Here is a 57,671-nt window from a genome sequence, read left to right as displayed (position 1 = left end):
AGTCGCCGACATCCGCTCCGCCGCGCGCGAGGTCGATGCCTTCGCCGTCGCCGGCCGCACCACGTTCGACAGCCTCGACCAGCAGTCGCGCGGCGAACTGGCGGCGACGCTGAAGGCGCTGCAACAGGCCAGCGAAAATCTCGTGCGCATCACCCAGCGCTTCGACCAGGGCCCCGCCGACTACGTGCTCGGCGCCGAATCCCTGCCCGTCTACACTCCGGAGAAGAACAAGTGACCCGCTCCACATCTCTTCGTGGGTGCGATTTTCAATCGCACGATCTTCCCACTCGGCTCTTCGCCCTGCTCAGCATCGCACTGATCTCGGGCTGCGCGCTGCTGCGCACACCCGAGCCGCTCACCACCCTGCAACTGCCACTCGCCGACTCGGCACCGTCGCTGCAATGGCCAGCCCGGCTCGGTCCCGGCATCGTCCAGGCCACCGCCGCCCTGCAGAGCAACCGCGTGCTGGTCACGAAGGGATCCTTGCTGATGCAGCACGAAGGCCTGCGCTGGGTGGACGCGCCACCGGTACTGGTCGCCGAACAGCTGCGCAGCCTGCATGCACGATCCACCCATGGCACCGAAGCGATCGGTGCGCTGGATCTGTGGCTTACCGGATTCGAGCTGCGCGTCGATGCCAGCGGAACGCGCGAAGTGGTCGTCGCCGCCTCGGCCACCCTGCGCTGCAGCGCAAGCACGCGCACCGTGCAACTGGCCCCGACCTCCGCGACCGCGACGCCAGCCAATGCCGCTGCCCAGTCCCTCGCCGACGCCTTCGCCAGTGCCAGCAGCGAAGTCCTCAGCAACTTGCTGAGTGCAGCGGAACAATCCGTCGCCACCTGCGCCGCCCCGTAGGCCTGCGCCGACTGGAGTGCAGCGACCCCCGGCATTCGCTCGAGGGTCGGATTGCCGCGGACTTCAGCTGCCCTGCGGCTTCGGCGGTTGCGGCGCGCCGACTTCGGGCTGGCTGCTGCTGTCGCCGTCTTCGCTCTTGCCGGTCTTCTTGCGCAACTTCTCTTCGTTCTTTTTCTTCTTCGCCAGCTCGCGCTGCTTCTTGGCAAATGCGTAGTTCGGTGCGGCCATCGTGGTTCCCCGGATCGGCAAGTGGAAATATGGCCGCCATGTTCTCACGACGACGCGCCGGCAGATACCGGAAATTTCCGGCGCCAGCCGACAACGAAAGAACCCGTGCGCAATTCCGTAGGATGTGCCGAGCGCAGCGAAGCGCATCGATTGCGTGACGTTCGAAGCGGTGCGCCTCGCTGCGCTCGGCACACCCTACGGATCGAGGCGGACACCATCGCTGGCGAATTGCAGCGATGATGTCAGAACAATAGAATGCTGTCATCGCAAGCAACCCGAGGATCCGCATCATGGCCGCCCTGACCGTACGCAATCTGCCCGACGAAGTGCATCGCGCCTTGCGCATGCGTGCCGCAGCACACGGCCGCAGCACCGAGGCCGAGGTGCGAGCCATTCTCGAAGACAGCGTGAATCCCGCAGGCGGCCTCAAGCTGGGTTCGCTGCTGCACGACATCGCGCGCAAGGCCAGGCTCACCGACGTCGAGGTCGATCGGATCACGCAGCGGGATCGGTCACCGCCGCGCCACGTCAGCCTCGACTGAGGCGGATCGAGATGATCCTTCTCGACACGAATGTGATCTCCGAACCGCTGCTGCCCGCGCCGGACCCCAGGGCAATCGCGTGGATCGATGCTCAGCCGGTCCAGACCTTGTTTCTCTCGGCCATCACCGTGGCGGAGCTGCGTGTCGGCATCGCGTCCCTTCCGGCCGGAAAACGTCGCGACGCGCTGCGCGAACGGATCGAAACCCGTGTACTGCCGCTGTTCACCGGCCGCGTGCTGGCCTTCGATCTGGCGGCGACCGCGCCCTATGCCGAACTCCTGGCGAAGGCCCGGTCGAAGGGCCAGGTGATTGGTCAGGCAGACGCCTACATCGCTGCGATCGCGCTGGCGCACGGCATGTCCGTGGCCACACGTGACACCAAGCCATTCAAGCTGGCGGGCGCGCTCGTGGTCGATCCCTGGAACTAGCGCCGGCGCGGTGAGGACCAGAGCGCGGCCTCGTAGAATGTGCCGAGCATGGCGAGGCGCATCGGTTGCGTGACGTTCGAAGCGGTGCGCCTCGCTGCGCTCGGCACACCCTACGGGCATGGCGAGATTGAGGCGAACGGGCTATGGATCGAGGCGCATCGAAGCGCATCGGTTGCGTGACGTTCGAAGCGGTGCGCCTCGCTGCGCTCGGCACACCCTATGTATGGACTCACCCCCTCCGTCAACCGCTGCTTTTTTCACGGACCTTGGCTGCGTCTATGTATCAGGCCTCTGATCGGCGAAGCATCGCCTGGGCCAGCATCGGATGAGCACGCGGACTGCCAATTACGTGTAGGCCTCAAGGGCCAGTAGGGTGTTAGGCACCGATCCGCGTCGGTCTTACCTGTGGTTCGTGCGTGAAGCAGCAGGCTGGGCGCTCAGCGCCCGGGGTGAACGCAGGTTTCATCTCATGGCGGCATCCTCGCGGTAGCTGCCGCCGTTCTTCAGCAACGCGTACATGATTCTCAGGTTGCGATTGGCCAGGCGCACCGCAGCAGCCTTGCTGCCCAGCTTCTCCTTCCAGCGGCGAAGACGCTGCGGATGTTTTCTTTCCTCGCACGCCGGATTCACTTGTCGCAACACAGCATGTGCACCGTTGATCAGTAGGCTGCGGACATAGCCATCTCCGCGCTTGGACATGCCCCTCAGCCGGATTCGATTGCCACTGCTCGCCTGATCTGGCACCACGCCAAAATACGCCGCAAATTGTCGCGCATTGGCAAAGCGTTCTGGATTCAAGTCCTTGCACACCAATGCGGTCGCAGTCATCGGCCCTACACCAGGAACCGTCATCAGGCGCCGCGTCAGTGGATCGGTTGTTGCCACGCTCTGCAACTCCGCGTCGAGCGCAGCCATGCGTTCGCCCAAGCATTCCCACTCCGCCCACAGATCCGCAATCAGATCGCGCAGCCGAAAGGGAATGGGCAAGCTCGCATCCTCCAGCACCTGCCGCAGGCGAACGACCAGCGCCATCTCGCCGCGCGCGAAGACCAGCCCATGCTCGGTAAGCAACCCGCGAATCTGATTGCTGATCGCCGTACGCCGCGACACGTACCCCGAACGCACCCGATGCAGAGCCTGCATCGTCAGCCGCTCCACCGACTTGACCGGAACTGCGTGGATCGATTTGTCGCGCCCCGCACGCAGGATCGCGAAAGTGTCCTTGCGGTCGTTCTTGGCGCCGCTGCGATGCTCCTCCACTCGCTGTGCGGGTAGTACGAAAACCTCGATGCCGTGTGACTGCAACTCACGCGCCCATGACTGCGCGCCAGGGCCGGTCTCCATAAGCACCACCAACGGCGGTTTCAGCGTCCTCAGGAACTCGACAAACGACTCGCGCGACTTGATCCGGTCCTCGAAAACAACAGTGCCTCGCTCGTCCTCGCCGGCCACTTGGAAAACGCTCTTCGCCAGATCGATCGCCAACGTCCGCACACGTGCCATACACTCGTTCATGGGCTCGCCCTCTCACTTTGGTCGTGGTGCACGCAGTTCACCACTCCTGGCGCCTAGACGCCTCGGTGAGGGGGTGAGTCCATTCGATTACGGGTCGAGGCGGACGCCGTCGCGGATACCGAAGTCGGTATCGCGATCGAAGCGGCGATTGGCTTCGCGGAAGCGCCGCACGATGCGGCGTGCGACCCCGTCGATGCGTCGGCGCAGCTTGTCGCAGTCCGAAGCCGTGGTCACTTCGCGCAGCGCCTGCAGTACCGCGACCGCAGCCTCGCGGCCCAGTTCGCGATGGCGCGCCTCGTGCCGCGTCAGGGCTTCGAGCATCCTGTCCCAACGGTGTACCAGGCCGCGGTCCACGCGCTTTGGCTGCTCCCAATGCGGCAGCAGCGTGCGCGTCGCCACCGCAACCTGGACTTCGTCCAACCGACACTCGCGCTCATGCGCGTAGGCGGTGTGTTGCCAGGTCAGCTGCGCCACCGTGTGGCCGCTGCCGCGTCGCTCGACCACTCCGCCGATCGGGCCCGAGCGTGCGAGCGCGCCGCCGAGCTCGGCGACGCTGCTGCCGCGCACGGTGTAGTACTCGATGTGTTCGGTGACCGTGACCTCGCCGGCCGCAGCCGTGCCCGCCACCAGACCCAGCACCGCAATCCGTCTCCAGCACCGACCGCGCGAAGGTCCGGATGCGTCCGCGTCCAGACGGCGCTCAACGCAGCCGCTGATTGATCTTCTCCAGCGCGGCCTTGCCCGGCGACAGCTCCCTTGCGCCGAGCGTGTTCAGCGGCGCGGCGATGGTGTTGAGATGCTCGTGCAGGTCGCCGGAGTCGTTGTCGACGTAGAGCAGGCCGGTGACGACCTCGCCTTCGGCCTGGTGCTTGGTGATGTAGTTCATCGCCCCGATCTTGTCGTGCGGATCGTAGTCGCGGTGCAGCTTGCGCAGCAGCAGCACGGTGCCGTCGTGCTGCTCGACCTCGATCACCTGGCCCTCGGCGTAGTCGACCACGATCTCCTGCCGGGTCGGGATGAAGTCGACGCGGTTCACCGCCTCGTTGTGCTCGCGCACGTAGTCGTAACTCTTGGTGCTGCCGGCGTGGTTGTTGAAGGTCACGCAGGGGCTGATGACATCGATGAAGGCCGCGCCCTTGTGCGCGATCGCGGCCTTGATGATCGGTACCAGCTGCTTCTTGTCGCCGGAGAAGCCGCGCGCGACGAAGGTGGCGCCCATCTGCAGCGCCAGGCTGATGGTGTCGATCGGCGACTCGGTATTGACCGCGCCCTTCTTCGACTTCGAGCCTTGGTCTGCGGTCGCCGAGAATTGGCCCTTGGTCAGACCGTACACGCCGTTGTTCTCGAGGATGTAGACCATGTTCACGCCGCGGCGCATCACGTGCGCGAACTGGCCGATGCCGATCGAAGCCGAATCGCCATCGCCGGACACGCCCAGATACAGCAACGAACGGTTGGCGAGGTTGGCGCCGGTCAGCACCGAGGGCATGCGCCCGTGCACGGTGTTGAAGCCGTGCGAGTTGCCGAGGAAGTAATCGGGCGTCTTTGAACTGCAGCCGATGCCCGACATCTTGGCCACGCGGTGCGGCTCGACATCCATCTCCCAGCAGGCCTGGATGATCGCGGCCGAGATCGAGTCGTGACCGCAACCGGCGCACAGCGTCGAGACTCGGCCTTCGTAGTCGCGGCGGGTGTAGCAGACCTTGTTCTGGGCCAGACTCGGATGGTGCAGCTTGGGCTTGGCGAGGTAGGTCATGCGCGGTCTCCGCGAGTGGTCCGCATGCGTTCGGCGATGGCCGTGGTGATGAAGCGCGCAGTGATCGGGGTGCCGTCGTAGTGCAGGATCTTCGGCAGCCGCGCCGGCGCGATCTCTAGTTCGTTGATCAGCATGCTGCGCAGTTGCGCGTCGCGGTTCTGTTCGACCACGAACACCTGCTCGTGGGCGGCGATGAACTCGGGCACGCAGTCCGGGAACGGAAACGCGCGCAGCCGCATCGCGTCGACGTGCAGATCCATCGCCGCGAGCGCGGCCAGCGCTTCCTCCATCGCCGGGCTGGTCGAGCCGAAATAGAGCACGCCGTAGCGCGCCGGCTGCGCCGCTTTGCGCAGCACCGGCTGCGGTACCAGCGTCTTCGCGGTATCGAGCTTCTTCAGCAGGCGCTGGACGTTGTACAGGTAGTCCGGGCCGGCCTCGGAGTAGCGAGCGTAGGCATCGCGGGTGGTGCCGCGCGTGAAGTAGCCGCCCTTGCTCGGATGCGTTCCCGGATAGGTGCGGTAGGGAATGCCATCGCCATCGACATCGAGATAGCGGCCGAAGTCCTTGCCGGCCTCGAGTTCCTCGGCGCTCATCACCTTGCCGCGGTCGTACTCGCGGCTGTCGTCCCACTCGAATGGTGCGCACAGGCGTTGGTTCATGCCGATGTCGAGATCGGTCATCACGAACACCGGGGTCTGCAGGCGGTCGGCCAGGTCGAGCGCCGCGGCGGCATGGTCGAAGCACTCCCTGGGGTCTTCCGGGAACAGCAGGATGTGCTTGGTGTCCCCGTGCGAGGCATAGGCGCAGGCGAGCAGATCGGCCTGCTGGGTGCGCGTCGGCATGCCGGTCGAGGGCCCGCCGCGCTGCACGTTGATCAGCGTGGCCGGAACCTCGGCGAAGTAGGCGAGCCCGAGGAACTCGGTCATCAGCGAGACGCCGGGACCGGAGGTAGCGGTGAACGCGCGCGCGCCGTTCCAGCCGGCGCCGATGACCATGCCGATCGAGGCGATCTCGTCCTCGGCCTGCACGATCGCGAAGCGGTTCTTGCCGCTCTCCGGATCGACGCGCAGCTTCTGGCAATACGACTGGAACGCCTCCGCCACCGAGCTCGACGGCGTGATCGGATACCACGCACACACCGAGGCGCCGCCGTAGACGCAGCCGAGCGCGGCGGCAGTGTTGCCATCAACGAAGATGCGCTCGCCCACCTGGTCGGCACGCCGCACCGTCAGGCCGATGCGCCCGATGTGCTTGGCGGCGTGGTCGCGCCCGAGGTGCAGTGCCTTGACGTTGGAGTCGAGCAGCTTTTCCTTGCCCTTGTACTGTTCGGTGAACAACTGCTCGATCACCTGTGGCTCGATGTCGAGCATCACCGACAGTGCGCCAAGGTAGAGGATGTTCTTGAACAGCTGGCGCTGGCGCGCGTCGCTGTAGGTGGCGTTGCAGATCTCGGTGAGCGGCATGCCGATCACGGTGATGTCGCTGCGCAGCTTCGACGCCGGCACGTGCTTGCTGTTGTCGTAGAACAGGTAACCGCCGGGCTCGACCTCGCGCACGTCGGCCGCCCAGGTCTGCGGGTTCATCGCCACCATCAGATCAACGCCGCCGCGCCGCCCGAGCCAGCCGGCCTCGGTGACGCGAATTTCGTACCAGGTCGGCAGTCCCTGGATATTCGAGGGAAAAATGTTGCGCGGACTGACCGGCACGCCCATGCGCAGGATCGCCTTCGCGAACAACTCGTTCGCCGACGCCGAGCCGGAGCCGTTGACGTTGGCGAACTTGACGACGAAGTCGTTGGTGGCGGTGATGGATTGAGGTTTGAGCAGTGCGTTCATGCAGTGTGCCTCCCGCATCGGGTGCCGTTCGGGCTGAGCTGGTCGAAGCCCGACCCCACGAACCTGCAGCGTGCGAGCCGTTTGCAATCGCCCTTCGACAAGCTCAGGGCGAACGGAACCGCGGACGCGGCGCGTCGAAGACGCGGTGAAGTCAGGAGGCTCATGCGGCGGCTCCCAACGGGGTCTTGCTGCGACAACCGGGCCCGGCCTTGGGGGTCTGGAGCAGGAACTTCTGCATGTCCCAGGCTCCGGTCGGGCAGCGTTCGGCGCACAGGCCGCAGTGCAGGCAGACGTCCTCGTCCTTGACCATCACGCGCCCGGTCTTGACGTGGTCGGACACGTACAGGTCCTGCGCCAGGTTCAGCGCCGGCGCACTCAGGCGCTTGCGCAGATCGGGCTCGTCGGCATTCATGGTGAAGGTGATGCAGTCCATCGGGCAAATGTCGACGCAGGCATCGCACTCGATGCAGGCGTCCTTGACGAACACCGTCTGCGCATCGCAATTCAGGCAGCGCGCGGCTTCCTTGCACGCGGCCTGCGCGTCGAAGCCGAGCTCGACCTCGACCTTGATGCTGGACAGCGCCAGTTCCTTCGCCACCCACGGCACCACCTGGCGCTGATCGCGGGTGATCTCGTTGTCGTAGCTCCATTCGTGGATGCCCATCTTCTGCGAAACCAGCGTCACCATCGGTGGCGGTCGCTGGTTGACATCCTCGCCCTGCAGGAACTTGTCGATCGACACCGCAGCCTCGTGACCGTGAGCGACCGCCCAGATGATGTTCTTCGGTCCGAACGCGGCGTCGCCGCCGAAGAACACCCGCGGCACGGTCGATTGCAGGCTCGCGGCATCGAGCACCGGCAGCCCCCAGCGATCGAACTCGATGCCGATGTCGCGTTCGATCCACGGAAACGCATTCTCCTGCCCGACCGCAACCAGTACGTCGTCGCACTCGACACGCACATCGGGCGCACCGGTCGGCACCAGCGTGCGCCGGCCCTTGGCGTCGTAGTCTGCGCGCACGATCTCGAAGGTCATCGCCACCAATTGGCCGTTCTCGTGCTCGAAGCTCTTGGGCACGTGGAAATTCAGGATCGGGATACCTTCGTGCGCCGCGTCTTCCTTCTCCCACGGCGAGGCCTTCATCTCGTCGAAGCCGGAGCGCACGATGACCTTGACCTCGTCGCCACCGAGTCGTCGCGCCGATCGGCAGCAGTCCATTGCGGTGTTGCCGCCGCCGAGCACGATCACTCGCCGTCCGATCTTCTCGACGTGTCCGAAACTGACCGAGGCCAGCCAGTCGATGCCGAGATGGATGTGCGCCGCGGCTTCGCTGCGGCCGGGAAGTTCCAGATCGCGCGCGCGCGGCGCGCCGGAACCGACGAACACCGCGTCCCAACCCTGCCCCAACAAGTCCTTGAGCGAATCGATGCGGGTGCCGCCGCGGAACTCGACGCCGAGTTCGGTGATGAAGCCGCACTCCTCGTCGATCACCGATTCGGGCAGACGGAAGCGCGGCACCTGCGAGCGCATGAAGCCACCGGCCTTGGGATCGCCGTCGAACACGGTGACGGCGTAACCGGCGAGCGCGAGATCGCGCGCCACCGTCATCGACGCCGGCCCGGCGCCGACACAGGCGACGCGCTTGCCATTGCGCGCAGCAGGCGCCGGCAGGTGCCGCGCGACATCACCCTTGTGATCGGCGGCGACACGCTTGAGTCGGCAGATCGCGACCGGCTGCGGCTTCTCGCCATTGCCTTCCTCGACGCGACTGCGCCGGCAGGCCGGTTCGCAGGGTCGATCGCAGGTGCGCCCGAGGATTCCCGGAAATACGTTCGACCACCAGTTCACCATGTACGCGGCGTCGTGGCGGCCGGCGGAGATCAGGCGGATGTACTCGGGCACCGGCGTATGTGCCGGGCAGGCCCATTGGCAATCGACCACCTTGTGGAAGTAGTCGGGATTGCGAAGATCGGTCGGACGCATGCTTCTCCCCATCGGAGCCACGAATGGCCGCGCCGCCAGGACGACGACAACAGCAAGTCGAGTCTAGCCCGAAAGAACGCCTGCGGAATGACCTCGATCAGCTCTTCGCGACCGCCCCGGCGGGACGCAGACGATCGCTCCACTGCGCCAGCGCGTCGCCGATCACGTAGTGCGCGCCGTCGCGGAACAGATCGCCAAGCGGCGCTGGATCATGCACGCCATCGACCACGACGATCTTGCCGTGCTTGATCGACTCGGCGATCAGGCGCGCGCGCTGCGCGCTCCAGTCCTTTCCGGCGGCCGACCACGGGATCAGGTTGGCGTAGATGCTTGGCAGACGGCAGAGCCGCTGCTGATCGGGGCCGAAGTCGGTAAATCCGGACAGGCACAGGCGCACCCCGGCGGTCTGGATGGCCTCCAGCGCGCGGTTGGCCTGGGCCAGATTATCGATCATCGCGGTGGCGTCGAAGACCAGCGCCAGCATGTCGGCATCGCAGTGCAGGCCGTGCAGGTCGGCCTGCAACCATTGGGCGAAACCGGGATCGCGCAGGCTGTCGATGCTCAGCGGCAACAGCACGCGCAGGTCCGGCTGCAAAGCGGATTCCTCGCAGGTGCGACGGCCAAGCGCGTGCACCTGCCAGCGATCGACCGCGCGCATCACGTTCAGCGAACACGCGATCGGCTGGAACACCGCGCGTTCGATCCGCATCGCGTGTGAAGCCTTCGGCGCCACCAGCGCGAAGTCAGCCAGGTATTGGCTGGTCAACTGGCCACGCAGCGGCACCAGCGAACGAAAACGGAATTGGGTGGTCTCCGCGATCAACGGTCGCCGCAGAATGGCGTGCGCCAACCGCACCTCCGGTGCGATTTCGTTTTCGTCGCGATTGCGCAGCACGCGTTCGCTGCGGCCGCCGCCCTGTCCTTGGGCGGCGTGCACCGCATCGCTCACGCTGCCGAGCAAATCGTCGATCGTCACCCCGGGTTCGTCGGCGCGCGCCCAGCCCATGGAAAAACTAACCCTGACCGCAGTCGACGCATCCATCCAGCCCCGCCCGGAAAGCCGTGCGCGCAGATTCTCTGTCGCGATCGCCGCGGCGCCCTCGCCAGATACCGTCAGCAGCGAGATGAAACTGAAATCGCCGAGCGCGCATACGCCGGTCTTGAGTGCCGGTTCACTGGCGATGGCGGTACCCACTTGCATGGCCAGATCGCCGGTACGCACGAAGCCGAGGCGTTTGGCCAAGGCGGGAACGTCGTCGACGCTGAGCATCAGCAATACGACGCATTCGCCGAGTTCACCGCGACGCGCGCGCTCGATCTCGTGGACCAGCGTGGCGCGGTCGATACGGCCGTGGCGCAGCCCACCGGCCGCATCCACCGGGCGCGCCGATACCGAAAGCTTGCGCACACGGGCGAGGCGGCCAGTCACCGATGCCAGCAGGTGCCGCGGTTTGGTCGGCTTGGCCAGAAAATCGTCGCCGCCCATGCGGATCGCGTCGAAGCGCTTTTCGATGTCCTCTTCCCCGGACATGAACACGATCGGGGTCAACGCCATCTCCGGTCGTTCGCGGATCAGTTGGGCGACCTCGATGCCATTCATGTCCGGCAGGTACAGATCGAGCAGCACCAGGTCGGGATGAAACTCGCCGAGCGCGGCGAGCCCGTCGCGCGCGTTGTGCTCGATTCGCGTGGTGATGCCCTTGTAGCCGAGCACGGTGGCGCAGAACATCGCCATCGAAGCGTCGTCGTCGATGATCAGCACTCGCGCATCCTCGCGGCTGCGGCGCAGGAACAGGCCCATCACCTGCTCGGTGGCGTGCAGCGCGTCGGCACCCTCGAGCACGGCATCGGCTCCGGAACGCTGGGCAAAAAGTCGCTGGCGCACATCTCCGCCATCGCACAACGCCAGCACCAGCGGCCGCCGGTGTTCCTCGCCACTGCTGCGCTCGACCGCCTCGATCATCCGCGCCAAACCAGCCACGAACCCCTCATCCACGACCAGCGCATGCGGGGGCAGCGCCGCCACCTCGACCATCGCCCGGTTCAGGTCGCTGAAACTTCGGGTCACGAAATGCTCGTGGGTCAACTGCTGCACCAATCCCGGCAACTCGCGGTCGTCGGCGCGCAGGTAGTAGACGACACGATGCTGGCTGGAACGAAGCGCATGTGCACCGCCGGTCGACGCTGCGGCTTCGGCACCGCAGATGGCGGCGAGCTGGCCGAGCAAGCCGCGCGCGCGCGCGCGCTCGGCGGCATTGGCCTGCTTGCCGGCTTCGACCAGCGAAGCGAGATAGACGGCCAGCTCGAGCGCAGCTGCGGTGATCGCTTCGATTCCCGGCACATCCACCGCCGCAGCGAGATTGTCGACTTGCTCGTACAGCTGCGCGATCTCGACCACCGGCCAGGCATCAACCAGCATCAAGCCGCGCGAGGCGAGCTCTCGAGCCTGCGCTGTGACCTTGCGCACCGGTGCCGGAACGGGCGATTCATCCATCTGCGGAATCTCGCTGCAGTGTCTGGACGCGTCAAGCACGAAGTGGTGAAGCGGCACATTTGTTCGCGCCGGCCGCGAACGCCGTGCGCGGGAATGTATTCTCGGCGCCCCCCTTGGCCTGCCCTGCACCGTGAGCGATTCACCCTCCCCGACGACCACGACGCTGACGCCGACCGCATTGAACGCGGCCGTGCGCGCCGCGCTCGAACGCAACTTTCCGCTGTTCTGGATCGAAGGCGAAGTGTCGAACTTTCTGCGCGCGAAGTCGGGGCACCTGTACTTCTCGCTGAAGGACGCCGGCGCCCAGGTGCGCTGCGCGATGTGGCGCCCGCGCGCGATGCTGATGCGTTTCGCACCCGGCGACGGACAGCACGTTCTGGCGCGCGCGCGCGTCACGTTGTACGAGCCGCGCGGCGAGTTCCAGTTGCAGATCGAACACCTCGAACCTGCGGGCCAGGGCGCGCTGCAGCGCGCGTATGAGGAATTGAAGGCGAAGCTCGAGGCCGAGGGCCTGTTCGCCAGCACGCGCAGGCGATCGCTTCCGGCGTTCCCGCGGCGCATCGCGGTGGTGACCTCGCCCTCGGGCGCTGCCATCCGCGACGTGCTGGCGGTGCTCGGGCGGCGCTTTCCGCTGGCCGTGGTCGATCTGTTCCCGAGTCTGGTGCAAGGAACCGAGGCCGCGGCTGCGCTGCGCCGCCAGCTCGAAGCGATCGCGCAGCTTGGCCGCCACGACGTGGTGCTGCTGACCCGCGGCGGCGGCGCGATCGAGGACCTGGCCGCGTTCAATGATGAGGCGCTGGTGCGGTGCATTGCCGCGATGCCGATGGCAGTGCTGTCCGCGGTCGGCCACGAGACCGATTTCACGATCGCCGATTTCGTCGCGGACTTGCGCGCCGCCACGCCCTCGGCCGCTGCTGAGCACCTTGTGCCAGATCGCGGCGCGCTCGGTGAGCGCCTCAGGCTGCTGGTACGCCGCCTGCACCGCGCCACCGAGTACCGTCTGGAACGCGACGCGCAGGCGCTCGATCGCGCCCACCTGCGCCTGAGCGCGCGCCATCCGCTGCAGTGGCTGAAGCGGCTCGACGAACGCCTGCAGCACGCCCACGCGCGCCTGCTGCGCGCGCCAGCGCCGCAATTCGCACAGCATCGGCAACGTCTGACCCTCCTGCACAGCCGCCTGCTGCGCGCCGCCGGCTTCGAACGCGCCGCGCTCGCCAAGCGCCGCAGCGAACACGCCCGCATTCGCCTGCTCACCGCGCTGCAACACTGCCTCGCGCAACACGCCGAACGCCTCGCCGGTCTAAGCCGTTCCCTGCATGTACTCAGCCCGCTCGCCACCCTCGACCGCGGCTACGCCCTCGCCTTCGACGCCCAGGGCCGCCTCCTCACCTCCGTCCATGCCATCGTGCCCAGCGCCGCCCTGCGGCTGCGCCTCCACGACGGTCACCTCGACACCCAAGTCCTCTCCCGCCACCCCAACCCCTGACCCACCCTGCAGCACGGGAGCCGACTCACCCCCGCAGATCGAAGTTGTCGCGGCCACCGGACTTGGCGAGAACGGCGGTGGATTCGATGCGGATGGCATGGGAGAGCGCCTTGCACATGTCGTAGACGGTGGCAGCGGCGATCTGGACGCCAACCAGGGCTTCCATCTCGACACCGGTGCGGGCGGTCGCGGCAACCGTGCAGCGCAGGCACAAGCGCTCGGCGTCGTGCCAGCGGTGCTCGAAAGCGATTTTCTCGACCGGCAGCGGATGGCAGAACGGGATCAGCTCGTGCGTGCGCTTGACCGCGAGGGTACCGGCGACCACGGCAGTGTCGAGCACGGCACCCTTGGCCGCGCGCATGTCCCGCTGGCGCAACTGCGCGGCGACCTCGGCAGGAAAGTGCACCCAGGCCTCCGCGCAAGCTTCGCGGCGGGTCACCGACTTGTCGCCGACATCGACCATGCAGGGCAGCCCTTCGGCATCGACGTGGCTGAGTGGATGGGTCATGGGTGCTCCTGGCCGTGCTGTGCGCGGGTCGCGGCGACGAGCGCCGACACGGGCGGCGCGAGCGGATACGCCACCCCCGGCGCGGCGACGCGCAGCCCCGCGGCCCGAGCTGCGCGGCTGCCGCCGCGTCGGCGTAGTGATAGACGAGCAGGCGCGCGCGCAACGCCAGCGGGTATTCGCGCAGCAGGTCATCAAGGCCCGCGTGCGAGGGATTGCCGACCAGGCCGCAGTCGTGCGCCACCTGCTCCGCAGCGTCGGCGTGCGCGGCCAAAAGTTCCGGGATCGGCCGGGTGTCGCCGGTGTAGACGAAGCTGCCGCGCAGGCCAAGCCCGAACGCCGTGCGCGGTAGGTGATGGCGCACCGCGAACACGTCGAACCAGAGCGCGTCGAGCCAGAAGCCGCGATCGACCGGGATCAGCTGGAAGGCATCCCAGAAATTCACCCCGCCCTCGGCCAACGGGCTCGGGTAGCTCGCTACCCGCTGCTGCAGGATCGGCACCAGTTCGGCCGCTGCGTACAGGCGGATGGCGCCGCGTGCGCCCGGGTCGAACCAGGCGCGGTAGAACAGGCGTTCCAGGCCACCGATGTGATCGAAATGGGCGTGCGTGATGAACAGCGCCCGCGGCAAGGCACCATAGCGCGTGAGGTAGGCGGTGAACGCCTCCGGTCCGCAATCGATCAGCAGCAGCGGCGCGCCATCGCGCTCGAGCACGGCCGCAGCGGAACCGAGTTCCACCGCCTGCGCATTGCCCACACCGAGAAAGCGCAGCGCCAGGCTGCCGTTCGTGTCCATCGCCGAAGTTTAGCGGGAGCCCGGATGACGATGCGTCGCCGCGTCGTAGGCACGATGCAATTCGCTCCAGGCCGGGCCGGATACGACTCCGCCATGGCCGAGCTTGCGCAACGAGCGCGCGAGGCGGTCGAGATTGCCCTGCAGCACGGTCGCAAACGGCGTCAACAGGCGCGCGCGATCGAAGTCGATGAGCAGCGCGCGACCATCACCGTCGTAGAGAATGTTGTGGGCATTCAGGTCGGCATGCCACAGCCCAACCGCATGGAATGCTCCGAGCAGCGTTCCGAGCGCAGCCCAGTCGATCGTTGCGCGATCGCCGACTTCGGCCAATCGCTCGGCCAGCGTGCGCGCGCCGACAATTTCGCGTGTCGCGAGGTCGGCACGATAACCGAGGCCAAACCGCTGATAGCGCGCGGCCACGACGACCGGCACCGGCAATCCGGCCGCCCGCAATTGTCGGGTGAGACGGAACTCGCGGAATGCGCGCGTCGACTCGGCGCCGGTCCAGAGGAACCAGTCGCGGCTCAGCTTCGCCGCGAAACCGCCACGGCGGTAATGGCGCAGCACGACGCGGCCACGCGCAGCCGCGACCACCCGGATTGCGCCGCGACCACGTCCCGCGAGGACCTCGCCTTCGGTCTCGAACAGCGCGACCGCGTCGGCGCGCGCGAGATCGGCGTCGCAGATCCAGCCGCTGCGTGTGTCGATGTGCACTCTCACGCCGGTCGGCGCGGTGCCCGTGGCATCATCCATGCCCGCAGTGTAACCAAGCCCGCAACGTGAGCGCAGCCGCATCCATCTGTATTTTCCGCCTGTCCGCACTGGGCGACGTGACCCACCTGCTGCCGCTGGTGCATCGCATCCGCCGGCATCAGCCGGACACCAGCATCACCTGGATCATCGGCCAGTTCGAGTCGAAGCTGGTCGGCGACCTGCCCGGCATCGAGTTCATTGCGATCGACAAGAAGCAGGGACTGCTCGCGGTGTGGCGCGAGTTGCGCGCGCGCCTGCACGGTCGTCACTTCGATGCGCTGCTGCTGTGCCAGCTGGCGGCGCGCGCGAATCTGCTCAGCACCGCCGTCCATGCGCGCCGACGCATCGGCTACGACACGACCAAGTCGAAGGAAGGACACGGCTGGTTCATCAACGAGCGCATCACCGCGGCCACGGGTCGGCATGTGCTCGACACGCTGTACCGCTTCGGCGACGCCCTCGGCCTGCCGGACGCGCCCAAGTGCTGGGACATCCCGGTGCCAGAGGAAGCGCGCGCCTTCGCCGAGCAGCAGCTGCCGGGTTCGCAGCCGACGCTGATCATCAGTCCCTGCTCCAGCCATGCACTGCGCAACTGGAATGTCGCCGGCTACGCGCGCGTCGCCGAGCACGCCATCCGTCGCCACGGCATGCGCGTGCTGCTGTGCGGCGGGCCGAGTGCGCTGGAACACGAGACCGGCGCGGCGATCGAGCGTGCCTGCGCCGAACCACTGCAGAACCTGATCGGCAAGGACACGCTCAAGCGCGCCTGCGCATTGTTCGGCCGTGCGGCGGCGTTGCTGACCCCCGATGCCGGTCCGATGCATATCGCCAACGCCATGGGCACACCGGTGCTCGGCTTGCACGCCGCCACCGACAGTACGCGCAGCGGCGCCTACTCCGACCTGCGCTGGACCGTGGACCGTTACGATGCGGCGGCACGCAAGTTCCTCGGCAAGCCCGCAGCCGACCTGCCCTGGGGCAAGCGTGTCGAGTTCCCGGGGGTGATGAACCTGATCGAGTCCGAGGTAGTGATCGAACGCCTTGATGCGTTGATCACGTATGCGGGCAAGTGATCTGCTGCAGCGCAACAAGCCTCGGTTGCCGCATCGCATTACGCTTTGTAACTTCAATCCCATCTTCCTCCTAACTATCGAGATTCGCCTGATGAACCGCCTCCGTTCCGCGACCCGCGCCCTGCAGTCGCTGCTTGCCGCGCTCGCCCTGATGCTTCCGCTGGTAGCGATGGCCCTGCCGCGCACCGATCCGCAACAACTGTGGCGCGACGTCGAGCGCAGCAGCGTGCCAGCCCGCGGCGAACGCTGGATCGAACCGCAAACCTACCGCGCGATGACGCTCGACTACGCTGCACTGCAAGCGCAGCTCGCGCGCGCGGGCGAGGCTGCGGCGGTCGAAATCACGCTGCCGGTGCCGGATGGCGGCTTTGCGCGATTCGCCGTGGTCGAGTCGCTGGTCGTCGAGCCCGCCCTGCTCGCCAAGTACCCGACACTGCGCACCTACGCCGGCAGCGGCATCGACGATGTCGCCGCCAGCGTGCGACTGGATGCGAGCCATCTCGGCTTCCACGCCCAGGTGCTCTCGCCCAGCGGCGATTTCCTGATCGACCCGCTGCAGACCCGCGACAACGAACACTACGCCGCGTACTACCGCCGCGACCACGTCGACGCCGACAAGCACTATCGCTGCGAAACCGACGACGCCGCCGTGGCCGCACTGCCCAAGCGCGCCGCGCCGGTGTTCGCCAAGGGCACGCCGAACACGATCGGACCCGCCTTGCGCACGCTGCGCCTGGCGATGGCAGCCACTTCAGCCTACACCAACACCTTCGGCGGCAGCGTCGCCGATGGCCTGGCCGGCCTGACGACGCTGGTCAACCGCCTCAATGGCGTCTACCAGCGCGATATCGGCGTGCGCCTGGTGCTGGTCGCCAACAACGACCTGATCGTATACACCACCGCCAACCCCGGTCCGCTGCCGGATCCGCCGAGCAACCACGGCCAGAACCAGAGCGTGATCGACGCTGCGATCGGATCGGCCAACTATGACCTCGGCCACGCCGTCGGCGGCGGCGGCAGCGGCGGCTCGATCTCCCCGCTCGGCAACGTCTGCACCAGCCAGAAAGCCCAGGGCTACACCGCGCTCAACCCGCCGCGCGGCGACATTTTCGACATCGACTACGTCGCCCACGAACTCGGGCACCAACTGGGCGCCAACCACACCTGGTTCGGCTGCGGAGGCGGCGGACAGTGGACCCAGACCTCGGCCATGGAACCCGGCAGCGGCTCGACCATCATGGCCTACGCCGGCATCTGCGCGGACGATCTGCAGCCGAACAGCGACGCCTACTTCCACGCGCGCAGCTTCACCCAGATCGTCACCCGCCTCGCGCTCGATGAGAGCGTGACCCCGCCGACCTGCGGCACCAACACCGCTACCGGCAACACCCCACCCTCGGTATCGGCGCCGGCGGCGATGACGATCCCGGAACAAACCCCATTCCAGCTGCGCGCCACCGCCAGCGACGGCGAAGGCGACACCCCGAGCTACAACTGGGAGCAGACCGACACCGGCAGCCCCAGCGCCGCGCCGAGCACAACTGGCGACAACGGCACCGCGCCGTTGTTCCGCTCGTACAACGCCACGCTGTCGCCGACCCGCGTGTTCCCGGCGATGGCCTACATCCTGGCCAACGCCAACGTACCGCCGTACAACATTCCCTGGCTGCCGGCCTCGGGCGCGGCGCCGTTCTACTCGGGCGAAATCCTGCCAAACCCGTCCGCCGGCACGCGCGTGATGAACTTCCGCGTCACCGTACGCGACAACCACGCCACCGGCGGCGGCGTCGCCTATGCCGCGAGCCAGGTCACGGCCACCTCGGCCGCGGGTCCGTTCGCGGTCGGCAACCTCGCGGGTCCGCTCACTGGCGGCAGCTCGCAGGCGGTCACCTGGACCGTGGCCAACACCACCGCGGCACCGGTCAGCACCAGCTCGGTCAACATCCTGATTTCGCTCGATGGCGGAGCAAGCTGGAGCACGCTCGCGGCAGCAACTGCGAATGACGGCAGCGAAACGGTGACCTTGCCGAACATCGCAACGACCCAGGCACGCATCCGCATCGAAGCCGCGAATGGCACCGGCGTCGGTGGCGGCAGCACCTGGTTCGACATCAGCGATAGCAACGTCACCATCACCGCCACCGGCTCGCCGATCACGCTCACTGCGGGCAGCCCGATCGTGACCCAGCAGGGTTCGCCGGCGCCCGCAGCAATCACCATCGCCACGCTCGCCGGCGGCGCCGCGCCGTTCACGCTGAGCGCGGCTGCGAATCCGAGCGTGCCCGAGATCGAAATGGTCGGGCTGTCACTGGTCGGTGCCAACGTGCAGGGTAGCGCTGCGGTGAGCTGCAAGCTCGCGGCCCCAAACCTGCCGAGCTATCGCATCTACCCGGCGGTGCTGACCGCGACCGACAGCGCCGGCCGCACCGGCTCGCTGGTGGTTCCGATCCATGTCAGCAACAACAGCATCCCGACGCTCGGCAGCTACGCCAATGCCGTGCTCGCCCCCAGTGCCAGCACCAGCGTCTCGCCAGCGGCCGGTCCGGCCGATGCCAACAACAACTTCAGCGCAGTCTCGGTCTCTCCGTCGACGCTGCCCGGCGGCGGCACCATCGCGATCAACCCGAGCACCGGCGAGGTGACCCTGACCACCACCGCCGGCACCACCCTCGGCAGCTACACCATCACCGTCACCGCCAGCGACAGCTGCGGCGCCGCCACCATCGAGCGCTTCACGCTGACCGTCGCCAGCAATGACCCGGTGCTGCAGTACAACGGCAACGCGGTCACCAGCGGCAACAACGTGATCGAACCGAACGAGTGCAATACGCTCGACGTCACCGTCGGCAATAGCGGCGGTGGCGGTGCGACGGCGGTGTCGGCGGTACTGTCCTCGGCCACGCCCGGCGTCCTCATCGACCAGGCCAACTCGCCCTACCCGAACCTCCCGGGAGGCGGAAGCGGGATCAACACCACGGCGTTCCAGATCAGCACCGACAACAGCGTCACCTGCGGCAGCACCATCAACCTGACGCAGACCATGGCCTTCACCGGCGGCACCGGCTCGGCCGTGTTGAACTTCGCGTTGCAGGTCGGGCAACCGCCGGCGACCAATTACTCGATTGCCAGCGACAACGGCGTTGGCACCATCAGCGGTGGCACCTTGGTCACCGGTAGCCGGGATGATGACGCGCGACTCGCTGTCAGCGCTTTCCCGGCGGGGTTCGCATTCAACATCTACGGCACTCCGGTGACCTCGCTCTACGCCAGCACCAACGGCGTGCTCTCGTTCAATGGCAATGGCGGTACCAGTAGCGCCGCCACGAACGCACCGCTGCCGACTGGCGAGTTCACCACCGCTTCGCTATTCGCACTGTGGGACGACCTGGACATGAGTGCGAGCGTCGCCACCGGCGGCGGCATCTACACCCAGGAAAACGGTGTCGCCCCGAACCGCAGCTTCGACATCGAATGGCGTGCCAAGCGCTACCAAAGCGGCGGCTCACTCGGCGCGCCGACGATGGTGTTCATGATCCGGCTGCATGAAACAACCAATTTGGTGGAGGTGTTCTACACCACGCTGACCGGCAACAACGGTGGCGCCAACGGCAGTTCGGCAACCGTCGGCATCCAGACGGTTGCACCGGTCGGCACCACGTTCACGCAGTTCTCATCGGATACGGCCTCGCTCAGCGCCGGCCAGCGCCTGTCCTACACGCGCGCCGCTGGCACCTGCAACCCGGGACCGGGCGTCTGCGCCAACCCGGACATCGTGTTCCGCGACGGATTCGAGTGAGTTTCATCGCGCGGGGTCGGGCCATCGCCCACCCCGCGCGGTACCGGCCTCGGTTATGCCGTCGGCTCGAACTCAACCCGCGCTCGGCACCCGGTAATCCTGGTAGCTCTTCTCTTCGACCAGCGCCGAACCGAGACGGAGGTTGATCTCACGCTTGAGTCGCGCACGCTCGTCGTTCTCGACGTAGACCGCGCGCGCCAGACGGATGAACTCGGCATCGAACTCCTGCTTCGACTCCTTGATGCGGATGTCGTCCTCGATCACCCACAGCCGCTCGTTCACTGCCTTCAGCGCCGCCAGCAGCTCGTCGATGTCGATCTTCGACTGCGTCGATTCGCCCCAGGTGCCACACAGTTCATCCAGTTCGCGCTGCACATTGGCGAGCTTGGCCGGATCGGACATTCGCTCCGACTTGATCCTCAGGATCGAGACCTTGTCCAGCAACTCGCCGAACGACACGGGAACAGCAATCAGGCCCATCACGATGACTCCGAAGGCGCGGCAGCGCGGAACGCTCACGCGCTGGCCACCGCAAGAAAAAGGTTGTCTGGGTGGTGTCGAATCCGTATGATTCGCGCCCTTCGCAGCCGCGACCCGCTGCGTGCATCATCCGGAGGGGTGGCAGAGTGGTCGATTGTACCTGATTCGAAATCAGGCGTCCGTGTAAGCGGACCGTGGGTTCGAATCCCACCCTCTCCGCCAAGTCCCGCAAGGGTTTCGACAGTCCCGGCCACGGCCGGGATTTTCGTTTCTGCTCTGCTCAGCGCCGTGTCCGCCACGCGTCACCCGCAGAACCTGAAGGCCGTCCCTGTGGCCAATGGCGCTTCCTTACTGACCGTCTCATAAAGAATGCAATGTTCAATGCAAAAAAATGGGCAAATCAGATTGCGTGACACAGCCTCGCATCACGCGTTGCGAGGCTCGGGTCTTTCGCAAGCTTGCAACCAGTGCATCACCAAGTTCCGAGATGCTGTCAGGCCGGCCGTTGGCCAGCGGATGCTTGATTGCATGCCACGCGGCTTCGATCGGGTTGAGTTCCGGCGCGTAGGCCGGCAATTTCTCCAGATGCAGCCGCGGATATTTGCGACAGAAGCCTTGCAGTGCCTTGGGGTTATGGATCGAGGCGCCATCCCAAACCACAAAGACATGGCCACGCAGATGCTTGAGCAGATACCAAAGGAAGTCTTCCACTTCATCAGCGGAGATATTCTTGGCGTGGGGCCTAAAGTAGAACCCGAGCCGCGTGCGCTGGGGGCTGATCGACAGGCCCCCGATCACCGAGATCCGGGCATGGTTGTAGCGGTGGCGAATAACCGGGGTCTGACCCACGAGTGCCCAAGTACGTCGAACAGTCGGAGTCAACATGAAGCCGGATTCGTCGACAAAGACGATGTGCGCACCCAGCCGCGCAGCGTTTTTTTACCTGCGGCCAGTCCTTGCGCTTCCACTCTTCAATGCGTGCTTCATCCCGCTCCAGTGCCCGGCGTTCGGGCTTCTGGCAACTGAAGCCAAAGTCATGCAGCAGGCGGGCGACGTGACTGCGGTGGAATTGAACCTTGCAACACTGCTGAATGACCGTCGCCACCCGGCTGGTGGTCCACAGTTCTGTGGTGAACCCGTTGGCCATGGCACCCTTCATCAGTCGCTTGATGATGCGCTGCTGCTGCGTGTGGGTCAGTGTCGGCGGTCGACCCGGCGTCGGACGCACCTTCAGCGCCTGACTGCCACCTTGTGTTCGAGCATCGCGCCAGCGCATCACGGAACTGGGTGCGGAGTCGATCATGCGGCCAACCTCAGCCAGCGAGTAACCTTGGTCCAGCAAGCGCAGCGCTTGGTGCCGCCGCGCTTCGATCAGTTCTGCCGATCCTGTTGGTCGTGCCACACCCGTACTCCTTCGTGGAACAGGTGTGCAGTATTGCATTATTTATGAGACAGGCAGTAAGCCACAGCGGCGCGTAACGTAGCTTGCTGCTTGACGATCCGGACCCTCGCGCGTTGCCTCGGCTCAGTCAGAAGTGCTCGTGGCTTGGGTCTTCGCTTGACCGCGCGGGGTTCGATTCGGCCCGGCCGATCCGGGATGCGCCAGTAGCTGATTTGCTGCAGCATCAGGAATCGCGCCGCAGCGCAGTTCTTCGTGGTCGCGTTGTTGCGGACATTGCTCTGGTACATCGCGGCGGCGCGGCGCGCGGCGGCGAAGCTGAGCTGGCGTAGGTCCAAACCTTCGGGACGCGCCGCTTCGCCCATGGCGACACGGATCAGGTTGTAGGCAAGCAAGTGCGCAGCGACTTCCTTGCGCACCATGTCCGGCGACTTGCAGCGCAGCACGTCCATCTCCATCACGCACTTGATGCTGCGGAAATCCAGTTCGATGTGCCAGCGCTGGGTGTAGAGCCAGGCAACCTCGTCGGCGGACACCTCGCTCGGGTCGCGCAGGCTGGTGACGATCAGCCGTTCACCATCGCGCACTTCACGCACACATCGCTTCCGGTACGGCATCGTATGTCGCCTGCGACATCCAACTCGGACGAGTTGGGCGCGACCACACCAGGAGGCGATCGTTACTCCCCAGCACTTCGCTGTAGGCGGAGGCATTCTTGCGTGCACCGTGTTCGCGCATCCCGTTTGCGCAGTTGCATCTCCGCAACAGTGGGATAGCGACCCAAGCTGCGCATCAATTCAGCCAACTGCCCAATAGCCGCTTCATCACTCGTACGCGGTTGCAAGGTGTTGGGTGTAAAGCCAGCTTCCACAACCGCATCGCTCCAGCGAGCCCAGAAGCGGCCCCTCCAATCCGACTCCTTGATGCCTGTTTCCTTCGCGAATCGGCCTTTGCCCAGCGCCGCGCCGCCATTGTCGGCGGCGGTGCGTCGAATCTCATCGAGGACGTGTTGCTTTTTCATGGGGCATCGGTCCGCTGGATCGGCAATCATCGAATTAACAAGGTGGCGGAGAGAGAGGGATTCGAACCCTCGGTAGGCTTACACCTACGGCAGTTTTCAAGACTGCTGCCTTAAACCGCTAGGCCATCTCTCCTAAAAAACTTCGAGCGCAATTCTAGCCGATCAAGCGATGCGTTCGGCGCCGCCCATGTACTTGCGCAGCGCTTCGGGGACGGTGATCGAGCCGTCTTCGTTCTGGTAGTTCTCGATCACCGCGATCATGGCGCGGCCGACGGCGACGCCGGAGCCGTTGAGCGTGTGCACGAGTTCGGGCTTGCCGGTTTCCGGGTTGCGGAAGCGGGCCTGCATGCGGCGTGCCTGAAAGCTCTCGCAGTTCGAGCAGGAGCTGATCTCGCGGTACTTGTTTTCCGAGGGCAGCCAGACTTCGAGGTCATAGGTCTTGGTGGCGCCGAAGCCCATGTCGCCGGTGCACAGCAGCATGCGCCGATACGGCAGACCGAGCTTCTCGAGCACGACTTCGGCGCAGCGCGTCATGCGTTCGTGCTCGTCGTAACTCTGCGCCGGCGTGGTGATGCTGACCAGTTCGACTTTCTCGAACTGGTGCTGGCGGATCATGCCGCGGGTGTCGCGACCGGCCGAACCGGCCTCGGCGCGGAAGCACATCGAATGCGCGGTCATGCGCAGCGGCAGTGTTTCGGCGGCAACGATCTCGTCGCGCACGATATTGGTCAGCGGCACTTCCGAGGTCGGGATCAGGTAACGCTTGTCCTCGCCCGCAGTCGCGAACAGGTCTTCCTCGAACTTGGGCAGCTGGCCGGTGCCGCGCATGCTGGCGGCGTTGACCATCAGCGGCACATTGGTTTCCAGGTACCCGTGTTCCTGCGTGTGCAGATCGAGCATGAACTGCGCGAGCGCACGATGCAGACGCGCCAGTTCGCCGCGCAGCACGGTGAATCGGGCGCCCGAGAGCTTGGCGGCCGTTTCCGCATCGAGCCAGCCCTTGCGCGCACCGAGATCGACATGGTCTTTCGGTGCGAAAGTGAACTGCTTCGGCGTACCCCAGCGATGTTGCTCGGCATTGCCGTGTTCGTCGCCACCCACCGGTACCGACTCGTGCGGGATGTTCGGCACGTTCAGCGCGAGCGCTTCGATCTCGGCCAGCAGTTCGGCCTGGCGTTGTTCGCCCGCCTTCAACTCGTCGCTGATGCTTGCGACCTCGGCCATCAGCGCCGCGGTGTCCTCGCCCTTGCCCTTGGCGATGCCGATCGCCTTCGAGCGCGTGTTGCGCAGGTTCTGCAATTCCTGGGTGCGCGTCTGGATGCGCTTGCGCTCACCCTCGACCGCCTCGAACGCGGCGACGTCGATCACGAAGCCGCGCTTGGCGCGCAGCAGCTCCGCGGTTTCGGCGAGTTTGTTGCGGAACAGGACCGGATCGAGCATGGCGAATCCCAACGAAAAGGCCGCGGATTATCGCCCGCGGCCCGGTCTTGCTCAATGTCGAAGATCAGGCGTTCGCGGGCTTCACCAGCTTGGCGATGATCAACCCGGCCAGCAGCCAGCCAACACCGTGTTCGAGCGCGCCGACCATCGCGAAGTTGCGCGGGAAGTAGTACCAGTTGAATTGCGGCACGGCGACCACCAGCCAGGCGAACAGGCCGATCAGGGTCGCGATGCCGACGCGTCGGCCGTAGCTGCCGGGCACCGCCCCGAGAACGACCGCAATCAGGAACGTGGCAAGCGTGGAAGTCAGCAGCTGGTGCAGGATCTGTGGCCCCATCGAGGCTGGGTCGCCTCGCAGGCCGTTCTCGCGGTAGATGACGAATGCGTAGGGGCCGACTTTGGCCTTCTCGGCCCAGGTCTTGAGCTTGGCCTCGTCGCCGTGATCGACCAGGTCCATGCCGGGCAGGAAGTAGATGCCATCGCCCTGCGTGAACTCGGCCTTCATCGCCGCCATCACCGCATCTTCCCCAGGCACGTGGTCCTTCATGTCGGCAGTGCCCCAGGGCAGCACCATGTGAAATACCGCGCCCCACATCCACACCACGATGCCCGCCAGCACCGCCGCCAGAATCTTGTTCATTGCCCTGCTCCTTCGCGCCCAACGCGCCGTGCCCGAGCTTCGGACCGGAAACGTGCGCTCAGTGTGAAAGCAGCCCCTGGCCGAGCTTCCAGCCGGCCGCGACCGCCAACACGCCGACCCCCACGTGCGCGAGCATCGTCAACGCGAACAAGTCGATGCGATTCGCGCGCAGCAACTGAAAGCCTTCGACGCCGAGCGCCGAGAACGTGGTCAGTCCACCCAGAAAGCCGACCATCAACAGGTTGCGCCACCACAAGGCATCGTGCAGGCGCGTGTCCAGCCAGACCAGCAGCAGTCCGGCAAGCAGGCAGCCGACCACATTCACCACGAAGGTCGCCGCCGGCAGGCCATACCAGCCATGGCGCACGAACAACAAATTGACGCCCCAGCGCATGCTCGCACCGAGCGCGCCACCGCCGGCGACTGCGAACAGGTTCGTCCAACTCATCGTTGCACCGCCTTAGCGCGTTCGGCGCGAATCTGCTCAAGTTTCTCGCGGATGCGCGCTTCGATGCCACTGCTGGTCGGCCGATACAGCTGGCGTTCGCCAAGTTCATCCGGGAAGCATTGCTGGCCGTAGGCGATGCCGCTTTCGAGATCGGGGTCGTACTGGTACTTCGCGCCGTAGCCGAGTTCCTTCATCAACTTGGTCGGCGCATTGCGCAATGCCAGCGGCACCGGCAAGGAACCGCTGTCGGCGACCAGCTTGCGCGCTGCACCGTAGGCGGCATACGCGGCATTGCTCTTCGGCGCCATCGCCAGATAGACCGCCATCATCGCCAGCGCGAGATCGCCCTCGGGGCTGCCCTGGCGTTCATAGGCTTCCCAGGCCGCAATCGTGCGTTCGAGTGCGGACGGATCGGCGAGCCCGACGTCCTCCACCGCCATGCGCACCAGGCGCCGCGCCAGGTAGGCGGGATCACAACCGCCATCGAACATGCGCGCGATCCAGTACAACGCCGCATCCGGGTTCGAGTTGCGCACCGACTTGTGCAGGGCCGAGATCTGGTCGTAGAAGGCCTCGCCGCCCTTGTCGAAGCGGCGCACGCGATCGGCCAGCACCTGGTCGAGCACACTCGTTTCGATGCGACCGCCTTCGGCCAGTTCGGCGGCAATCTCGAGCAAGGTCAGGCCGCGGCGCACGTCACCGTCGGCCGCACGGGCGATCTCGGCCAGCGCCTCGCCGTCGACCTGCAGGCCGAGTTCGCCGAGGCCGTGCTCGCGATCGGCGAGCGCATGCTGCAGCGCCTGCACGATCGCCGCGATCGAGACCGCATCGAGCACGTGCACGCGGCAGCGCGACAACAGCGCCGAATTCAACTCGAAGGACGGATTCTCGGTGGTGGCACCGACGAAGACGATGGTGCCGCGCTCGATATGCGGCAGGAACGCATCCTGCTGCGCCTTGTTGAATCGATGCACCTCGTCGACGAACAGCACCGTGCGCTTGCCCGCCGCAAAGTGCTGCGCAGCCTGCGCCAGCGCCGCGCGCACCTCGGCCAGCCCGCCGAGTACCGCCGAGATCGACAGGAACTCGGCCTCGGCATAACGCGCCAGCACCCGCGCCAGGCTGGTCTTGCCGCAACCCGGCGGCCCCCACAGGATCATCGAGTGCACCCGCCCCGACTCGATCGCCCGCCGGAACGCCGTCCCCACCGCCAGCAAGCGCTCCTGCCCGACAAAATCATCCAGCGCCCGCGGCCGCATCCGTTCCGCCAGCGGTTTCAGGGTTTCGGGTTCGGGCAGCAGATCAGATTGTGGAGTGAGTGATTTCATCGCGGCAGTCTACGTCTTCACGACGACAGCCGGTTCGCGCCAGCGCATCACGAACAACGCGAACACGCCGGCAACGAGCCCCCAGAATGCGGAGCCGATGCCACCGATCGCGATGCCGGACGCCGTGACCAGGAAGGTGATCAGCGCCGGCTCGCGTTCGCGTTCCTGCGCGAGCGCGGTGACGAGGCCATTCGCGATCGTGCCGAACAACGCGAGACCGGCAATCACACTGATCAGTTCCTTCGGGAACGCTGCAAACAGCGACGTGACAGTTGCGCCAAGCAACCCCACGATCAGATAGAACGCGCCGGCCGCGACCGCGGCAACGTAGCGTCGGCTCGGGTCTTCGTGCGCTTCGCGGCCGGTGCAGATCGCAGCCGTGATCGCAGCCAGGTTCAGCGCGAATGCGCCGAATGGCGCCAGCAGCAGGTTTGCGAATCCGGTCCAGCCGATGATTTGCGAAATCGGCGGATGGTAACCCGATGCGCGCAGCACGGTCACACCGGGCACGTTCTGCGACGCCATCGTCACGACGAACAGCGGCACGGCGATGCCGACGATTGCCGCCCACGAAAACTCGGGCGACACCCAGACGGGCACGGCAAGCCCGAGCTGCAATCGTTCGAACGCCAGCAAGTCGGATGCGGCGCAGAGCGCCAGCCCCAGCAAGAGTGTCACCAGAACCGCGTATCGCGGCTGCAGCCGCCGCATCACCAGATAGCCCACGAACATCGCCACGGCGAGCACGAACTGCGAGCGCATCGTCACGAATACCTCGAGTCCGAAACGCAGTAGCACGCCCGCGAGCATGCCGGCACCGATCGCTGGCGGAATCCGATGCAGCAATCGCTCGAACCAACCGCTGACGCCCGCAACCGTGATCAGCGCCGCCGAGACGACAAAGGCGCCGGTGGCTGCTTCGATCGACACGCCAGCGGCACTGGTGATCAACATCGCCGCGCCCGGCGTCGACCACGCGGTCACGACAGGCATGCGATAGCGCAGCGAAAGACCGATGCAGGTCACGCCCATGCCCAATCCGAGCGCCCACATCCATGACGCCGTCTGCGCAGCGTCGGCACCGAGCGCCTGCGCGGCCTGGAACACGATCACTGCGGAACTGGTGAAGCCGACCAGCACCGTGACGAAACCGGCGACGATCGCGGAAACCGAAAGGTCGCGAATCAAGTTCATGCGCGGAAGATACAACGCCGCCTCCATCCTTCAACGGCGGCGGGCGTGTCCGAGCACGCCTCAGCGCAGCGGAATGGCCTCGGCGGGCGTGACTGCCTCACCGATCACGTCGACGCCTTCCGGTGGCGTGAAGTGGAAGGTATCGGGAGCAAGCTTGGGGTTGCGTTGCCAGTTCGAGAAGCGCCACTCGGTGCGGTTGCCGAGCAGGTCTTCGAGTTCCATGCGCGCGGGGCCGGCTGCGTCGAAGCCGATCTGGATGCGCTTGAACGACGGCTCGTCCTCGCGCGACAGCATTGCCAGCCAGGACAGGCCATCGCGATCCTTGAGGTCTTGCACGACGTAGTCACGGTCGAGTTGGGACAGATCGACGAGCACGGTCAGCGGTGACTGCGATTCCTCGGTCGACTGGTTGCGCACCGTCACCTGGTCGAGATCCTGGTCGAAGATCCAGACGTTGTCGCCGTCGGCGACGATCAACTGCGGGAACGGCTCGGCGTATTGCCAGCGGAATTGGCGCGGCGCGGCCAGCGCCAGCGTGCCGCGCGACTCCTCCCGCACGCTGCCGTTGGCGTCCATGGTCGTCTGCGTGAACTCGCCGCGCAGCGCATCGAGGCCGTGCGCGAACGCTTCCAGACGCGCGCGCGCGTCGGCCGCGATCGCGATGTTCGAGAGCAGCAACAGGCACAACATCAGAAATCGCATCGAACTCTCCAATGAAAACGTGTAGGAGCGACCCCGGTCGCGACCGCAGGACCGAACCTTGCCACGTCGCCGGTCGCGACCGGGGTCGCTCCTACGGGCACGGAACAACCGTGTCGCCATCATGGGCATGCAGCACTGAACGGCCGTTGAGGCTCAATCCTTGGGCGGCGGCGGCGCCAGCACTTCGCGGTTGCCGTTGTGGCTGGGCGGGCTGACGATGCCGGCGGCCTCCATCTCTTCGACCATGCGCGCGGCGCGGTTGTAGCCGATCTTGAGCCGGCGCTGCACACCGGAGATCGATGCGCGCCGCGTCTCGGTGACGATGCGCACGGCCTGGTCGTAGAGGGCGTCGGACTCGCCGCCAGCGCCGTCGGGATCGGCCTCCGGCAGGCCGGTCGCACCGATCACCTGGCCATCGCCGAGCATCTGCACTTCGTCGAGCACGCCGGGAATGTAGTCGGGCTTGTTGGTCATCGAACGCAGGTGCTTGACCACGCGATGCACCTCGTCGTCGCTGACGAAGGCGCCGTGCACGCGTTCCGGCGTCGCCGTGCCGGGCGGCAGGTACAGCATGTCGCCGTGGCCGAGCAGGGACTCTGCGCCCATCTGGTCGAGGATGGTTCGCGAATCGATCTTGCTCGACACCTGGAACGCGATGCGGGTCGGGATGTTGGCCTTGATCAGGCCAGTGATGACGTCGACCGACGGCCGCTGCGTCGCCAGGATCAGATGGATGCCGGCGGCGCGCGCCTTCTGCGCGAGACGGGCGATCAGCTCTTCGACCTTCTTGCCGACGATCATCATCATGTCGGCAAATTCGTCGATGATCACGACGATGTACGGCAGTGTCTCCAGCGGCTCGGCCGACAGCTGCGGCATGTCCGGCACCGGCTTGAACAACGGATCGAGCAAAGGATGGCCGCTGCTCTCGGCGTCCTCGACCTTCTTGTTGAAACCGCCGAGGTTGCGCACACCGACCGCCGACATCAACTTGTAGCGCCGTTCCATCTCGCCGACGCACCAGCGCAGCCCGTTGGCGGCCTCCTTCATGTCGGTGACCACCGGCGCCAGCAGGTGCGGAATGCCCTGGTAGACCGAGAGTTCAAGCATCTTCGGATCGATCATCAGCATGCGCACATCCGAAGCGGTCGCCTTGTACAGCAGCGACAGCACCATCGCGTTCAGCGCCACCGACTTGCCGGAGCCGGTGGTGCCGGCGACCAGCAGATGCGGCATGCGGGCGAGATCGACCACGGTCGGGCGACCGCCGATGTCCTTGCCGAGCGCGAGCGCCAAGGGCGAGGCGATCTTGTCGTATTCCTTCGAGCGCAGGATCTCCGAGAGATAGACGATCTCGCGGTTCACGTTCGGGATTTCGAGGCCGATCACCGACTTGCCCGGGATCACATCGACCACGCGCACCGACTGCACGCTCAGGCCACGCGCGATGTCCTTGTCGAGGTTGCTGATCTGTCCACCGCGCACGCCCGGTGCCGGCTGCATCTCGAAACGCGTGATCACCGGACCAGGATACGCGCCGACGACCTGGGCATCGATCTTGAAGTCACGCAGCTTGAACTCGACCTGGCGCGACAGCGTCTCCAGCGTCTCCTCCGAATAGCCCTTGGGCTGCGGCTTGGGATCATCGAGCAACGACAGCGGCGGCAGCTCGCCCGCAGGCAGGGAGGTGAACAGCGGAATCTGCAATTCGCGCTCGGCGCGTTCGCTCTTCTCGACCACGGGCGTCGGTTGCTCGATCTTCAGCGGTTCGCGCTTGGCCTGCTTGACCTTCTCGACCTTGCGCACTTCCTCGCGCTCCTCACGCACCTCGCGTACTGCTCGCCGTTCCTCGCGCGTTTCCCAGAAGCCGCGCAGCTTGCCGATCACGCCCAGCACCAGATCGCCGATGCGCTCCATCAGCCGGAACCACGAGAGCCCGGTGAACAGGGTCAGCATCACCAGGAAAATCGTGAGCAGGAACAGGGTTGCACCGAGTTCGCCGGATGCTCCCTGCAATAGCTCGCCGAACAGGGCACCGACCACGCCACCGGCATTCGCCGGCAGCGGCGAGTTGGTCTCGAAGAAATGCAGGTGCGCGATTCCGGCGCCGCTCACGATCCAGCCGGCCGCACCGAGCAGCAGCCACGCGGAATCGTGCTTCGTGCCCGGCAGCGCCGTTTCGTCGCGGATCAGTCGCCACGCGATCGCGGCCAGCATCAGCGGAAACGCGAAGGCCATGCCGCCGAAAAAGTACAGCGACAGGTCGGCGATCCAGGCGCCGACGCCGCCGCCGAGGTTGCGCACCGGCGCATCCGAGCCGGCGTGCGACCAGCCCGGATCGCCCGGGTGATAGGTGTACAGGCAGACGCCGAGGTAGACGATCAGCGGGATCAGCATCAGCACCGCGGCTTCGCGGATGCGCTGCTCCCACACCGACGGTTCGACCCCTGCGGGCTGCTCCTTGCTGCTCTTCGTCACGTCTTTCCGATCGGTTGGGGATCGCCGGCGCTGCACCATGCGGCGGCGAACCGAGGCTTGATATCGATGCCCTGCGCCCGCATGCTGCGCGTTCCGCGCCGAACGCCGGCACCTGCAAAATCACAACGGAATCATACATGAGCGCATCCAAGCACAGCCGCCTGCTGATCCTCGGCTCCGGTCCGGCCGGCTACACTGCGGCGGTCTATGCCGCGCGCGCCAACCTCAAGCCCGTGCTGATCACCGGCATTGCCCAGGGCGGCCAGCTGATGACCACCACCGAGGTCGACAATTGGCCCGGCGATGCCCACGGACTGATGGGCCCGGACCTGATGGCGCGCATGCAGGCGCATGCCGAGCGCTTCGGCACCGAGATCGTGTTCGACCACATTCACACAGCGGAACTGGGCGCGCGGCCGTTCCGGCTGGTCGGCGACAACGCCGAGTACACCGCCGATGCGCTGATCATCGCCACCGGTGCGACCGCGAAGTACCTCGGCCTGCCCTCCGAGGAAGCGTTCAAGGGCAAGGGCGTGTCGGCCTGCGCGACTTGCGACGGCTTCTTCTACCGTGACCAGGACGTGGCCGTGATCGGCGGTGGCAACACCGCGGTCGAGGAAGCCCTGTACCTGTCGAACATCTGCCGCAAGGTCTCGCTGGTGCACCGCCGCGCCAGCTTCAAGGCCGAGAAGATCATGATCGACAAGCTGCACGAGAAGGTCGCGGCCGGCAAGATCGAACTGGTGCTCGAGCACACGCTGGACGAGGTGCTCGGCGACGAATCTGGCGTCACCGGCATGCGCGTGCGCCATGTCGACACCAGCGCCACCCGCGAAATCCCGCTGATGGGCGTGTTCATCGCGATCGGGCATTCGCCGAACACGCAGCTGTTCGATGGCCAGCTGGAGATGCGCAACGGCTATCTCCGCATCCGCACCGGCCTCGAAGGCGGCGCCACCGCCACCAGCATTCCCGGCGTGTTCGCCGCTGGCGACGTCGCCGACCAGGTCTATCGCCAGGCCATCACCTCGGCCGGCTTCGGCTGCATGGCCGCGCTCGATGCCGAGAAGTACCTGGACCACGTCGCCCAGGGCTGACTTGAGGTGACCATCGCCGCGCGCTGGCTCGATCGCATCGCAGCCGTGCCGGCAGCGCACTGGGACGCACTGCGCGGCGACGACCATCCCTTCGTCGCGCACGCATTCCTCGATGCCATCGAACAAAGCGGCAGCCTGCGCCGTGAACTGGGCTGGTGCGCCGAACACCTGACGCTGTGGCGCGGCGACGAACTGGTCGCCGCCGCTCCGACCTGGCGCAAGGCCAATTCGCACGGCGAGTTCGTGTTCGACTTCGCCATTGCCGACGCTTACGAGCGCAGTCTTGGCGACTACTACCCGAAGCGCCTGGTGGCGGTGCCCTACTCGCCGGTCAGCGGACCGAGGCTGCTGGCGCACGGCGCAGACGACCGCCGCGCACTGGTCGATGCATTGGCTGCGGACGTGCACGAGCGCCGCTGGTCATCAGCGCATGTGAACTTCCTGCCCGAGTCCGAATGCGCGGCGTTCGCCGACGACTGGCTGCCGCGCTTTGACTGGCAGTTCCACTGGCACAACCGCGGCTATCGCGACTTCGCCGATTTTCTCGCGGCGCTTGAGGCAAAGAAGCGCAAGAACATCCGCCAGGAGCGAGCGCGGCTCGTGCGCGAAGGCTGGCGCTTCGAGCGCCGACAGGGCCACCAGATCGACCCGCCCCTGCTCGATTTCCTGCACCGCTGCTATGCACGGACCTTTGCCGACAAGGGCAACACCGCGGCGCTGACGCCGGCGTTCTTCGCACGAATCTGCGCAGCGTTGCCGCAGCAGACGCTCGCAGTCATCGGCTATCGCCGCGACGAACCACTCGCGTGCGCGTTTCTGCTGCAGGACTCGACCACGCTGTACGGCCGCTACTGGGGCTGCATCGAGGATGCCCCGGGACTGCACTTCGAGACCTGCTACTACCAGGGAATCGAACATGCGATCGCGCAGCGGCTGCAGCACTTCGAGCCAGGCGCCGGCGGCGAACATAAGATCGCGCGCGGCTTCCTGCCGGTACGCACGCATTCGCGGCATTACTTCGCCCACCCCGGATTCCGCGCCGCGATTGCCGACTACCTGCGGCGCGAGGCGGTGCAGCTGGAGCGCTATCGCGAGATGGTCATGAAGCACTCGCCGTACGGCGAGCACCGAGCCGCGAAAGCGTCCGGCTGAAGCCGGACCCACAGGAGCGAAAGCGTCCGTGCTCTTGTGGGTTCGGCTTCAGCCGGACGTTTTTCCTCCGCGAGCCCGAACCGCCACGCTGCGACATACTTGGACCATGATCCGCATCCCGATCCTGCCGCGCGCGCCGCTGCTGCCGTTTCCGCCGGTCGAACAGGCGTTGGACGAGCCCAACGGCCTGCTTTGCGCCGGCGGCGACCTCAGCCCGGAACGCCTGCTGCTCGCCTATCGCAACGGCATCTTTCCCTGGTTCAACGATGGCGAACCGATCCTGTGGTGGTCGCCCGACCCGCGCGCGGTGTTCGACCTCGCAAGCACACGCGCGAACGCGCGTTTTCGCCGCTTCGCACGGTCCTGCCCATGGACCCTGCGCATCGACCGCGACTTCGTCTCCGTGATCGATGCTTGCGCTGCACCGCGCAGCTACGCCGAGGGAACCTGGATCACCGCGGCAATGCGCGACGCCTACCTGCAACTGCACGAACTCGGACACGCGCACTGCATCGCCGTGCACGACGGCGGGGATCTGGTCGGCGGCCTCTATGGCATTGCCATCGGCCGGGTGTTTTGCGGCGAGTCGATGTTCTCGCGCCGTCCCAACGCTTCCAAGCTGGCGCTGTTCGCACTCGCCGCGTGGCTGCGCACCGCCGGCTTCGTCTGGCTCGACGGCCAGGTCGAATCCGGTCATCTGACGCGGCTCGGCGCGCACACGATGGCGCGCACGGATTTCGTTGCGGGACTCTCGCAGCACGGCACGCAGCCCCCCGCAAACCCGCGCTGGACGGTCGAATTCGGCCTCAGGTCCACGTCGGAACTGACTCTCTGAACGACGCAAGCGTTGACACTCGGGGCTTCCGTGTCAGAATCCGCGCCCCTTAGAACCCCTTTTTCCGCGGGAACGCATGTCCAAAGACGATCAGATCGAGATGGAAGGCACGGTTGCCGAGACGCTGCCGAACACGATGTTCCGCGTCAAACTCGACAACGGCCACATCATCACGGCACACATCTCCGGACGCATGCGCAAGAACTACATCCGCATTCTCACCGGCGACAAGGTCAAGGTCGAAATGACCCCCTACGACCTCACCAAGGGCCGCATCACCTACCGCATGAAGTGATGCCTGCCTGCACCGAGTAGCAAAACGCCGCGATCACTCGCGGCGTTTTTCATTGGCGGACCCGAACCTCAGGGAGTGGCGATCAGCGCGACGGTCGATCGCGATCGCGCACCAACGCCTTGTCCACCGGCTGCATGCGCTTGTCGACGATCAGAGCAGGTGTGCCTGGCGGCAGCATCTGCAAGGACTTCAGAAACTCCACGACCTCGTCCTGCCGCGGCCTGGCAAGTGCAGCGAAAGCGTTGCGCGCGGCGCGACCTTCGCCACCGTGCGCGAGAATGGCTTCTGTGATCGTGGTCAAGTCGCCCCGGTGGCCGTAGGGAGCGGAATTGCCGACGTCCCAGAGCTTGCGCGTCAGGAACGATTCGGTGGGAATGCCGCCCTGAACAACGAGTTCGTTGCAGAAGTGACGGATCTCGGCGTCGCATAGGTTGTGGCGCTTCAGATCCGTGTAGGCACGCACGATCGCCCCGCCATCCGGTGTCGCTTCCAGGCGCGGAAGCTCGCCTTCGCTGCTGAGGTCGAAACGGAAGATTCCGGTCACGTCGCCAGGCGCGAGGTTTCCGGATGGATTGAACGGATTGGGTTCATCGAAGTAGCGCGAGTCGAGTTGCATCTCCGGCACGTGGCAACCCGAACAGCCGACGCCGCTGAAGGTCTGTTCGCCGCGGATGATGGCGCGCAACGACGGCACGTCATCCGGCAGCACCTGGCCCGGCGTGGCCAGGGCCGCCTGGTAGATGGTGGCGGCGGTGATGTCACCGACGCTGAGTTCGCTCGCGACGCCATCCTGATCGAAGTCGTTGCTGCCGGTGCGCGCTGGCCCGAAGCGCTCCTCCGACTGCATGCCATGGTGATGGTTCATGGCGTTGTTGGTGAACTCGCGCAGCGAAATCACCGCGCCCTTCTGGTGGAAGGGGCGGATGATCAAGTCGGCATTGACGCCAGCGACGCCGGTGGTGTCGACACTGCCGTCGGGCTTGGCGACCAGCGAACCGAAGCGGACGTTCTTGCTCGCAAGCGCGCGCGTGACGTTCTGGCCAGTCTGGGCCGCCAGGGCGATGGCGCTGCTGCGCTGCGCCTGGATCTCGACGGTCATCTCGCGGGCGAGCATCTCGATCGCGCCCGAGCCCTGCATGCCGAGCGTATTGCGCTCGTTGCTCTGGTTCGGCGAAACCGACTCGGTGACCGGGTCCAGCGTTTGCGCCAGCACGAAGACATTGGCAACGATGTCGCCGGCAGCGCCGACGAAGGGATCATTGTGGCAACCGGCGCAGGAATTCGCGTCCGGTGCCGAGGTGCGGATGAACCGGGGGGCAGATCCGGGTACGCGCGCAGCGCCGCCGCCGGTGGTCGCGGGCCGGCTCTGGCCGTCGTGGGTGTTGAACTTGGCGACGAAAAGACCGTGGCCATGGTCGAACACTTCCTGGAAATCGACCTGTCCGTGTTCGATCCTGGATTGATCGAGGTGCGTGCTGAGCACCGGTCCATCGCCAATGGCCAACGCCGGCCCGACGAACGCCAGGCCGATCAGTGCCGCCAGCCGAGCTTGATGCGCGTTCCGGTTTGCTTGTACGAGATGTCGCATGGATCCCCTCCTTCAAGAGAAGGCTGAGGATCCCGGTTCGGCTGTGAAAACGATTTTCACAAACGGTGACTGCGCGGATGGGCGGGTCAGGAGGTGGCTTCGGCCGGCTCCGGCGGGGCCTTGGCCGGCTCCTCCGGGGCACAGTCGAGTACGAGCTTGTTGTCGCGCACGGCGACGTCGACGCGACCGCCCTCGGCGAGCTTGCCGAACAACAACTCGTCGGCAAGCGGCCGCTTGATGCTGTCCTGAATGATGCGCGCCATCGGCCGCGCGCCCATCATCGGGTCGAAGCCGTTCTCGGCCAGCCAGCGCCGCGCGTCGGCACCGACCGACAGCGACACTCGCTTCTCGTGCAACTGCGCCTCCAGTTCGATCAGGAACTTGTCGACCACGCGCAGAATGTGCTCCATGTCCAGCGGCTTGAACTGGATGATGGCGTCGATGCGATTGCGGAACTCCGGCGTGAATGCCTTCTTCAGGATCTCCATGGCATCGGTGGAATGGTCCTGGTGCACGAAGCCGATGGTGCGCCGAGCCGCCTGTGCGGCGCCAACATTGGTGGTCATCACCAGCACCACGTTCTTGAAATTGGCCTCGCGACCGTTGGTGTCGGTGAGGATGCCGCGGTCCATCACCTGCAGCAGGATGTTGAACACATCCGGGTGTGCCTTCTCGATCTCGTCGAGCAGCACCACCGCGTGCGGGTGCTTGGTCACCGCCTCGGTGAGCAGGCCGCCCTGGTCGAAGCCGACGTAACCCGGCGGTGCGCCGATCAGGCGCGAGACCGAATGCGCTTCCATGTATTCGCTCATGTCGAAGCGGATCAGTTCGATGCCGAGTTGCATCGCCAACTGGCGCGTCACTTCGGTCTTGCCGACGCCGGTCGGCCCGGTGAACAGAAACGCTCCGATCGGCTTGGCCGGATTGGCCAGGCCGGAGCGCGCCATCTTGATCGCTGCAGCGAGCGAGTCGATCGCGTCTTCCTGCCCGAACACGACCATTTTCAGGTTGCGGTCGAGGTTGCGCAGCACTTCGCGGTCGGAGACCGATACCTGCTTGGGCGGGATGCGCGCCATCTTGGCGATGATGTATTCGATCTCTGGCACATCGACCGTGGTCTTGCGATCCGCGTCGGGCACCAGTCGCTGGCGCGCCCCGGCTTCGTCGATCACGTCGATCGCCTTGTCCGGCAGCAAGCGGTCGCCGATGTGGCGCACGGAGAGATCCACCGCCGCCTTCAACGCGTCCGGCGTGTACTCGATCTGGTGGAACTCCTCGAAGCGCGATTTCAGGCCCTTGAGGATTTCGAGCGTGTCGGCGATGGTCGGCTCGACCACGTCGATCTTCTGGAAGCGGCGAGCAAGCGCGCGGTCCTTCTCGAAAATCTGGCGGAATTCCTGGAAGGTGGTCGAGCCGATGCAGCGCATTTCACCCGAGGTCAGCGCCGGCTTGATCAGGTTGGACGCGTCCATGGTGCCGCCCGAAGCCGACCCGGCACCGATGATGGTGTGAATCTCGTCGATGAACAGCACCGAGTTCGGTTCCTTCTTCAGCTCGACGATCACCGCTTTCAGGCGCTTCTCGAAATCGCCGCGATACTTGGTGCCCGCGACCAGCGCGCCGAGGTCGAGCGAGTAGATCACCGCGTCCTTGAGCACCGCCGGCACGTTGCCCTCGACGATGCGCCGCGCCAGGCCTTCGGCGATCGCGGTCTTGCCGACCCCGGCCTCGCCGACGAACAGCGGGTTGTTCTTGCGCCGGCGGCAGAGCACCTGGATGGTGCGCTCAACCTCGTCCTGGCGACCGATCAGCGGGTCGATCTTGCCAGCGCGCGCGAGCTCGTTGAGATTGACGGTGAACTCGCTGAGCGGGTTGCCCTTGCTCTCGTCATTGCCCTCGGCCTCGGGCTTGACCGCATCGGCAGCTTCGCCCGGCTTTGGCTCGTGGCCGATCTTGGCGATCTTGTGCGAGATGAAGTTGACCACGTCTAGGCGCGAGATTTCCTGTTGATTGAGGAAATACACCGCGTGCGAATCCTTCTCGCCGAAGATCGCCACCAGCACGTTGGCCCCGGTGACTTCGGAGCGCCCACTAGACTGCACGTGATAGACGGCGCGCTGCAACACGCGCTGGAAGCCGAGCGTCGGCTGGGTGTCGCGGGTGTCGCCGCTCGGCAGCACCGGCACGGTCTCGGCGATGATGCTGCGGATATCGGTCGCGAGCTTCTTGAAGTCAGCGCCACACGCACGCAATACCGAAGCTGCGGACGGGTTTTCGAGCAGCGCCGCCAGCAGATGCTCGACCGTCATGAACTCGTGGCGGCGTTCGCGCGCGTCCTTGTAGCACTGCGCCAGGGTTTGCTCGAGGTCCTTGCTGAACATGTCCGACTCCTCAGAGTTTTTCCATCGTGCACATCAGCGGGTGCTGATGGCTGCGGGAAAACTCGTTGACTTGCGTCACCTTGCTTTCTGCCACTTCCCGGGTGAACACGCCGCAAACGCCCTTACCGCGAGTGTGCACGTGAAGCATCACCTGCGTCGCGCGCGCGAGGTCCATCTGGAAGAAAATTTGCAATACCGACACCACGAAATCCATCGGCGTGTAATCGTCGTTCAACAGCGCCACCTGGTACATCGGCGGCTTGGCCAACTCCGGGCGCGCCTCCTCCACGACCGTGCCCTGTTCGCGGTCGGTTTCGGTGGGCGAAGACGTCATGCACTGGATCTCGAAGCTCATGGCCGGAGTATAAGCCGCGGCCGTGTCGCCGCCGCGGCCCGAACGCAACATGGGCACGGATCCGGATCGATCAAGCTGCAGCCGCTTGGGCTCGGCTAGAATGCGCGATCCATTCAGCCCCACGCCATGTCCGCAACCACCTGGAAACCCGATGTCACCGTGGCCGCGTTGGTCGAGCGCGACGGCCGCTTCCTGTTCGTCGAGGAATGGGTGCGCGGCGCGCTGGTGCTGAACCAGCCGGCGGGACATCTGGAGGACGGCGAGTCCTTGCTGGCGGCGACGGTGCGCGAGACCCTGGAAGAGACGGCATGGCAGATCGAACCGATCGGGCTGGTCGGCGTCTATCAGTGGACCAGTCCGCACGATGGCATGAGCTTCCTGCGCGTGGCGCTGGCGGCGCGACCGATTGCGCACCACAACAGCCGCGCCCTCGACGAAGGCATCGAACGTGCGGTGTGGCTGAGCGCCGAGGCGCTGGCTGCGCACCCGGTGCCGAGTCGCAGCCCGCTGGTGCGGCACTGCCTGCACGACTACATCGAGCGCGGCGTGGCGCCACTCGATCGCCTGAACCTGATCGATGGCCATGGCCTCAGGATCGTCACGGCGTGAGCGGCGAACGCATCATCGTCGGTATTTCCGGCGGCGTCGATTCCTCGGTCACCGCCCTGCTGCTTGCACGCAGTGGCGCCGACGTGGCCGGCATGTTCATGAAGAATTGGGAGGAGGACGATGCTTCCGGCGCCTGTCCGGCCGAGCAGGACGCGCGCGATGCCGCCGCCGTGTGCCAGCAGATCGGCATCCCCCTGCACACGCGCAACTTCGCCGCCGAGTACTGGGACGGCGTGTTCGAGACCTTTCTCGCCGAGTACCGCGCCGGGCGCACGCCAAATCCGGACGTGCTGTGCAACCGCGAGATCAAGTTCAAGACCTTCATCGAGCACGCCGCGGACCTCGGCGCACAGCGCATCGCGACCGGACACTACGCCCAGGTCGATGCTGTCGATGGCCGCTACCGCCTGTTGCGCGGCGCCGACCCGAACAAGGACCAGAGCTATTTCCTGCACCTGATCGGCCAGCACGCGCTGTCGCGCACGCTGTTTCCGATCGGTCATCTACCCAAACCCGAGGTGCGTCGCATTGCACGCGAAGCCGGCCTGCCGACCTTCGCCAAGAAGGACTCGACCGGCATCTGCTTCATCGGCGAGCGCCGCTTCCGCGAGTTCCTGTCGCGTTATGTCGCCGCGCAACCAGGTGTGATCGAGACGCCGGAGGGGCAAGCCATTGGCCAGCACCAAGGGGTCTGCTATTACACGATCGGCCAGCGCGAAGGTCTCGGCATCGGCGGCGTGCGCGGCTGTTCCGAAGCGCCGTGGTTCGTGGTCGGCAAAGACCTCGCGCGCAATGTGCTGATCGCAGTCCAGGGAACGGAGCATCCGATGTTGTTTTCCACACGCATCACCGCGCATTCGCCGAGTTGGGTGGCCGGGACCGCCCCGGGCGCCGCGTTCCGCAGCGCGGCCAAGACCCGCTACCGGCAACCTGACCAGGACTGTGCGGTCGAAATGCATGCAGACGGCAGGCTTGCGGTCGTGTTCGACGAGCCGCAGCGGGCAGTCACGTCGGGGCAGTCGGTGGTGTTCTACGACGGGGCCGAGTGCCTTGGCGGAGCCGTCATCGAAGCCACCAACGCTTGCTACGGAGGGCTGGCATGAATCGTGATCGCGAGCAGGTGCTCGCCTTCGCCGCGATGTTCCAGGCGCTCGGCTGCGTGCAGCAACTGGCCGAGACCGGCCGCTACGATACCGAGGACGGTGAAGCGCTGCTCGCTGCGATCTTTGCCATCGACAGCCCCGACGCAGAGTCGCTGTACCCGCCGGCACGCATGCGCAGCGGGCTGAAGCTCGCCGCCCAGCACCTCGACCGCAACCCCGGCGATGCAGTGATGCGCATGGGCATCACCGTGCTGCGTCTGGAACGCAGGCTGATGACCCACGCCAAGCTCGCCGGCGAACTGCGCGAACGCATCGCCGACATCGAGCGAGCGCGCAGCGCCCTCGGCGATCGCCACGAAACCGTGCTCGCCCGACTCTCCGACGCCTACCTGCAGACTGTCAGCAACCTGCAGCCGCGGGTCATGGTGCACGGCGTCCCGCATCTGCTGCAGCAAGAACGCGTCGTCCACCAGATCCGCGCCCTGCTCCTCGCCGCCATCCGCGCCGCCGCCATGTGGCGCCACGTCGGCGGCAGCGGCTGGCGCCCTGTTCTGGCGCCGCCGCAAATGGCTGGTGATGGCGCGGAGTTTGGGGGGCGGCTGAACAGGACTTGGCAACTCATACTGAGACTTGTATGTTTCAGCCATGACACCGAGGGTCAAATGCTTGGAGTTTCGCGGGTCGTCGTTGATCGAGTTGCGCGATTTTCCGCTGGCCGCGCGCAGAAGCGCCGGCCACCAACTGGACCGCCTTCAGCAGGGACTGGTGCCATCTGACTTCAAGCCGATGCCGGACATTGGCCGCGGCGTTGAGGAAATCCGTCTCAACGATGAGTCTGGCGAGTACCGAGTGATCTACATCTGTCGTCTGACCGAAGCCGTGTTCGTGCTGCATTGCTTCCAGAAGAAAGAACAACGCACCCGCAAGACCGATATCGAACTCGCGCGCGCCCGTTATCGCGACCTAATGAAGGAACGCAACCCATGAAAAAGCAACGCTTCACCAGCGTCTGGGACGCGATCGAGGATTCCACGGGCGAAGCCGAGAGCATGAAGCTGCGTTCGTCGTTGATGATCGCGCTGGCCAGGCATATCGAAGCGAGTGGATTGACGCAGGCCAAGGCGGCGGCGTTGCTGGGGGTGACCCAACCGCGGATTTCCGACCTGGTACGCGGCAAGATCCATCTCTTCAGCATTGAGTCCTTGGTCGACATGGCGGCGGCGGCCGGGTTGCAGGTCCGGCTCCGTCTCGTCAAGGCAGCCTGAGGCGGATGCAGGCTCGCAACAACGGACACTAGCCCCGTACGCCAGCGTTTGGCTCGCGGCCGGCTTCTGCGCGATAATTGCGCGCTTTCAGCGTTGGAACATCTCGACGCCCTCCCCCGCAACTTTCTGTTCCGCAAAGGAAACATCATGCGCGATACGTTCTCGGTGCTCGACACGCTGCGCCTCGGCGACAAGAACTACCGTTTCTACTCTCTGGCGAAATTCGGGCAGAAGCACGACATCAAGCGCCTGCCGTATTCGATGAAGATCGTGCTCGAGAACCTGCTGCGTTTCGAGGACGGGCTCAACATCACGATGAAGGAGGTCGAGGCGGTCGCGAACTGGGACGCGAAGGCGGAACCGGACACCGAGATCAGCTTCATGCCGGCACGCGTGGTGCTGCAGGACTTCACCGGCGTGCCTTGCGTCGTCGACCTTGCCGCGATGCGCGACGCGGTGACCAAGCTCGGTGGCAAACCCGAACAGATCAACCCGCTGATCCCGTCCGAACTGGTCATCGATCATTCGGTGCAGGTCGACAAGTTCGGCACCAGGACCGCGGTCGATGAAAACGTCGAAATCGAATTCGGCCGCAACGGCGAACGTTATTCCTTCCTGCGTTGGGGCCAGAAGGCGTTCCGCAACTTCAAGGTAGTGCCGCCGCGCACCGGCATCGTGCATCAGGTTAACCTGGAGCACCTGGCGCGCGTGGTCATGACCAAGGAAGAACACGGCGAAACCTTCGCGTTCCCGGACACCGTCTACGGCACCGACTCGCACACGACGATGATCAACGGCATCGGTGTGCTTGGCTGGGGCGTCGGTGGCATCGAGGCGGAAGCGGCGATGCTCGGCCAACCTTCATCGATGCTGATCCCGCAGGTCGTGGGATTCAAGCTCAGCGGCAAGCTGCCGGAAGGCGCGACCGCGACCGACCTGGTGCTGACCGTCACCCAGATGCTGCGCAAGCAGGGCGTGGTCGGCAAGTTCGTCGAGTTCTTCGGCCCGGGGCTCGATCATCTCGCGCTCGCCGATCGCGCGACGATCGCGAACATGGCCCCGGAATACGGCGCCACCTGCGGCATCTTCCCGGTCGACGGTGAAGCGCTGAACTACCTGCGTCTGTCCGGTCGCAGCGAAGACCAGATCGCCCTGGTCGAGGCCTATGCCAAGGCCCAGGGCATGTGGCGCGACGCCAATGCGCCCGACGCCGACTACAGTGCCGTGCTCGAACTCGACATGGCCTCGGTCAAGCCGTCGCTCGCCGGACCAAAGCGTCCGCAGGACCGCGTGCTGCTCGAAGGCGTGCAGCAGAACTTCCGCGACAATCTCAAGCCGATGGCCGATGCACGCGTCGGCAAGTCGAAGGCGGCCACCCCGGGTTCGGCCAACGTGAACGGCGAATACGAACTCAAGGATGGCGCAGTGGTGATCGCGGCGATCACCTCCTGCACCAACACCTCGAATCCGGCGGTGATGCTCGGCGCTGGCCTGCTGGCGCAGAAGGCAGTCGCCAAGGGCCTGAAGGTGAAGCCGTGGGTGAAGCCTTCGCTTGGCCCGGGCTCGCTGGTGGTCACCGACTATCTGAAAAAGGCCGGCGTGATCGAGGCGCTGGAAGCACTGAAATTCAACGTTGTCGGCTACGGCTGCACCACTTGCATCGGCAACTCGGGACCGCTGCCGCCGGAAGTCAGCAAGGGCATTGCCGACGGTGACCTCGTGGTCGCTTCGGTGCTCTCGGGCAATCGCAACTTCGAAGGCCGCGTGCATTCGGAAGTGAAGATGAATTACCTCGCGTCGCCGCCGCTGGTCGTCGCCTATGCGATTGCCGGCACCGTCGACATCGACCTCAGCAAGGACGCGCTCGGCACCGACCAGAACGGACAACCGGTCTATCTGCGCGACATCTGGCCGAGCAACAAGGAGATCTCGGACGCGATCCTCGCCACCATCGGTCCGGACATGTTCCACAAGAACTACGCCGACGTGTTCAAGGGCGATGCCCGCTGGAACGCGGTGCAGAGCCCGGAGGGCGATCGTTACGTCTGGGACGAGTCGACCTACATCAAGCACCCGCCGTACTTCGAAGGCATGACCATGAATGTCGGCAAGATCCACGACATCCATGGCGCGCGCGTGCTCGGCGTGTTCGGCGACTCGATCACCACCGACCACATTTCGCCCGCGGGCGACATCAAGGCGACGTCGCCGGCCGGTGCGTTCCTGCAGAGCCGTGGCGTGGTCAAGGCCGACTTCAACTCCTATGGCGCACGTCGCGGCAACGACGACGTGATGGTTCGCGGCACGTTCGCCAACATCCGCATCAAGAACCTGATGCTCGGTGGCGAAGAAGGCGGCAACACCGTCCACGCGCCAAGCGGCGACAAGCTGTCGATCTACGACGCCGCCATGCGCTACAAGAAGGATGGCACCTCGCTGATCGTCATCGCCGGCAAGGAGTACGGCACCGGCTCCTCGCGCGACTGGGCCGCCAAGGGCACGATGCTGCTCGGCGTCAAGGCGGTCATCGCCGAGAGCTTCGAGCGCATCCACCGCTCGAACCTGGTCGGCATGGGCGTACTGCCGCTGCAGTTCATGGACGGCCAGAACGCGCAGACCATCGGCCTCAGCGGCAAGGAGACCTTCGAGATCGCCGGCCTGCACGACGGCGCCGCCAAGGAGATCGGCGTCATCGCCCGCGGCGACGGCGAAGACAAGCAGTTCCGCGTCAAGGTGCTGCTGCTGACGCCCAAGGAAGTCGAGTTCTACCGCCACGGCGGCCTGCTCCACTACGTCCTGCGCCAGCTCGCGAAAGCCGCGTAGGCCGCCCCGTCCGAGACCACAGGAAGGCCGCCGCAAGGCGGCCTTTTTGCTGGAGGAGCGATCTTGGTTACAATGCGTGACGCAAACCACCCTGCCCAACCCAAAAGGAATTGTCGATGCGTCAATCCCGCTTCCGGCCCCTGCTGCTGTCGAGCTTCGCGTTGGCCTTTGCGGCCGCGGTCGGCGCCACCGGCTCCGTCCCGCCTGCTGCCGTGTCCCCCGAGGACCTGGCGCTGACCATCCATGCCGAGGACAACGACGCCACGCGCGCCGCCGCCGCGCGAATCCTGGCCGCCGCGGAGGGCGGCAATTCGTACGCGATGTATGACCTCGGTTCCCTGCAGCGCCAGTCCAGGCGCAAGGGCGCAGCGGTTGCGCCCTATGATTTGGAGCGCTCGATCACCTGGCTGACCCAAGCGTTTGAACGTGGACGCGTCACCGCCGCCTACAAGCTCTCGCTCGCCCATGCCGATTCTGGAAACCCGCTCGAGGCCATGGCCTGGGCGCAGGTGTTCTCGTACTACCGCCGAGAAGACACCAAGACGGCCGGACCGGACGATCAACTGGTCGCGGCCCTGCTCAAGGATGCCTACGCGCGACTCGATCGAGGACAAGAAGCCGGCATCCGTGAGCGCACCATCGCGCTGCTCGAGACCCACGGTCCGGCCTTCGAAGCCAACCGGGCGCACCCGGAACCGCGTCACGTGGATTGGGCCGTGGGAGCTGACCAATGCGAGTTCCTGCGCCCGATGAACGGCAGCTGGGTCACCGCGCGCACCGAGACCACGGGCCTGGTCGAGTTCCTGGTCGCGATCAAGCCCGGCGGTGGCGCCGCAGAAGTGGTGGCGCTCGACTCCGCGCCCGAATCCATGCACGAACGCGAATTGCGAGCGCTGGCCCAGCGTGTGCACTGTTCAACACCATCGGACCAGACCCGCTATCTCTTCCAGGACTTCACATTCCGGGCCGGACCGCGACTGAAACTCGCAGAAAACTGAGCCGGGACGATTCCCCACGCAATTCTTCAAGGCCGCCGCGAGGCGGCCTTTTTGCTGGACGCGTCTGGCAGAATCGCGCTCATGTCGCGACGCGTGCTGTGGGTGGCCATCGGGGTGTTGGCGCTGGTCCAGGGCTGGGATGCGTGGACGCACCGGGCATTGCCGCGACCGGCGGGGGTGCTGGTGGCGAGCGAACCGCTGCAACGCGAGCTGGACCGAGCGCAGCCGTTGCTGCGCGATGCGTTCACGTTGACGCCGCTGGCCACGTTCGAGTTCGAAGCGCGGGTGCTGCTGGTGTCGCGCTATCGCTTCGATGAAGAGTCGGCGCTGTCACCGCTGGATCTGGGCATCGGCTGGGGGCGGATGTCCGACACCGCAGTGATCGAGCAACTCGGGCTGCAGCAGTCGGTGCGTTTCCTGACCTGGCGGTGGCGCGATGCGCCGCCGATCCCCGAGGCGGAAATCACGCGCTCGGCGGCGAACATCCATGTCATCCCCGCGAACAGCGTCGTCGAACGCCAGATCGCGGCGCTGCGCCCGGGGCAGATCGTGGCGGCGAAAGGTGTGCTCGTTGAAGCAACGCGCGACGACGGCTGGCGCTGGCGCAGTTCGCTCAGCCGCGACGATGGCGGCAACGGCGCCTGCGAACTGATGTACGTTGAATCCATTTCGATCAAGGACTGAAGCCGGATGCTGGATCTCGTGCTGCGCTACGGCGCGACTTTCACCCTGCACGCGCTGCTCGGCGCCGGCGCGGTTGTGCTCGGTACCTGGCTGCTGTATCGGCTCGGGCGCGCGCTCGGCTGGAACGAGCATGGCGAACGCGGGCCGCGCTGGCTGGCCGCGCTGTTTCGCGTCTGCGGCTTCGTCGTGCTGCTGATCGCAGTACTGGTCACCGGCCTGCAGACCGGGACCATCCACGCACTGGCGCGCGCGGTCGAGGAAGGCTCGCAGGAGCTCGTGCTGGGCGTCGCGCTCGAAGTCGGCAAACCCCTTGGCGTCAGCTCGCCCGACCAAAAGCTCTCGCTCGCCGACGCCGAACGCCTGCTCGCGCAGTGGGCACCGGAACTGCTCAAACGCAGCCGCGACAAGGTCGCAGCCAATGCGCTTTGGCAACGCGCCGAGCAGTACTGGACGAACACGCCGGGCCTGTTGCGCGACTGGCTCGCGAGCAAGGGACCGCGTACCGAAACCACGCCACGCGAACTGGTGCGTTACGCCTGGCGCAACGGCGCCGCGCCGATGGTGGCCGCGGCCAAGTGGCAGGCGTTGCTGTTCGCCTACGGGGTCGCGTTGCTGATGGTCGCCACGGTCGCGCTGATCGAGTGGATGTGGCTGGCGTACACGCGCGGTGGGGGCAAGGTTGGGGGGTGATTTCTCTTGGCCCCTGGTACCCCCGCCCAAGAGCATTCGGGCCACGAGTGGCCCTCCTACAGGGTGGCGTCACCGCCAATCGGCGCGGAAGCACACCCAACCGCCGTCTTCGATGCGCCAGTGCGATTCGATGTCGAACTGGCGGCCGCTGTCCGGCAACCAGCGGCCGCCGGTGGCCAGCGCGCGGAACTTCACGGTGGCGCGGCCCTTGAACAGCTTCACTTCCAGCGGACCAGGCAGTACCGCGATGTTCTCGTGACGCAGGGTCTGTGCAACCAGCAATGCGCGCAACTGGCGCTGATCGACGCCGGCTTGCTGGCCGATAAAATCTTCGGCGACGTGTTCCATGAATTCGCCCGCTTCGTCGGATTCGAGTGCCGACTCCATCGCCGCGATGGTGTCGCGCAACTTCTGTTCGTCCGGTGCACGCGCGCAGCCGCCACCGAACAACAAGAACAGGAGCAACAGGCCTTGCGTTCTCTTCGCGATCGTCATGATGCGAAGCGTCGCACAGTTGAATGGCGCCGTAACCGGGCAGCGGGCAAATCCCGGGCATGCCGGCCTTGATGCGGTCGCGCCGCGTGGCACAGATAGACTGGGCCGTCCATGTCGCCCCCACCGCGCCGCAATCCGCACCTGACTGCCGCCCTGCTGATGCTCTGCAGCGCCGTGCTGTTCGCGCTGATGGCGGTCGCGATCCGCCTCGCTTCGCACACGCTGCATACCTTCGAGGTGGCGTTCTTTCGCAACTTCTTCGGCCTGGTCGCGACGCTGCCGCTGCTCTACCGCCACGGTCCGGGTCTGCTGCGCACGCAGCACCTGCCGCGTTACCTGCTGCGCTGCCTGATCGGCGTGATCGGCATGTTCTGCGGCTTCTGGGCGATCGGGCACCTGCCACTGGCGCAGGCGGTGGCGCTATCGTACTCGTCGCCGATCTTCGTCGTCATCGCCGCGGTACTGTTCCTCGGCGAGCGCGTGCACGCGCGGCGCTGGAGCGCGGTCGCGATCGGTTTCGTCGGGGTTCTGGTAATCACGCGACCGGGCTCGGCGGACTTCAGCCTGGGCATGCTGGTCGCGGTCGCCTCTGCATTCCTGACCGGCCTGGTCTCGATCCAGATCAAGCAGCTTTCCGCACTCGAACCGGCGGACCGTATCGTCTTCTTCACCACCCTGATCTGGGTGCCGATGTCGCTGTTGCCGGCGCTGTGGGTCTGGCAGTGGCCGGTCGGCATCGCCTGGCTATGGGTGATCGCCGCCGGGTTCTTCGGTACCGGCGGGCACATGCTGTGGACGCGCGCGCTCAAGCTCGGCGACGTCTCGGCACTGACCCCGATCAGCTTCACGCAGCTGCCGGTGGTCGCGATCGCCGGCTGGCTGCTGTTCGATGAACGCGTCGACCGCTGGACGCTGATCGGTGCCGCGATCATTCTGGTTTCCAGCGCCTACATCGCGCACCGCGAGGCGCAACTCGCACGCCGCCACGCCACGCGCGAGCCACTCAAGTCGGTGGAACCGGCGACCTGAGCGGCACATCGCGACTGCGCGTATCATTCCCTCACAATTTTGCGAGGTGTGCCATGCGTGCTCTGATCTTCCTGCTGGGCCTCGTTGCCGCCCTCTCCTGCAACGCCCAGGGCGTGATCTGGCCCGCAGCCAGTGCGCCCTGCAACGGCACGCTGCAGGCCTGCGTCGATGCGCAACCGGCGAACTTCACCGTCGAGATCGCCGCCGACAACCCGGCCAGCATCGGCGGCAATGGCAGCGGCGGGGACTTGTACCTGCCGCGCTCGATCACCCTGGTCGCTGCCAGCGGCTACCACCCGCTGTTTCCCAGCGGCGTCGGCATCCAGAGCGTGATGGGCAGCGCCACCAGTATCGTCATCGATGGCATCCGCCTGCGCAATGGCGGCGTGACGCTGCACTCGGTCACGGCGGCGGCGGTCAGCGTCGATGTGCGCCGGGTCGATATCGAAGACACCAGCGGCAATGCCAACTTCGAGTTCCAGCAGGCCGGCAGCGGCAGCTACAGCCTGCGCTTCGAGAACAATCACTATCGCCGCCGCGGCGGCACCGCGAACCCGCTCTTCATCGGCAGTTCCGTCGGCACACTGGAAGCGGATGTCCGCTTCAACCACTTCGAGGTGCCCGATGACAGCACCTCGGCCTATGGCGTCCTCGGCTTGGTAACCCAGTCCGCCAAGCTCGACCTTGACCTCGTCGGCAACCGCGTGTTCGGCTCGTTTACCTACGGCGCGCTCTGCGGCGTGATCGGTTCCGGCGCCACAGCGACTTCCGTGCTGACGATGCGCGCCTTCAGCAACGTGGTCACGCCCTCGGCACATCGGGTCGGCACCGGCATCTGCGCTTTCGGCGGCGAAGGCGCGATGTCCGCCTACCTGGTCAACAACACGCTGACCGATCTCTCGCTCGGCGCCTATCTCGGCGTGCGTCCGTTCTCGACGCCGCTGACCACGCAAGCGATCGGCGGCTATGTGTTCAACAACCTGATCGGCTACGGCCTGCAGGCGGTGTACCAGCAGGCGCTGGCCAGCGGCGTCACCAACGGCTTCAACCTGCTGAACGGCAACGCCGGCTTCGGCACCGGCTTCACCCCGGCCGGCGCCTCCACCATCACTGCCGACCCGAAGCTGATCTCGCGCGAGCGCCCCTACCTCGCGAGCGATTCGCCTGCGCGCAATGCGGGTGACGGCTTCGCCCTGATCTTCGCCCCGGGCGTGGCATTGCCATTCCTCGACGCCGACGGATTCCGCCGCGTGAAGGAAATTGCGGTCGATATCGGCGCTTACGAGTTTGGCGACGCCTGGTTCCGCGCTGCGGCACCCGCCATTCCGAGCGGCAACAACTGGTTCGACCTCAGCCACCCCTCGATCATTGGCGCCGCCAGCGCGCGACTGCAGGCCACGGCCAACCACTCGATCGCGGGCGGCTCACTGCTCGCTCCTTTCGGAGTCTTCCAGTCCGGCGCACCGGCGACCTGGTCGGTGTACGCCGAGAACCCACTGACACCGATGCCAGCCAACGCTGGCTTCAACCTGTTCGAGCCCGCCACCGGCGGCGGCCGCTTCCTGCACACCCTGTCGAGCAGCACTGCTTCCAGCCAACTCAACGACAGCAGCGTCAACGGCAATCCCAACGCGATGGTGTTCGTGACCCACAACTGGAATCCGGCGGGCGGCGCCGGCGTCTACAACAATCACCCGACCGGGGTGTACACCTACGCCGACAACAACTGGTACGTGCAGAGCGGCGACGGTTTCTCGATGCCGAACGGCGCCGCGTTCAATGTCTACACCCAGGAACCGAGCCCGTCGGTGTTTCGCGCCTACGCCAGCGGCGCCAGCATCTTCGGTGGCACCTCGATGTTCATTGACGCCGCCGCCATCAATGTCGCCTGCGCCATCGTCCTGGTCACGCCCTGGACCGGGAGCAGCGACAACCGCAACTACGACCTCTACCAGCACCCGAGCGGCCAGTGGAGCGTCTACTCGCCCGGCGGCATCCCCGACGGCACCCAGTTCAACGTGATGTACTCGCCACGGCAGATCTTCGAATGCTCGGGTCCGCTGTTCCGCAATGGCTTTGAGTGACTGCGACGGCGACTGAAGTCTACGGCTGTGCGATTTCTGCTGCTGAAGGACGCGCGGAAGTATGCGCGCTGAATCTAGGTGTTCGAGGAACGGAACCGCGTCACGACGTAGTCCTCGATGATGGCGACGAAGTCCTCGGCGATGTGTTCGCCGCGCAGGGTATGCGCCTTCTCGCCGTCGATGAACACCGGAGCGATGGGGGCTTCGCCGGTGCCGGGCAGCGAGATGCCGATGTGCGCATGCTTGGATTCGCCGGGGCCGTTGACGATGCAGCCCATCACCGCCAGCGTCAGGTTTTCGACGCCGGGGTGGCGCAGTTTCCACTCCGGCATGCGCGCGCGCACGTGGTCCTGCACGGTCTTGGCCAGTTCCTGGAAGAAGCTGCTGGTGGTGCGACCGCAACCGGGGCAGGCGGTGACCAGCGGCGTGAACGCGCGCAGGCCCATGGTCTGCAGCAGCTCCTGCGCGACGATCACTTCGCGCGTGCGCGATTCGCCCGGCTCTGGCGTCAGCGAGATGCGGATGGTGTCGCCGATTCCTTCCTGCAGCAGTACCGCCAGCGCGGCGGTGGAGGCGACGATGCCCTTCGAGCCGATGCCGGCTTCGGTCAGGCCGAGGTGCAGCGCATGATCGCAGCGCGCCGCAAGCGACCGATAGACCGCGATCAGGTCCTGCACGCCGCTGACCTTGCAGCTGAGCACGATGTGGTCGCGCCCGAGACCGAGCGCCTCGGCCTGCGCCGCGGATTCGAGCGCCGACACGATCAGCGCCTCGCGCATCACCGTGGTCGCGTCCCAGGGTTCGGCACGTGCGGCGTTTTCGTCCATCATCCGCGCCAGCACGCCCTGATCGAGCGAACCCCAGTTGACGCCGATGCGCACCGCCTTGCCCAAGCGCGCGGCGAGTTCGACGATCGATGCGAACTGCGCATCCTTCTTGCGCCCGAAGCCGACGTTGCCCGGATTGATGCGGAACTTGGCCAGCGCCTCGGCGCAGGCCGGTTCGTCGGACAGCAGCTGGTGGCCGTTGTAGTGGAAGTCGCCGACGATCGGCACCGCGACACCCATCATCGCCAAACGGTCGCGGATGCGCGGCACCGCGGCTGCGGCTTCAGCGTTGTTGACGGTGACGCGCACCAGCTCCGAACCGGCACGCCACAGTTCGCCGATCTGCTGCGTGGTCGCGTTGATGTTGGCGGTGTCGGTGTTGGTCATTGACTGCACGACGACCGGTGCGTTGCCGCCGACGACCACGCTTCCGACGCGCACGGGTACGGAGCGCCGGCGCGGAAGCGGCGCGGAATGCGGAATGGACTCGTTCATGCGACGCTATTTTCCGGGGTTTTCGTCCGCTGCGCGACCCGCAGGTAAGCGCCGGTATGTTCGAGCAGGTCGATGTCGGCGATCACCTGTACACGCGGCTCGCGGGTTTCGGCGTAGCGCTCCGGGCGCATCGACACCTCGATGCGCGCAAAGCTGCGCTCGCCAATGCTCGGCGCCAGGAAACTGCCGCTCCCGTTGCCCGGATGCAGCGGCTCCAGTTCGATCGCACGCACTGGAGTTTTGAAACTGCTGCCGCTCTCCGAGATGCGCAACGCCGCCGGCTCGGCTTGACGCGCGAGCAATTCGACCCCCGCATCGACCTGGCCGTCCAGGCCAAAGCGCAGCCAACGGATCACGCCGATCATCCATTCGCGCTCGGCTGCATCCTCGTCGTCGGGCACTGCCAGGCCGACCAGTTCGCCGATGCGCGCCTTGGCGCCGCTCTCGGTGCTCCACTGCAGGCGGTAGCCGCCGAGGCCCTGGTCAAGCACGCGCGCGCGCGTCGGCAGCGCCCGCGCCGACTCATGACCACTGCCCTGCGCCCAGGACGCGGTCTTGTCGCGTTCGCTCAGGCTGATGCCGGGACCGCGCAGTTCGCGCACGAAGTTCTCGAAGTCGAGTTGCCCGCTCAAATGGAAGTGGATGGAATGCAGTCCGATCAGCGTCTCCAGTTCGTGCCCGGCCGACAGGCGCGAGTGGTTGCGGTCGAACTGCGGTCTCCAGGCCGACATCAGGCGTCGGACCAGATCCGGTGAAACCGAGGTCTTGGTCCCGCCCTTGAGGCCGAAGCTGATCGGCCCGCCCATCGTTCCAGCCAGCGACAGTTCGCGCTCCAGATATTCCTGCGCGCGCGCCGGCGAGAACGATACGCGATGCGCGCCCGCAGCATGGCGCTCTTCGGGGGTGTAGCCGGGACCGCGGTCTTCGTCCTGCGCGACGTCGAAATCGCTGGCACCGCCGGCGGTCGAGAGGTCGCAGTAGGCGGCCCAGGGTCGCATGACTTCATGTGCGTCGGCCATCTCCCGCTGCGACAGCCGATAGGGATTGCTGATCGCTGCCAGCAGCAGGTGCGCGTAGCACTGCTTCGGGCTGATCGCGGCCTTGCCGAGCAGCGGATCGCTCGAGACCTTGTCCGCGATGCCGATGGCATCGGCAAACCGGAATACGTCATGCGCGGCCCGCCACATGCCTGGCGCTGGCACCAAGTAAAGCAGGTAGCCGCGCAACATCGATTCGGCGGCATGACTGATTGCGCGCGCAGCGGCGAGTGCGGCCGCGCCGCCCTTGAGGAAGGGCAGCTTGCCCTCCGGAATGCAGAGATCGTGCAGCACCATGCGGTAGCCGATCGCCAGCAACTCGTGAAACTCCCGCGACTGCATCCCCAACTGTTGTTTGGATTGCGGCAACGGGAAAGAGGAACCGATCACCTGCCGGTCCGCCTGTGCGACCAACTGTGCTGCCGGCGAACGCATCAGTTCAAGCGCGTGCATGCGCGCCGCGGCGTCCAGGCGCACGGCATTGATTTCGCGCATGCCTTGCAGCAAATCCCGAGAAGCCAGGAGCGGATTGGCCAGCGGCAAGGCTGCCACCCACTGTGTGACTCCTCTGGAATCGGTCGGCATCGAACCCCGTGACGACGTGGCGCGCTCCGGAAATCCATTTGCCAGCCGCTGATGCAATTCGCTCATGGCGCGCCTCCCTTGTTGCGATCATTGTATGCGTCGCGAACGCCGTTGGCAGCCTCTCACCCGCAAGATTCGCAACGGAATGTGGCGGAGCTTGCAAGTCGCGCAAACCCCTGCGCGACCGCATCCATGACGCGACTCACAGTTTGCGCATTCCGCGAAAGCCGACGTCAAACGCTGCGAGTCGCCGGCCATGAGCACACGCACGCAGAACTGCGCGACTCAACGCCGCGTGCCGATCTCCACCCAGCGTTCCTCGGCGCGACCATGGTCGTCGACCACGCGCAACCGGTAGCGACCGACGCTGCGCGGCCGCCATTCGAGCTTTGCCGCGGCATCCGCGCTGCCGATCAGGGCATCGTCGGCGAACCAGAACAGCGTGCGCACGTCGGCGTCGACCGTGGCCTGCAGCACCAGCGCCTGGCGCTCGCCGGGATCGGGCGCGAGCAGATAGGTGGCGTCGCGGCGCGGCGACAGGATCAACGGCGCACTGCCCTCGCCCTGCATGCCCATGCGGCAGTGCGCGTCGCTCGGCGGCTGCGCGCGCGCAAGCCCGGCCTGGCGGAACACATCGGCGAGATCGCTCGGCCAGTACTCGAACACCACGCGCCGCGTCGGCACGTTTGCATCCGGCGCGCACAGCACCTTGCCGCTGCGCGCATCGAGCAGCAGTTCGCGATGCAGGGTGCTGAGCCTGATCGGCGACTTGCCGGGAATGAACCAGGTCTGCGAGCGGCTCGGGCAATGCACATTGGGCAGGTCGCCACTGGCGGTGCAGACCTCGACGCGCGCCAGGTTCAGCGGCCAGCGTCGCGGCGGCTCGCGCAAGTGCGGATCATCCGCGGCGATGGAGTCGATGATGCGGAAGAACAGCGGCGCCGCCGCCTCGATGCCGATCAGCGCCGGCTCGGGGCGGTTGTCGAAGTTGCCGAGCCACACGATCAGCACATAGGGCCCGTAGATGCCGGCGGTCCAGGCATCATGGAAGCCCCACGAGGTGCCGGTCTTCCACGCCAGCGGCAGTGGCGTGCGACCGCCGTCCGGGCGCGGATTCTGGCTCAGCATGTCGCGCACCATGAAGCTGGCCTCCGCACTCAGCAGCGCGGCGCCGTTCTCCTCGCGATCGTCCGCGCGCTGGCGCAGCGAGCGCATCACGCCGTCGTTCGACAACATCGCATACAGCCGCGCCAGTTCAACCATGCGGATCTCGCCGCCGCCGAGCACCAGCGCCAGCCCGTAGTGCTGCTCGCTGGCCAGTTCGCGCACGCCGGCGCGCTTGAGGAACTGGTAGAGATTGGGCTGGCTGAGTCGCGATGCGACACTGACCGCCGGGATGTTGCGGCTGCGGATCAATGCCTGCGTCGCCGTCACCGGACCGACGAAGCGGCCGTCGAAGTTCTCCGGCGTGAAGCTGCCGAAGGCGGTCGGCACGTCGCGCAGCACCGAGGCCGGGTGCAGCCGTCCCTGTTCGATCGCGAGCGCGTACAGGAATGGCTTCAAGGTCGAACCCGGGCTGCGCCGGGCCAGCGTGCCATCGACCTGGCCGTGGATCGTGGCATCGGCGAAATTGCGCGAGCCGACCAGCGCACGCACGCCCATGTCGCGGGTATCGACCAGGATCGCGGCGGCGTTGCGCAGGCCGCGATCGGAATGCGCGACCAGATACGACTCGATGCGGTCTTCGAGGATCGCCTGCAGCCGCGGATCGAGCGTGCTGTCGATGCGCGTCATCGGCGCCCCGCGCAGGCGCGCATCCGCCAGCACCTGCGCGGCGAAATGCGGGGCTCGGTTCGGCAGCTGCGACGCGCGTCGCAACCGCACCGGGGCGTCGACCAGCGCCTGCCAGCGCGCATCCTGCGGATGCCGCCGCAGCCATTGCCGGAACAGGTGTGCACGCGCCGCGCGCAGTGCCGCGTCCAGGCATTCGCCCCTCGCGTCGCAGCGCAGGCGCGGGCGCTGTGGCAACACCGCCAGCGTCAGGATCTCCGGCAGGTTCAACTTCGCCGCCGGCTTGCCGAAGTAGATCCAGCTCGCGGCGCCGACTCCCTCGATGTTGCCGCCGTAGGGCGCGTAGTTCAGATACGCCGCGAGCACCTCGTGCTTCGGATGACGAGCGCTGAGCCACAGCGCCGAACCGATCTGGCGCAGCTTTCCGCCGATGCTGCGGGTGTCGGCGCGGTCGCGCAGGCGCACCAGCTGCATGGTCAGCGTCGAACCGCCGGAACGGTCGCCGCCGCCGCTGATCTCGCGCCAGGCACCGCGCACCAGGCTGAACGGATTGACCCCGGGATGCCAGTCGAACCAGCGATCCTCCTTGAGCTGCACCGCTTCGACCAGCGCCGGCGGCATCTGCGCCAGCGGCAGCCACAGCCGATAGCGCTCGTCGCTGGCGAGTGCGAGCTTGAGCAGCGAACCATCGGCCGCGTGCACCGCCACCGACTGCGGCCGCATGCGCGCAAGCGGCGTGTGCGCCTGTTGCCGGATCGCCCACAGCGCCAGTGCGCACAGACCGCAGACCAGCATCGCGCGCCCGACAAAGCGCACGATGCAACGCATCAGTGCGGCTCCACCGTGATGCTCGCGCCTCCAGCGCCGATGTAGCTGACGCGACGGTCATACATGCCGGCGGCGTGCAGCGGCGGAATCGCGAAGGTGCCGGCCGCGGTCGCCTTCAGCCGATAGATGAACTTCTGCGCGCTGCCGCCGACGGTCGCGTACAGCACGATGCGGTCCTCGCGCAGGTCGAGGTAGGCAAGCCCGAGGTCGCTGCCCGGACGCGCCACGCGCGCGGCAACATCGACCGCCACGGTTTCGTCTTCGCTGCTGCGCGACTGCTCGACCAGCTCGAATCCGCCCGGCAACAGTTCGACGATGGCGACGTTGTACTGGGTGCTGCCATCGGGCGTGCGCAGGCGCAGCTCGACATCGATCTCGTCGCCCTGCGCCATCGTGGTCACGCCACGCTTGGCGCCGTCGATGTACTCGCGCGACAACTCGATGCCATTCATCACCGGCTGCAGCGGCGGCGCACGATCGAAGCCGGTGTCGACCAGTGCGTACCAGGCCGGTCCGGAAACGATGTTGCCGATGCGCACGCCGCGCGCGTCGACGCCGAACGGGCCGCGCTTCCACCAGCCCTGCACGGTGCCGAATGCCGTGGCCTGATCCTTCGCGTCCACTGCCTCCAGCGTGATCGCGGACAACTGGTCCTCGGCGCCGGAGGAGTCCGCGATCTGCGCCAGCGACAACACCGTCATCGCCGAGGACAGGGTATTGGTCATGCCGGCCTCGACCGCACCGACCAGCCGTTCCTGCGCGCTCGGCGGCAGCGCCTTCAGCGTCTTCGGGAAGTGACGCGCGATCAGGTACATGCTGAGCGCGTCCTGGATCGCCGGGTCGTCGTACCAGCCGTTCCACCAGTTCTCCAGCGTGAACGGCGTACGCAGGCGCGCGAGCACGTCCTGCATGCGCTCGTCGGCCGCCTTCGACTGCTTCATCTGCGCGTAGGTCGCGGCGATCAGCGTCGCGGTCACGTCCTTCTTCCAGGTGTCGGCGAAGTTCGTCTCCAGCGCGTCTTCGAGCCCGGCGAGGTAATTCGTGGTCACCTGGCCGCGCCGCGTCAGCACGTAGGTGGCCAGCGCACGCGCGCGCAGTTCGTACAGCTCATGCGTGTCGAGGTCGGCGGCCAGCGTTGCGAGATAGCGCGTGTTGGCCTGCACCAGCTCGTTCGGCACCGCGATGCCGCGCTCGGCGGCCTCGATGAAGAACAGGCCGGCATAGGCGCTGACGAACTCGTCGGCCTCGGGTGTGGCCATCCACAGTCCGAGCCCGCCGGCGCTGTTCTGGCGACTGGCGAGCGTCTGGTACAGCGCGTCGAAGTCGGAATCGCGCGGCGGTGTGGTGAACATCTCCGGATGCTCGCGCGCGATCAGCGCCGGGATCGCCTTGCTGATCAGCTGTTCGCTGCACAGGTGCGGGAAGTCGCCGAGCCAGGCATTCAGGCCG

The 57,671-nt window shown here is 66.1% G+C and carries 50 protein-coding genes, 2 tRNA genes and 1 pseudogene (2 of these 53 cut by a window edge); 22 read left to right on the top strand and 31 right to left on the bottom strand.

Going from position 1 to position 57,671, the window contains the following annotated elements:
- Both IPG63_18985 and IPG63_18980 read left to right on the top strand, forming a co-directional pair.
- Window positions 1-235 carry the final stretch of an MCE family protein gene (locus tag IPG63_18985; GenBank protein ID MBK6729243.1) on the top strand. It extends 734 nt beyond the left edge of the window, so only the last 235 of its 969 coding nucleotides appear in the window; its start codon lies beyond the left edge, outside the window; its stop codon occupies window positions 233-235.
- Entirely contained in the window at window positions 232-855 is a 624-nt protein-coding gene (locus tag IPG63_18980; GenBank protein MBK6729242.1) for a hypothetical protein, read from the top strand. Before IPG63_18985 ends, IPG63_18980 begins: the two co-directional genes overlap by 4 nt.
- Before the next feature lie 63 nt (window positions 856-918).
- Here the strand turns inward: IPG63_18980 and IPG63_18975 are convergent, their stop codons facing one another.
- Window positions 919-1,083 carry a hypothetical protein gene (locus IPG63_18975; protein ID MBK6729241.1) on the bottom strand — a complete coding sequence of 55 codons (165 nt, stop codon included), beginning with the start codon at window positions 1,081-1,083 and terminating at the stop codon, window positions 919-921.
- 290 nt (window positions 1,084-1,373) lie between these two features.
- On the opposite strand from IPG63_18975, the gene IPG63_18970 reads away from it, so the two are divergent.
- On the top strand, window positions 1,374-1,625 hold the full coding sequence (locus tag IPG63_18970) for an Arc family DNA-binding protein (protein ID MBK6729240.1): 252 nt from the start codon (window positions 1,374-1,376) through the stop codon (window positions 1,623-1,625).
- A gap of 11 nt (window positions 1,626-1,636) precedes the next feature.
- A complete protein-coding gene (locus IPG63_18965; protein MBK6729239.1) occupies window positions 1,637-2,053 on the top strand; it encodes a type II toxin-antitoxin system VapC family toxin in 417 nt (138 codons plus the stop codon).
- A 462-nt stretch (window positions 2,054-2,515) separates the two neighbouring features.
- Here IPG63_18965 and IPG63_18960 read toward each other — a convergent pair whose 3' ends face one another.
- The 6 genes from IPG63_18960 to IPG63_18935 form a co-directional block, all read right to left on the bottom strand.
- Entirely contained in the window at window positions 2,516-3,556 is a 1,041-nt protein-coding gene (locus IPG63_18960; GenBank protein MBK6729238.1) for an IS110 family transposase, read from the bottom strand.
- A 99-nt stretch (window positions 3,557-3,655) separates the two neighbouring features.
- Complete coding sequence (locus tag IPG63_18955) at window positions 3,656-4,207, bottom strand: DUF922 domain-containing protein (protein MBK6729237.1); 552 nt, start codon at window positions 4,205-4,207, stop codon at window positions 3,656-3,658.
- A gap of 61 nt (window positions 4,208-4,268) precedes the next feature.
- Entirely contained in the window at window positions 4,269-5,324 is a 1,056-nt protein-coding gene (locus tag IPG63_18950) for a 2-oxoacid:ferredoxin oxidoreductase subunit beta (protein ID MBK6729236.1), read from the bottom strand.
- On the bottom strand, window positions 5,321-7,159 hold the full coding sequence (locus IPG63_18945) for a 2-oxoacid:acceptor oxidoreductase subunit alpha (GenBank protein MBK6729235.1): 1,839 nt from the start codon (window positions 7,157-7,159) through the stop codon (window positions 5,321-5,323). The genes IPG63_18950 and IPG63_18945 overlap by 4 nt, the downstream gene beginning before the upstream one ends.
- Window positions 7,160-7,319: 160 nt before the next feature.
- The gene (locus IPG63_18940; protein MBK6729234.1) at window positions 7,320-9,143 is read right to left on the bottom strand and encodes an FAD-dependent oxidoreductase; all 1,824 of its coding nucleotides are present in this window, start codon (window positions 9,141-9,143) and stop codon (window positions 7,320-7,322) included.
- 97 nt (window positions 9,144-9,240) lie between these two features.
- Entirely contained in the window at window positions 9,241-11,637 is a 2,397-nt protein-coding gene (locus tag IPG63_18935) for a response regulator (GenBank protein ID MBK6729233.1), read from the bottom strand.
- Window positions 11,638-11,767: 130 nt separating this feature from the next.
- Between IPG63_18935 and IPG63_18930 the strand changes: the two genes are divergently transcribed.
- A complete protein-coding gene (locus IPG63_18930) occupies window positions 11,768-13,123 on the top strand; it encodes an exodeoxyribonuclease VII large subunit (GenBank protein MBK6729232.1) in 1,356 nt (451 codons plus the stop codon).
- Window positions 13,124-13,148: 25 nt separating this feature from the next.
- On the opposite strand, the gene moaC is transcribed toward IPG63_18930, so the two are convergent.
- From moaC to IPG63_18915, 3 genes and pseudogenes are all read right to left on the bottom strand, one after another.
- Entirely contained in the window at window positions 13,149-13,631 is a 483-nt protein-coding gene (gene moaC, locus IPG63_18925; GenBank protein MBK6729231.1) for a cyclic pyranopterin monophosphate synthase MoaC, read from the bottom strand.
- A gap of 130 nt (window positions 13,632-13,761) precedes the next feature.
- Window positions 13,762-14,424, bottom strand: a pseudogene (locus IPG63_18920) (MBL fold metallo-hydrolase).
- A gap of 9 nt (window positions 14,425-14,433) precedes the next feature.
- Complete coding sequence (locus IPG63_18915) at window positions 14,434-15,177, bottom strand: 3-deoxy-D-manno-octulosonic acid kinase (protein ID MBK6729230.1); 744 nt, start codon at window positions 15,175-15,177, stop codon at window positions 14,434-14,436.
- 26 nt (window positions 15,178-15,203) lie between these two features.
- On the opposite strand from IPG63_18915, the gene IPG63_18910 reads away from it, so the two are divergent.
- Both IPG63_18910 and IPG63_18905 read left to right on the top strand, forming a co-directional pair.
- Window positions 15,204-16,250, top strand: a complete 1,047-nt coding sequence (locus IPG63_18910; GenBank protein MBK6729229.1) for a glycosyltransferase family 9 protein — start codon at window positions 15,204-15,206, stop codon at window positions 16,248-16,250.
- A 91-nt stretch (window positions 16,251-16,341) separates the two neighbouring features.
- Window positions 16,342-20,046 carry a hypothetical protein gene (locus IPG63_18905; GenBank protein MBK6729228.1) on the top strand — a complete coding sequence of 1,235 codons (3,705 nt, stop codon included), beginning with the start codon at window positions 16,342-16,344 and terminating at the stop codon, window positions 20,044-20,046.
- A 72-nt stretch (window positions 20,047-20,118) separates the two neighbouring features.
- Here the strand turns inward: IPG63_18905 and IPG63_18900 are convergent, their stop codons facing one another.
- Window positions 20,119-20,526 carry a hypothetical protein gene (locus IPG63_18900; protein ID MBK6729227.1) on the bottom strand — a complete coding sequence of 136 codons (408 nt, stop codon included), beginning with the start codon at window positions 20,524-20,526 and terminating at the stop codon, window positions 20,119-20,121.
- 132 nt (window positions 20,527-20,658) lie between these two features.
- Here IPG63_18900 and IPG63_18895 point away from each other — a divergent pair.
- Window positions 20,659-20,748, top strand: a tRNA-Ser gene (locus tag IPG63_18895).
- Between the two features lie 156 nt (window positions 20,749-20,904).
- Here the strand turns inward: IPG63_18895 and IPG63_18890 are convergent.
- From IPG63_18890 to IPG63_18835, 12 genes are all read right to left on the bottom strand, one after another.
- Entirely contained in the window at window positions 20,905-21,375 is a 471-nt protein-coding gene (locus IPG63_18890; protein ID MBK6729226.1) for a transposase, read from the bottom strand.
- On the bottom strand, window positions 21,269-21,928 hold the full coding sequence (locus IPG63_18885; protein ID MBK6729225.1) for a transposase: 660 nt from the start codon (window positions 21,926-21,928) through the stop codon (window positions 21,269-21,271). Before IPG63_18885 ends, IPG63_18890 begins: the two co-directional genes overlap by 107 nt.
- A 38-nt stretch (window positions 21,929-21,966) precedes the next feature.
- Window positions 21,967-22,521, bottom strand: a complete 555-nt coding sequence (locus tag IPG63_18880) for a transposase (GenBank protein MBK6729224.1) — start codon at window positions 22,519-22,521, stop codon at window positions 21,967-21,969.
- A gap of 83 nt (window positions 22,522-22,604) precedes the next feature.
- On the bottom strand, window positions 22,605-22,946 hold the full coding sequence (locus tag IPG63_18875; GenBank protein ID MBK6729223.1) for a hypothetical protein: 342 nt from the start codon (window positions 22,944-22,946) through the stop codon (window positions 22,605-22,607).
- Window positions 22,947-22,989: 43 nt separating this feature from the next.
- A tRNA-Ser gene (locus IPG63_18870) sits at window positions 22,990-23,079 on the bottom strand.
- A gap of 29 nt (window positions 23,080-23,108) precedes the next feature.
- Window positions 23,109-24,386 (bottom strand): serine--tRNA ligase, encoded by a 1,278-nt coding sequence (gene serS / locus IPG63_18865; protein MBK6729222.1) that lies wholly within the window; start codon window positions 24,384-24,386, stop codon window positions 23,109-23,111.
- Window positions 24,387-24,450: 64 nt separating this feature from the next.
- Complete coding sequence (locus IPG63_18860) at window positions 24,451-25,026, bottom strand: hypothetical protein (protein MBK6729221.1); 576 nt, start codon at window positions 25,024-25,026, stop codon at window positions 24,451-24,453.
- A 58-nt stretch (window positions 25,027-25,084) separates the two neighbouring features.
- Complete coding sequence (locus tag IPG63_18855) at window positions 25,085-25,474, bottom strand: CrcB family protein (GenBank protein ID MBK6729220.1); 390 nt, start codon at window positions 25,472-25,474, stop codon at window positions 25,085-25,087.
- Window positions 25,471-26,802, bottom strand: a complete 1,332-nt coding sequence (locus IPG63_18850; GenBank protein MBK6729219.1) for a replication-associated recombination protein A — start codon at window positions 26,800-26,802, stop codon at window positions 25,471-25,473. The genes IPG63_18855 and IPG63_18850 overlap by 4 nt, the downstream gene beginning before the upstream one ends.
- A 9-nt stretch (window positions 26,803-26,811) precedes the next feature.
- Window positions 26,812-27,996: a benzoate/H(+) symporter BenE family transporter gene (gene benE, locus IPG63_18845; protein MBK6729218.1), complete on the bottom strand. Its 1,185-nt coding sequence runs from the start codon at window positions 27,994-27,996 to the stop codon at window positions 26,812-26,814.
- A gap of 60 nt (window positions 27,997-28,056) precedes the next feature.
- Window positions 28,057-28,698 carry an outer membrane lipoprotein chaperone LolA gene (lolA, locus tag IPG63_18840; protein ID MBK6729217.1) on the bottom strand — a complete coding sequence of 214 codons (642 nt, stop codon included), beginning with the start codon at window positions 28,696-28,698 and terminating at the stop codon, window positions 28,057-28,059.
- A 153-nt stretch (window positions 28,699-28,851) separates the two neighbouring features.
- Window positions 28,852-31,215: a DNA translocase FtsK 4TM domain-containing protein gene (locus IPG63_18835; GenBank protein MBK6729216.1), complete on the bottom strand. Its 2,364-nt coding sequence runs from the start codon at window positions 31,213-31,215 to the stop codon at window positions 28,852-28,854.
- A gap of 98 nt (window positions 31,216-31,313) precedes the next feature.
- Here IPG63_18835 and trxB point away from each other — a divergent pair, with 98 nt between their 5' ends.
- The 4 genes from trxB to infA all read left to right on the top strand — a co-directional run bounded on the left by trxB (window position 31,314) and on the right by infA (window position 34,555).
- The gene (gene trxB, locus IPG63_18830; protein ID MBK6729215.1) at window positions 31,314-32,273 is read left to right on the top strand and encodes a thioredoxin-disulfide reductase; all 960 of its coding nucleotides are present in this window, start codon (window positions 31,314-31,316) and stop codon (window positions 32,271-32,273) included.
- A gap of 6 nt (window positions 32,274-32,279) precedes the next feature.
- The gene (locus tag IPG63_18825) at window positions 32,280-33,425 is read left to right on the top strand and encodes a GNAT family N-acetyltransferase (GenBank protein ID MBK6729214.1); all 1,146 of its coding nucleotides are present in this window, start codon (window positions 32,280-32,282) and stop codon (window positions 33,423-33,425) included.
- A 106-nt stretch (window positions 33,426-33,531) separates the two neighbouring features.
- Window positions 33,532-34,260 (top strand): leucyl/phenylalanyl-tRNA--protein transferase, encoded by a 729-nt coding sequence (locus tag IPG63_18820; protein MBK6729213.1) that lies wholly within the window; start codon window positions 33,532-33,534, stop codon window positions 34,258-34,260.
- Window positions 34,261-34,336: 76 nt separating this feature from the next.
- A complete protein-coding gene (gene infA, locus IPG63_18815; protein MBK6729212.1) occupies window positions 34,337-34,555 on the top strand; it encodes a translation initiation factor IF-1 in 219 nt (72 codons plus the stop codon).
- Window positions 34,556-34,637: 82 nt separating this feature from the next.
- Here the strand turns inward: infA and IPG63_18810 are convergent, their stop codons facing one another.
- The 3 genes from IPG63_18810 to clpS form a co-directional block, all read right to left on the bottom strand.
- Window positions 34,638-36,143 carry a hypothetical protein gene (locus tag IPG63_18810; protein ID MBK6729211.1) on the bottom strand — a complete coding sequence of 502 codons (1,506 nt, stop codon included), beginning with the start codon at window positions 36,141-36,143 and terminating at the stop codon, window positions 34,638-34,640.
- An 86-nt stretch (window positions 36,144-36,229) separates the two neighbouring features.
- Window positions 36,230-38,524: an ATP-dependent Clp protease ATP-binding subunit ClpA gene (gene clpA, locus IPG63_18805; protein ID MBK6729210.1), complete on the bottom strand. Its 2,295-nt coding sequence runs from the start codon at window positions 38,522-38,524 to the stop codon at window positions 36,230-36,232.
- Window positions 38,525-38,534: 10 nt separating this feature from the next.
- Window positions 38,535-38,858: an ATP-dependent Clp protease adapter ClpS gene (gene clpS / locus IPG63_18800; protein ID MBK6729209.1), complete on the bottom strand. Its 324-nt coding sequence runs from the start codon at window positions 38,856-38,858 to the stop codon at window positions 38,535-38,537.
- Between the two features lie 147 nt (window positions 38,859-39,005).
- On the opposite strand from clpS, the gene IPG63_18795 reads away from it, so the two are divergent.
- The 8 genes from IPG63_18795 to IPG63_18760 all read left to right on the top strand — a co-directional run bounded on the left by IPG63_18795 (window position 39,006) and on the right by IPG63_18760 (window position 47,051).
- Window positions 39,006-39,488 (top strand): NUDIX hydrolase, encoded by a 483-nt coding sequence (locus tag IPG63_18795; protein ID MBK6729208.1) that lies wholly within the window; start codon window positions 39,006-39,008, stop codon window positions 39,486-39,488.
- A gap of 14 nt (window positions 39,489-39,502) precedes the next feature.
- Window positions 39,503-40,591: a tRNA 2-thiouridine(34) synthase MnmA gene (gene mnmA / locus IPG63_18790; protein MBK6729207.1), complete on the top strand. Its 1,089-nt coding sequence runs from the start codon at window positions 39,503-39,505 to the stop codon at window positions 40,589-40,591.
- Window positions 40,592-41,236: 645 nt separating this feature from the next.
- Window positions 41,237-41,578: a type II toxin-antitoxin system RelE/ParE family toxin gene (locus tag IPG63_18785; GenBank protein ID MBK6729206.1), complete on the top strand. Its 342-nt coding sequence runs from the start codon at window positions 41,237-41,239 to the stop codon at window positions 41,576-41,578.
- The gene (locus IPG63_18780) at window positions 41,575-41,856 is read left to right on the top strand and encodes an XRE family transcriptional regulator (protein ID MBK6729205.1); all 282 of its coding nucleotides are present in this window, start codon (window positions 41,575-41,577) and stop codon (window positions 41,854-41,856) included. The genes IPG63_18785 and IPG63_18780 overlap by 4 nt, the downstream gene beginning before the upstream one ends.
- A gap of 147 nt (window positions 41,857-42,003) precedes the next feature.
- Window positions 42,004-44,679, top strand: a complete 2,676-nt coding sequence (acnA, locus tag IPG63_18775) for an aconitate hydratase AcnA (GenBank protein MBK6729204.1) — start codon at window positions 42,004-42,006, stop codon at window positions 44,677-44,679.
- 116 nt (window positions 44,680-44,795) lie between these two features.
- Window positions 44,796-45,677 carry a hypothetical protein gene (locus IPG63_18770; protein ID MBK6729203.1) on the top strand — a complete coding sequence of 294 codons (882 nt, stop codon included), beginning with the start codon at window positions 44,796-44,798 and terminating at the stop codon, window positions 45,675-45,677.
- An 81-nt stretch (window positions 45,678-45,758) separates the two neighbouring features.
- Entirely contained in the window at window positions 45,759-46,361 is a 603-nt protein-coding gene (locus tag IPG63_18765; protein MBK6729202.1) for a hypothetical protein, read from the top strand.
- A 6-nt stretch (window positions 46,362-46,367) separates the two neighbouring features.
- Window positions 46,368-47,051 (top strand): hypothetical protein, encoded by a 684-nt coding sequence (locus IPG63_18760; protein MBK6729201.1) that lies wholly within the window; start codon window positions 46,368-46,370, stop codon window positions 47,049-47,051.
- Window positions 47,052-47,120: 69 nt separating this feature from the next.
- Here IPG63_18760 and IPG63_18755 read toward each other — a convergent pair whose 3' ends face one another.
- Window positions 47,121-47,546 (bottom strand): nuclear transport factor 2 family protein, encoded by a 426-nt coding sequence (locus tag IPG63_18755; GenBank protein ID MBK6729200.1) that lies wholly within the window; start codon window positions 47,544-47,546, stop codon window positions 47,121-47,123.
- A 111-nt stretch (window positions 47,547-47,657) separates the two neighbouring features.
- Between IPG63_18755 and IPG63_18750 the strand changes: the two genes are divergently transcribed.
- Together IPG63_18750 and IPG63_18745 are read left to right on the top strand one after the other, a co-directional pair.
- Window positions 47,658-48,575: a DMT family transporter gene (locus IPG63_18750; protein MBK6729199.1), complete on the top strand. Its 918-nt coding sequence runs from the start codon at window positions 47,658-47,660 to the stop codon at window positions 48,573-48,575.
- 53 nt (window positions 48,576-48,628) lie between these two features.
- Complete coding sequence (locus tag IPG63_18745; GenBank protein MBK6729198.1) at window positions 48,629-50,659, top strand: hypothetical protein; 2,031 nt, start codon at window positions 48,629-48,631, stop codon at window positions 50,657-50,659.
- Between the two features lie 74 nt (window positions 50,660-50,733).
- Here the strand turns inward: IPG63_18745 and ispG are convergent, their stop codons facing one another.
- The 4 genes from ispG to IPG63_18725 form a co-directional block, all read right to left on the bottom strand.
- Complete coding sequence (ispG, locus tag IPG63_18740) at window positions 50,734-51,981, bottom strand: flavodoxin-dependent (E)-4-hydroxy-3-methylbut-2-enyl-diphosphate synthase (GenBank protein MBK6729197.1); 1,248 nt, start codon at window positions 51,979-51,981, stop codon at window positions 50,734-50,736.
- Window positions 51,978-53,669 carry a hypothetical protein gene (locus IPG63_18735; GenBank protein ID MBK6729196.1) on the bottom strand — a complete coding sequence of 564 codons (1,692 nt, stop codon included), beginning with the start codon at window positions 53,667-53,669 and terminating at the stop codon, window positions 51,978-51,980. Before IPG63_18735 ends, ispG begins: the two co-directional genes overlap by 4 nt.
- Window positions 53,670-53,888: 219 nt before the next feature.
- On the bottom strand, window positions 53,889-56,222 hold the full coding sequence (pbpC, locus tag IPG63_18730; protein ID MBK6729195.1) for a penicillin-binding protein 1C: 2,334 nt from the start codon (window positions 56,220-56,222) through the stop codon (window positions 53,889-53,891).
- Window positions 56,222-57,671 carry the 3' portion of an alpha-2-macroglobulin gene (locus IPG63_18725; GenBank protein MBK6729194.1) on the bottom strand. It continues 4,364 nt past the right edge of the window, so the window shows 1,450 of its 5,814 coding nt (coding positions 4,365-5,814); its start codon lies beyond the right edge, outside the window; the stop codon is at window positions 56,222-56,224. The genes pbpC and IPG63_18725 overlap by 1 nt, the downstream gene beginning before the upstream one ends.

This window comes from Lysobacterales bacterium (assembly GCA_016703225.1).
GTDB lineage: Bacteria > Pseudomonadota > Gammaproteobacteria > Xanthomonadales > Ahniellaceae > JADKHK01.
The sequence above is the reverse complement of the archived record's forward strand: the minus strand, read 5'-3'. Positions and strand labels throughout refer to the sequence as shown.

What these genes read in the sequence shown, in the direction of transcription:
- IPG63_18975 (MBK6729241.1), bottom strand. Translation starts at nt 1,083, where the DNA reads ATGGCCGCACCGAACTACGCATTTGCCAAGAAGCAGCGCGAGCTGGCG.
- IPG63_18970 (MBK6729240.1), top strand. Translation starts at nt 1,374, where the DNA reads ATGGCCGCCCTGACCGTACGCAATCTGCCCGACGAAGTGCATCGCGCC.
- IPG63_18965 (MBK6729239.1), top strand. Translation starts at nt 1,637, where the DNA reads ATGATCCTTCTCGACACGAATGTGATCTCCGAACCGCTGCTGCCCGCG.
- IPG63_18960 (MBK6729238.1), bottom strand. Translation starts at nt 3,556, where the DNA reads ATGGCACGTGTGCGGACGTTGGCGATCGATCTGGCGAAGAGCGTTTTC.
- IPG63_18950 (MBK6729236.1), bottom strand. Translation starts at nt 5,324, where the DNA reads ATGACCTACCTCGCCAAGCCCAAGCTGCACCATCCGAGTCTGGCCCAG.
- IPG63_18945 (MBK6729235.1), bottom strand. Translation starts at nt 7,159, where the DNA reads ATGAACGCACTGCTCAAACCTCAATCCATCACCGCCACCAACGACTTC.
- IPG63_18940 (MBK6729234.1), bottom strand. Translation starts at nt 9,143, where the DNA reads ATGCGTCCGACCGATCTTCGCAATCCCGACTACTTCCACAAGGTGGTC.
- IPG63_18935 (MBK6729233.1), bottom strand. Translation starts at nt 11,637, where the DNA reads ATGGATGAATCGCCCGTTCCGGCACCGGTGCGCAAGGTCACAGCGCAG.
- moaC (MBK6729231.1), bottom strand. Translation starts at nt 13,631, where the DNA reads ATGACCCATCCACTCAGCCACGTCGATGCCGAAGGGCTGCCCTGCATG.
- IPG63_18915 (MBK6729230.1), bottom strand. Translation starts at nt 15,177, where the DNA reads ATGGATGATGCCACGGGCACCGCGCCGACCGGCGTGAGAGTGCACATC.
- IPG63_18905 (MBK6729228.1), top strand. Translation starts at nt 16,342, where the DNA reads ATGAACCGCCTCCGTTCCGCGACCCGCGCCCTGCAGTCGCTGCTTGCC.
- IPG63_18900 (MBK6729227.1), bottom strand. Translation starts at nt 20,526, where the DNA reads ATGGGCCTGATTGCTGTTCCCGTGTCGTTCGGCGAGTTGCTGGACAAG.
- IPG63_18875 (MBK6729223.1), bottom strand. Translation starts at nt 22,946, where the DNA reads ATGAAAAAGCAACACGTCCTCGATGAGATTCGACGCACCGCCGCCGAC.
- serS (MBK6729222.1), bottom strand. Translation starts at nt 24,386, where the DNA reads ATGCTCGATCCGGTCCTGTTCCGCAACAAACTCGCCGAAACCGCGGAG.
- IPG63_18860 (MBK6729221.1), bottom strand. Translation starts at nt 25,026, where the DNA reads ATGAACAAGATTCTGGCGGCGGTGCTGGCGGGCATCGTGGTGTGGATG.
- IPG63_18855 (MBK6729220.1), bottom strand. Translation starts at nt 25,474, where the DNA reads ATGAGTTGGACGAACCTGTTCGCAGTCGCCGGCGGTGGCGCGCTCGGT.
- IPG63_18850 (MBK6729219.1), bottom strand. Translation starts at nt 26,802, where the DNA reads ATGAAATCACTCACTCCACAATCTGATCTGCTGCCCGAACCCGAAACC.
- benE (MBK6729218.1), bottom strand. Translation starts at nt 27,996, where the DNA reads ATGAACTTGATTCGCGACCTTTCGGTTTCCGCGATCGTCGCCGGTTTC.
- lolA (MBK6729217.1), bottom strand. Translation starts at nt 28,698, where the DNA reads ATGCGATTTCTGATGTTGTGCCTGTTGCTGCTCTCGAACATCGCGATC.
- IPG63_18835 (MBK6729216.1), bottom strand. Translation starts at nt 31,215, where the DNA reads ATGGTGCAGCGCCGGCGATCCCCAACCGATCGGAAAGACGTGACGAAG.
- trxB (MBK6729215.1), top strand. Translation starts at nt 31,314, where the DNA reads ATGAGCGCATCCAAGCACAGCCGCCTGCTGATCCTCGGCTCCGGTCCG.
- IPG63_18820 (MBK6729213.1), top strand. Translation starts at nt 33,532, where the DNA reads ATGATCCGCATCCCGATCCTGCCGCGCGCGCCGCTGCTGCCGTTTCCG.
- infA (MBK6729212.1), top strand. Translation starts at nt 34,337, where the DNA reads ATGTCCAAAGACGATCAGATCGAGATGGAAGGCACGGTTGCCGAGACG.
- IPG63_18810 (MBK6729211.1), bottom strand. Translation starts at nt 36,143, where the DNA reads ATGCGACATCTCGTACAAGCAAACCGGAACGCGCATCAAGCTCGGCTG.
- clpA (MBK6729210.1), bottom strand. Translation starts at nt 38,524, where the DNA reads ATGTTCAGCAAGGACCTCGAGCAAACCCTGGCGCAGTGCTACAAGGAC.
- clpS (MBK6729209.1), bottom strand. Translation starts at nt 38,858, where the DNA reads ATGACGTCTTCGCCCACCGAAACCGACCGCGAACAGGGCACGGTCGTG.
- IPG63_18795 (MBK6729208.1), top strand. Translation starts at nt 39,006, where the DNA reads ATGTCCGCAACCACCTGGAAACCCGATGTCACCGTGGCCGCGTTGGTC.
- IPG63_18785 (MBK6729206.1), top strand. Translation starts at nt 41,237, where the DNA reads ATGACACCGAGGGTCAAATGCTTGGAGTTTCGCGGGTCGTCGTTGATC.
- IPG63_18780 (MBK6729205.1), top strand. Translation starts at nt 41,575, where the DNA reads ATGAAAAAGCAACGCTTCACCAGCGTCTGGGACGCGATCGAGGATTCC.
- acnA (MBK6729204.1), top strand. Translation starts at nt 42,004, where the DNA reads ATGCGCGATACGTTCTCGGTGCTCGACACGCTGCGCCTCGGCGACAAG.
- IPG63_18770 (MBK6729203.1), top strand. Translation starts at nt 44,796, where the DNA reads ATGCGTCAATCCCGCTTCCGGCCCCTGCTGCTGTCGAGCTTCGCGTTG.
- IPG63_18765 (MBK6729202.1), top strand. Translation starts at nt 45,759, where the DNA reads ATGTCGCGACGCGTGCTGTGGGTGGCCATCGGGGTGTTGGCGCTGGTC.
- IPG63_18760 (MBK6729201.1), top strand. Translation starts at nt 46,368, where the DNA reads ATGCTGGATCTCGTGCTGCGCTACGGCGCGACTTTCACCCTGCACGCG.
- IPG63_18755 (MBK6729200.1), bottom strand. Translation starts at nt 47,546, where the DNA reads ATGACGATCGCGAAGAGAACGCAAGGCCTGTTGCTCCTGTTCTTGTTG.
- IPG63_18750 (MBK6729199.1), top strand. Translation starts at nt 47,658, where the DNA reads ATGTCGCCCCCACCGCGCCGCAATCCGCACCTGACTGCCGCCCTGCTG.
- IPG63_18745 (MBK6729198.1), top strand. Translation starts at nt 48,629, where the DNA reads ATGCGTGCTCTGATCTTCCTGCTGGGCCTCGTTGCCGCCCTCTCCTGC.
- ispG (MBK6729197.1), bottom strand. Translation starts at nt 51,981, where the DNA reads ATGAACGAGTCCATTCCGCATTCCGCGCCGCTTCCGCGCCGGCGCTCC.
- IPG63_18735 (MBK6729196.1), bottom strand. Translation starts at nt 53,669, where the DNA reads ATGAGCGAATTGCATCAGCGGCTGGCAAATGGATTTCCGGAGCGCGCC.
- pbpC (MBK6729195.1), bottom strand. Translation starts at nt 56,222, where the DNA reads ATGCGTTGCATCGTGCGCTTTGTCGGGCGCGCGATGCTGGTCTGCGGT.